Source organism: Streptomyces sp. NPDC018263 (genome assembly GCF_055562575.1).
In genome coordinates this window covers 396,191-452,144 of record NZ_JBVHFA010000008.1, presented here as the reverse complement: position 1 = coordinate 452,144, position 55,954 = coordinate 396,191, and the positions used below count along the sequence as shown (strand labels likewise).

General features: G+C 71.9%; 52 protein-coding genes (2 of these 52 cut by a window edge). 21 read left to right on the top strand and 31 right to left on the bottom strand.

Features of this window, described 5'->3' with window-relative positions:
- Positions 1 to 71: the 5' portion of a MerR family transcriptional regulator gene (locus tag ACZ3HQ_RS24940; RefSeq protein ID WP_467514154.1), read on the bottom strand. Its footprint begins 991 nt before the window's first position; 71 of the gene's 1,062 nt are visible here — the first part of the coding sequence; it begins with the start codon at positions 69 to 71; its stop codon lies beyond the left edge, outside the window.
- A 180-nt stretch (positions 72 to 251) separates the two neighbouring features.
- Between ACZ3HQ_RS24940 and ACZ3HQ_RS24935 the strand changes: the two genes are divergently transcribed.
- Positions 252 to 1,130 carry an ATP-grasp domain-containing protein gene (locus ACZ3HQ_RS24935; RefSeq protein ID WP_467514153.1) on the top strand — a complete coding sequence of 293 codons (879 nt, stop codon included), beginning with the start codon at positions 252 to 254 and terminating at the stop codon, positions 1,128 to 1,130.
- Positions 1,131 to 1,133: 3 nt separating this feature from the next.
- Here the strand turns inward: ACZ3HQ_RS24935 and ACZ3HQ_RS24930 are convergent, their stop codons facing one another.
- Entirely contained in the window at positions 1,134 to 1,691 is a 558-nt protein-coding gene (locus ACZ3HQ_RS24930) for a hypothetical protein (protein WP_467514152.1), read from the bottom strand.
- A 138-nt stretch (positions 1,692 to 1,829) separates the two neighbouring features.
- Between ACZ3HQ_RS24930 and ACZ3HQ_RS24925 the strand changes: the two genes are divergently transcribed.
- Both ACZ3HQ_RS24925 and ACZ3HQ_RS24920 read left to right on the top strand, forming a co-directional pair.
- Positions 1,830 to 2,603 (top strand): IclR family transcriptional regulator, encoded by a 774-nt coding sequence (locus tag ACZ3HQ_RS24925; protein WP_467514151.1) that lies wholly within the window; start codon positions 1,830 to 1,832, stop codon positions 2,601 to 2,603.
- Complete coding sequence (locus ACZ3HQ_RS24920; protein ID WP_467514149.1) at positions 2,600 to 3,445, top strand: SMP-30/gluconolactonase/LRE family protein; 846 nt, start codon at positions 2,600 to 2,602, stop codon at positions 3,443 to 3,445. The genes ACZ3HQ_RS24925 and ACZ3HQ_RS24920 overlap by 4 nt, the downstream gene beginning before the upstream one ends.
- A gap of 35 nt (positions 3,446 to 3,480) precedes the next feature.
- On the opposite strand, the gene ACZ3HQ_RS24915 is transcribed toward ACZ3HQ_RS24920, so the two are convergent.
- From ACZ3HQ_RS24915 to ACZ3HQ_RS24865, 11 genes are all read right to left on the bottom strand, one after another.
- The gene (locus ACZ3HQ_RS24915; RefSeq protein ID WP_467514148.1) at positions 3,481 to 4,875 is read right to left on the bottom strand and encodes an FAD-dependent monooxygenase; all 1,395 of its coding nucleotides are present in this window, start codon (positions 4,873 to 4,875) and stop codon (positions 3,481 to 3,483) included.
- Positions 4,868 to 6,082: an MAB_1171c family putative transporter gene (locus tag ACZ3HQ_RS24910; protein ID WP_467514199.1), complete on the bottom strand. Its 1,215-nt coding sequence runs from the start codon at positions 6,080 to 6,082 to the stop codon at positions 4,868 to 4,870. Before ACZ3HQ_RS24910 ends, ACZ3HQ_RS24915 begins: the two co-directional genes overlap by 8 nt.
- A gap of 11 nt (positions 6,083 to 6,093) precedes the next feature.
- Positions 6,094 to 6,690, bottom strand: coding sequence for a toxin-antitoxin system, toxin component family protein (locus tag ACZ3HQ_RS24905; RefSeq protein WP_467514146.1), 597 nt, complete (start codon positions 6,688 to 6,690; stop codon positions 6,094 to 6,096).
- A gap of 129 nt (positions 6,691 to 6,819) precedes the next feature.
- Positions 6,820 to 9,789, bottom strand: a complete 2,970-nt coding sequence (locus tag ACZ3HQ_RS24900; protein ID WP_467514145.1) for a beta-galactosidase — start codon at positions 9,787 to 9,789, stop codon at positions 6,820 to 6,822.
- A 244-nt stretch (positions 9,790 to 10,033) separates the two neighbouring features.
- The gene (locus ACZ3HQ_RS24895; RefSeq protein ID WP_467514143.1) at positions 10,034 to 11,707 is read right to left on the bottom strand and encodes a pyridoxal phosphate-dependent aminotransferase; all 1,674 of its coding nucleotides are present in this window, start codon (positions 11,705 to 11,707) and stop codon (positions 10,034 to 10,036) included.
- A gap of 120 nt (positions 11,708 to 11,827) precedes the next feature.
- On the bottom strand, positions 11,828 to 13,060 hold the full coding sequence (gene mmsB / locus ACZ3HQ_RS24890; protein WP_467514142.1) for a multiple monosaccharide ABC transporter permease: 1,233 nt from the start codon (positions 13,058 to 13,060) through the stop codon (positions 11,828 to 11,830).
- 22 nt (positions 13,061 to 13,082) lie between these two features.
- Complete coding sequence (gene mmsA, locus ACZ3HQ_RS24885) at positions 13,083 to 14,609, bottom strand: multiple monosaccharide ABC transporter ATP-binding protein (RefSeq protein WP_467514197.1); 1,527 nt, start codon at positions 14,607 to 14,609, stop codon at positions 13,083 to 13,085.
- A 38-nt stretch (positions 14,610 to 14,647) separates the two neighbouring features.
- Positions 14,648 to 15,766 carry a multiple monosaccharide ABC transporter substrate-binding protein gene (gene chvE, locus ACZ3HQ_RS24880; protein WP_467514139.1) on the bottom strand — a complete coding sequence of 373 codons (1,119 nt, stop codon included), beginning with the start codon at positions 15,764 to 15,766 and terminating at the stop codon, positions 14,648 to 14,650.
- A 95-nt stretch (positions 15,767 to 15,861) separates the two neighbouring features.
- Positions 15,862 to 16,830 carry a hypothetical protein gene (locus tag ACZ3HQ_RS24875; protein WP_467514138.1) on the bottom strand — a complete coding sequence of 323 codons (969 nt, stop codon included), beginning with the start codon at positions 16,828 to 16,830 and terminating at the stop codon, positions 15,862 to 15,864.
- Between the two features lie 81 nt (positions 16,831 to 16,911).
- Entirely contained in the window at positions 16,912 to 17,898 is a 987-nt protein-coding gene (locus ACZ3HQ_RS24870) for a zinc-dependent alcohol dehydrogenase (RefSeq protein ID WP_467514136.1), read from the bottom strand.
- Complete coding sequence (locus tag ACZ3HQ_RS24865; protein ID WP_467514133.1) at positions 17,895 to 19,052, bottom strand: mandelate racemase/muconate lactonizing enzyme family protein; 1,158 nt, start codon at positions 19,050 to 19,052, stop codon at positions 17,895 to 17,897. The genes ACZ3HQ_RS24870 and ACZ3HQ_RS24865 overlap by 4 nt, the downstream gene beginning before the upstream one ends.
- Positions 19,053 to 19,253: 201 nt before the next feature.
- Here ACZ3HQ_RS24865 and ACZ3HQ_RS24860 point away from each other — a divergent pair, with 201 nt between their 5' ends.
- Positions 19,254 to 20,435 (top strand): SCO2400 family protein, encoded by a 1,182-nt coding sequence (locus ACZ3HQ_RS24860; RefSeq protein ID WP_467514131.1) that lies wholly within the window; start codon positions 19,254 to 19,256, stop codon positions 20,433 to 20,435.
- A gap of 258 nt (positions 20,436 to 20,693) precedes the next feature.
- Entirely contained in the window at positions 20,694 to 21,851 is a 1,158-nt protein-coding gene (locus tag ACZ3HQ_RS24855) for a serine hydrolase domain-containing protein (protein WP_467514129.1), read from the top strand.
- Between the two features lie 80 nt (positions 21,852 to 21,931).
- Here ACZ3HQ_RS24855 and ACZ3HQ_RS24850 read toward each other — a convergent pair whose 3' ends face one another.
- Positions 21,932 to 22,954 (bottom strand): NADP-dependent oxidoreductase, encoded by a 1,023-nt coding sequence (locus tag ACZ3HQ_RS24850; protein ID WP_467514127.1) that lies wholly within the window; start codon positions 22,952 to 22,954, stop codon positions 21,932 to 21,934.
- Between the two features lie 95 nt (positions 22,955 to 23,049).
- Between ACZ3HQ_RS24850 and ACZ3HQ_RS24845 the strand changes: the two genes are divergently transcribed.
- Complete coding sequence (locus ACZ3HQ_RS24845) at positions 23,050 to 23,502, top strand: MarR family winged helix-turn-helix transcriptional regulator (RefSeq protein ID WP_467514125.1); 453 nt, start codon at positions 23,050 to 23,052, stop codon at positions 23,500 to 23,502.
- 61 nt (positions 23,503 to 23,563) lie between these two features.
- On the top strand, positions 23,564 to 24,397 hold the full coding sequence (locus ACZ3HQ_RS24840) for an EI24 domain-containing protein (protein ID WP_467514123.1): 834 nt from the start codon (positions 23,564 to 23,566) through the stop codon (positions 24,395 to 24,397).
- Positions 24,398 to 24,528: 131 nt separating this feature from the next.
- Here the strand turns inward: ACZ3HQ_RS24840 and ACZ3HQ_RS24835 are convergent, their stop codons facing one another.
- Positions 24,529 to 25,500 carry an aldose epimerase family protein gene (locus ACZ3HQ_RS24835; protein ID WP_467514120.1) on the bottom strand — a complete coding sequence of 324 codons (972 nt, stop codon included), beginning with the start codon at positions 25,498 to 25,500 and terminating at the stop codon, positions 24,529 to 24,531.
- 15 nt (positions 25,501 to 25,515) lie between these two features.
- Positions 25,516 to 26,397, bottom strand: coding sequence for an SGNH/GDSL hydrolase family protein (locus ACZ3HQ_RS24830; RefSeq protein WP_467514118.1), 882 nt, complete (start codon positions 26,395 to 26,397; stop codon positions 25,516 to 25,518).
- A gap of 266 nt (positions 26,398 to 26,663) precedes the next feature.
- Between ACZ3HQ_RS24830 and ACZ3HQ_RS24825 the strand changes: the two genes are divergently transcribed.
- Positions 26,664 to 27,158, top strand: coding sequence for a DUF3145 domain-containing protein (locus tag ACZ3HQ_RS24825; RefSeq protein ID WP_350899801.1), 495 nt, complete (start codon positions 26,664 to 26,666; stop codon positions 27,156 to 27,158).
- Between the two features lie 159 nt (positions 27,159 to 27,317).
- Here the strand turns inward: ACZ3HQ_RS24825 and fabF are convergent, their stop codons facing one another.
- The 5 genes from fabF to ACZ3HQ_RS24800 all read right to left on the bottom strand — a co-directional run bounded on the left by fabF (position 27,318) and on the right by ACZ3HQ_RS24800 (position 32,282).
- Positions 27,318 to 28,580, bottom strand: a complete 1,263-nt coding sequence (fabF, locus tag ACZ3HQ_RS24820) for a beta-ketoacyl-ACP synthase II (RefSeq protein WP_467514116.1) — start codon at positions 28,578 to 28,580, stop codon at positions 27,318 to 27,320.
- An 81-nt stretch (positions 28,581 to 28,661) separates the two neighbouring features.
- The gene (locus ACZ3HQ_RS24815; RefSeq protein ID WP_030808133.1) at positions 28,662 to 28,910 is read right to left on the bottom strand and encodes an acyl carrier protein; all 249 of its coding nucleotides are present in this window, start codon (positions 28,908 to 28,910) and stop codon (positions 28,662 to 28,664) included.
- An 84-nt stretch (positions 28,911 to 28,994) separates the two neighbouring features.
- Positions 28,995 to 30,026: a beta-ketoacyl-ACP synthase 3 gene (locus ACZ3HQ_RS24810; RefSeq protein ID WP_467514113.1), complete on the bottom strand. Its 1,032-nt coding sequence runs from the start codon at positions 30,024 to 30,026 to the stop codon at positions 28,995 to 28,997.
- A 16-nt stretch (positions 30,027 to 30,042) separates the two neighbouring features.
- Complete coding sequence (locus ACZ3HQ_RS24805) at positions 30,043 to 30,981, bottom strand: ACP S-malonyltransferase (protein WP_467514111.1); 939 nt, start codon at positions 30,979 to 30,981, stop codon at positions 30,043 to 30,045.
- An 89-nt stretch (positions 30,982 to 31,070) separates the two neighbouring features.
- Positions 31,071 to 32,282, bottom strand: coding sequence for a PucR family transcriptional regulator (locus ACZ3HQ_RS24800; protein WP_467514109.1), 1,212 nt, complete (start codon positions 32,280 to 32,282; stop codon positions 31,071 to 31,073).
- A 118-nt stretch (positions 32,283 to 32,400) separates the two neighbouring features.
- On the opposite strand from ACZ3HQ_RS24800, the gene ACZ3HQ_RS24795 reads away from it, so the two are divergent.
- Positions 32,401 to 33,054, top strand: coding sequence for a pirin family protein (locus tag ACZ3HQ_RS24795; protein ID WP_467514195.1), 654 nt, complete (start codon positions 32,401 to 32,403; stop codon positions 33,052 to 33,054).
- 15 nt (positions 33,055 to 33,069) lie between these two features.
- Here ACZ3HQ_RS24795 and ACZ3HQ_RS24790 read toward each other — a convergent pair whose 3' ends face one another.
- Positions 33,070 to 33,891 (bottom strand): serine hydrolase domain-containing protein, encoded by an 822-nt coding sequence (locus ACZ3HQ_RS24790; protein WP_467514107.1) that lies wholly within the window; start codon positions 33,889 to 33,891, stop codon positions 33,070 to 33,072.
- Positions 33,892 to 33,910: 19 nt separating this feature from the next.
- Positions 33,911 to 34,381 (bottom strand): GNAT family N-acetyltransferase, encoded by a 471-nt coding sequence (locus tag ACZ3HQ_RS24785; RefSeq protein ID WP_467514106.1) that lies wholly within the window; start codon positions 34,379 to 34,381, stop codon positions 33,911 to 33,913.
- Between the two features lie 97 nt (positions 34,382 to 34,478).
- Between ACZ3HQ_RS24785 and ACZ3HQ_RS24780 the strand changes: the two genes are divergently transcribed.
- Both ACZ3HQ_RS24780 and ACZ3HQ_RS24775 read left to right on the top strand, forming a co-directional pair.
- Positions 34,479 to 34,934 carry a MerR family transcriptional regulator gene (locus tag ACZ3HQ_RS24780; protein ID WP_467514104.1) on the top strand — a complete coding sequence of 152 codons (456 nt, stop codon included), beginning with the start codon at positions 34,479 to 34,481 and terminating at the stop codon, positions 34,932 to 34,934.
- Entirely contained in the window at positions 34,931 to 35,950 is a 1,020-nt protein-coding gene (locus ACZ3HQ_RS24775) for an aldo/keto reductase (RefSeq protein WP_467514103.1), read from the top strand. The genes ACZ3HQ_RS24780 and ACZ3HQ_RS24775 overlap by 4 nt, the downstream gene beginning before the upstream one ends.
- Positions 35,951 to 35,965: 15 nt before the next feature.
- Here the strand turns inward: ACZ3HQ_RS24775 and ACZ3HQ_RS24770 are convergent, their stop codons facing one another.
- The 3 genes from ACZ3HQ_RS24770 to ACZ3HQ_RS24760 all read right to left on the bottom strand — a co-directional run bounded on the left by ACZ3HQ_RS24770 (position 35,966) and on the right by ACZ3HQ_RS24760 (position 38,860).
- On the bottom strand, positions 35,966 to 36,820 hold the full coding sequence (locus tag ACZ3HQ_RS24770; RefSeq protein ID WP_467514101.1) for a DUF4429 domain-containing protein: 855 nt from the start codon (positions 36,818 to 36,820) through the stop codon (positions 35,966 to 35,968).
- A 66-nt stretch (positions 36,821 to 36,886) separates the two neighbouring features.
- Positions 36,887 to 38,107, bottom strand: coding sequence for an alpha/beta hydrolase (locus tag ACZ3HQ_RS24765; protein WP_467514100.1), 1,221 nt, complete (start codon positions 38,105 to 38,107; stop codon positions 36,887 to 36,889).
- Between the two features lie 126 nt (positions 38,108 to 38,233).
- The gene (locus ACZ3HQ_RS24760; RefSeq protein WP_467514098.1) at positions 38,234 to 38,860 is read right to left on the bottom strand and encodes a TetR family transcriptional regulator; all 627 of its coding nucleotides are present in this window, start codon (positions 38,858 to 38,860) and stop codon (positions 38,234 to 38,236) included.
- A gap of 218 nt (positions 38,861 to 39,078) precedes the next feature.
- On the opposite strand from ACZ3HQ_RS24760, the gene ACZ3HQ_RS24755 reads away from it, so the two are divergent.
- Positions 39,079 to 40,566, top strand: a complete 1,488-nt coding sequence (locus ACZ3HQ_RS24755) for an MFS transporter (protein WP_467514194.1) — start codon at positions 39,079 to 39,081, stop codon at positions 40,564 to 40,566.
- Between the two features lie 117 nt (positions 40,567 to 40,683).
- Here ACZ3HQ_RS24755 and aceE read toward each other — a convergent pair whose 3' ends face one another.
- Complete coding sequence (gene aceE, locus ACZ3HQ_RS24750) at positions 40,684 to 43,431, bottom strand: pyruvate dehydrogenase (acetyl-transferring), homodimeric type (protein ID WP_467514097.1); 2,748 nt, start codon at positions 43,429 to 43,431, stop codon at positions 40,684 to 40,686.
- A 395-nt stretch (positions 43,432 to 43,826) separates the two neighbouring features.
- Here aceE and ACZ3HQ_RS24745 point away from each other — a divergent pair, with 395 nt between their 5' ends.
- The 6 genes from ACZ3HQ_RS24745 (at position 43,827) to ACZ3HQ_RS24720 (ending at position 48,312) form a co-directional block, all read left to right on the top strand.
- The gene (locus ACZ3HQ_RS24745; protein ID WP_018545328.1) at positions 43,827 to 44,267 is read left to right on the top strand and encodes a DUF3052 domain-containing protein; all 441 of its coding nucleotides are present in this window, start codon (positions 43,827 to 43,829) and stop codon (positions 44,265 to 44,267) included.
- A 138-nt stretch (positions 44,268 to 44,405) separates the two neighbouring features.
- The gene (locus ACZ3HQ_RS24740; protein ID WP_031179727.1) at positions 44,406 to 44,864 is read left to right on the top strand and encodes a peroxiredoxin; all 459 of its coding nucleotides are present in this window, start codon (positions 44,406 to 44,408) and stop codon (positions 44,862 to 44,864) included.
- A gap of 102 nt (positions 44,865 to 44,966) precedes the next feature.
- Positions 44,967 to 45,542 (top strand): TerD family protein, encoded by a 576-nt coding sequence (locus ACZ3HQ_RS24735; protein WP_161190725.1) that lies wholly within the window; start codon positions 44,967 to 44,969, stop codon positions 45,540 to 45,542.
- A gap of 95 nt (positions 45,543 to 45,637) precedes the next feature.
- Positions 45,638 to 46,216, top strand: a complete 579-nt coding sequence (locus tag ACZ3HQ_RS24730; protein WP_467514095.1) for a TerD family protein — start codon at positions 45,638 to 45,640, stop codon at positions 46,214 to 46,216.
- 76 nt (positions 46,217 to 46,292) lie between these two features.
- Positions 46,293 to 47,438, top strand: coding sequence for a DUF475 domain-containing protein (locus ACZ3HQ_RS24725; RefSeq protein ID WP_467514094.1), 1,146 nt, complete (start codon positions 46,293 to 46,295; stop codon positions 47,436 to 47,438).
- 136 nt (positions 47,439 to 47,574) lie between these two features.
- Positions 47,575 to 48,312: a TerD family protein gene (locus ACZ3HQ_RS24720; RefSeq protein ID WP_467514092.1), complete on the top strand. Its 738-nt coding sequence runs from the start codon at positions 47,575 to 47,577 to the stop codon at positions 48,310 to 48,312.
- Positions 48,313 to 48,334: 22 nt separating this feature from the next.
- Here ACZ3HQ_RS24720 and ACZ3HQ_RS24715 read toward each other — a convergent pair whose 3' ends face one another.
- Entirely contained in the window at positions 48,335 to 49,195 is an 861-nt protein-coding gene (locus ACZ3HQ_RS24715; protein ID WP_467514091.1) for a TerD family protein, read from the bottom strand.
- Between the two features lie 208 nt (positions 49,196 to 49,403).
- Between ACZ3HQ_RS24715 and ACZ3HQ_RS24710 the strand changes: the two genes are divergently transcribed.
- From ACZ3HQ_RS24710 to ACZ3HQ_RS24700, 3 genes are all read left to right on the top strand, one after another.
- Positions 49,404 to 50,579, top strand: coding sequence for an HpcH/HpaI aldolase/citrate lyase family protein (locus ACZ3HQ_RS24710; protein ID WP_467514089.1), 1,176 nt, complete (start codon positions 49,404 to 49,406; stop codon positions 50,577 to 50,579).
- Positions 50,580 to 50,648: 69 nt separating this feature from the next.
- Complete coding sequence (locus ACZ3HQ_RS24705; RefSeq protein ID WP_467514088.1) at positions 50,649 to 53,096, top strand: phosphoribosyltransferase; 2,448 nt, start codon at positions 50,649 to 50,651, stop codon at positions 53,094 to 53,096.
- Positions 53,096 to 53,929: an HAD family hydrolase gene (locus ACZ3HQ_RS24700; RefSeq protein ID WP_467514087.1), complete on the top strand. Its 834-nt coding sequence runs from the start codon at positions 53,096 to 53,098 to the stop codon at positions 53,927 to 53,929. Before ACZ3HQ_RS24705 ends, ACZ3HQ_RS24700 begins: the two co-directional genes overlap by 1 nt.
- 132 nt (positions 53,930 to 54,061) lie before the next feature.
- Here ACZ3HQ_RS24700 and ACZ3HQ_RS24695 read toward each other — a convergent pair whose 3' ends face one another.
- The 3 genes from ACZ3HQ_RS24695 to ACZ3HQ_RS24685 form a co-directional block, all read right to left on the bottom strand.
- Positions 54,062 to 54,274, bottom strand: coding sequence for an FmdB family zinc ribbon protein (locus ACZ3HQ_RS24695; protein WP_355195643.1), 213 nt, complete (start codon positions 54,272 to 54,274; stop codon positions 54,062 to 54,064).
- A gap of 38 nt (positions 54,275 to 54,312) precedes the next feature.
- On the bottom strand, positions 54,313 to 54,897 hold the full coding sequence (locus ACZ3HQ_RS24690) for a DUF4383 domain-containing protein (protein ID WP_467514085.1): 585 nt from the start codon (positions 54,895 to 54,897) through the stop codon (positions 54,313 to 54,315).
- A gap of 96 nt (positions 54,898 to 54,993) precedes the next feature.
- Positions 54,994 to 55,954 carry the 3' portion of a hypothetical protein gene (locus ACZ3HQ_RS24685; protein ID WP_467514083.1) on the bottom strand. The gene runs 416 nt beyond the window's last position, so only the last 961 of its 1,377 coding nucleotides appear in the window; the start codon falls outside the window, past its right edge; its stop codon occupies positions 54,994 to 54,996.

Sequence of the window (55,954 nt, the reverse complement as noted above, 5' to 3'; positions counted from 1 at the left end):
CCGTAGAGCCGCAGGGCCTTGGGGGAGAGCCCGGAGGCTTTGGCGAACGCGCCGATGGTCAGCAGGTCCATGTGTATTCCGGCTCCGCCGGGAGCTGGGTCATCTGGATTCCCTTCGTGAAGAACCAGTTCCTCGCTTCGCCACCGATGCTGGGGCTTCACCGAAGGGGAAGGTCAACAGGGGTGTGGCGGTTCCGGGGCGGTTGCTAGCCTCGCGATCGCCGAGCCCGCGCAACGACCAGGGAGCCCACCGTGCCGCGTATCGCCCTCGCCACCTACGACCCCGGCACCGCGCCCAGCAAGGACCCCGACCTGGCCGGTCTCGTCGCGGAGTTGCGGGCGGCGGGCGCCGACGCGGAGGCCCGGTTCTGGGACGACCCGGACGCCGACTGGGCCGGCTACGACCTCGTCCTCATCCGCTCCACCTGGGACTACCCCTGGCGCACCGCCGCGTTCCTGGCCTGGGTGGACCGGGTCGACGCGCTCACCCGGCTGCTCAACCCGGCCGACGTGGTGTGCTGGAACATCGACAAGCGCTACCTGGGCGATCTGGCGTCGGCCGGTGTGCCGACGGTCCCCACCCGCTACCTCCCGCCCGGCGCCGAGCCGGACCTGCCGGCCGGGCACGAGTACGTGATCAAGCCCGCCTCGGGCGCGGGAGCCCGGTACGCGGCCCGGTACACCCCCGAGGAACGCGAGCTTGCGGTACGGCAGTTGGCGCACATGCACGCCGAGGGCCTGACCGCGATGGTGCAGCCGTACATGCGCGGCGTCGATCAACACGGCGAGCGGGCCCTGCACTTCTTCCGCGGGAGCCTGCTGCACGCCAGCCGCAAGGGCGCCGTCCTCGTCTCCGGCACCCCCTTCGACGCCGAGAAGACCGCCCATCCGAGGCTGGAGAAGTGGCAGCCGACCGCCGCCGAACTGGACGTGGCCGGGCGGGCGTTGGCGGCCGTACCCGGCGGCGCCGAGCGGCTGCTCTACGGCCGGGTCGACCTCATAGACGGCGAGGACGGACAACCCTGCGTGCTGGAGCTGGAACTCATCGAGCCCAACCTCTTCCTCGAACTGCACCCCGAGTCCCGGCCCCGGATCGCCCAGTTCATCATCGAGGCTGCGAAGGGAAGTTGAGGCTCAGTTCCGCAGGGCCGTGCGCTGGAGCAGTCCCCAGGTGAACTCGGCGGCCATCTCGTGCCGTACGCCGTCCCGGTCCGGCGCGGTGAAGGCCAGTGCCTGGCGGCTCGGGGCGGTGCCCTGGACCGGGCGGGCCGGGGCGAAGGCGCGGGCGACCTCGTCGAGGGTGCAGGACCAGGGAGTGAGGTCCTCCAGCGTGGTCAGCTCGGGCGCGGGGGCGTCCGGGGCACGCACCAGCCACTCGGCGAGGACCGCCCCGCCCGGACCGGCCAGCAGCTCGAAGCGCAGGTCCGGCCAGAGCGGCAGCGCCCACCGCCACGCCTCGCACTCCAGGTCGCCGACCCGGCGCGGCTCGACCGACTCCGGCTCGCCCAGCACCGCCCGGTACCGGGACACGGCCGGGCGTGACCTGGGTGAACGGGCCATCGCCTGCCAGTGCTTGTTGGCCTCCCGCATCTCGGTCGCGGAGGCGCCGAGCCGCCTGCGGGCGTCCTCGGCCAGCTCCGGGTTGTGGTCGGCCATGCGGCGCAGCAGCACCAGGGAGAAGTCGATCGCCATGTCTTACATGGTGCCCGGCAGGCGGGCGACCGTTGCCCGCGCGACCCGCGCTGACTAGCCTGTGTTCGCCCCACCGGTCACCGGTCGGGGTATCGAACACGGGCCGCCGCGCCCGTAGAGCCGGCAAGGAGACCGCACGTGGGACGCCTCGTGCCCGCCGTGACGCGGGCCTTCGACATCCTGGAGCTGTTCCTCGACGGGGACGGCACCCTCTCCGCGCCGGACATCGTGCGCAGACTCGGCCTCCCGCGCACCACCGTGCACGAGCTGGTCACCACCCTCACCGCCCGCTCCTACCTGGTACCGGTACCAGGACAGCCCGGCAGGTACCGGCTCGGCGTGCGCCCGTACCAGCTCGGCAGCCGCTACGCCGAGCAGCTCGACCTCGCCACCGAGGGCCGGGAGGTGGCCCGCGGGGTCGCCGAGACCTGTGACGAGACGGTTCATGTGGCGCTGCTGGAGGACACGGACGTCATCTACATCGCCAAGGTCGACTCCACGCACGCGGTCCGCATGGTCTCCGCGGCCGGGCGCCGGCTGCCCGCGCACTGCACGGCCGTCGGCAAGATGCTGCTGGCCTCGCTGCCCGCGCAGGAGCTGGCCGCACGCGTCCCCGACGGCGCCGAACTGGCCGCGATGACCCCGGACAGCCTCACCGACCCCGGCGAACTGCGCGACGCCCTCGCGGAGATCCGGCGCCGGGGCGTCGCGGTGGAGCGGCGGGAGTCCAACCCCGACGTGAGCTGCGTGGCCGCCCCGGTCCGCGACCGCACCGGGCGGGTCGTCGCCGCGCTGTCCATCTCGGTGCCCACGGTCCGCTGGAGCGAGGAACGCCGTACCGAGCTGGAGGCGCTCGCCGTCCGGGGCGCCGCCGAACTCTCCGGGCGCCTCGGCCACCGGGAGGCGGCGTGAGCGGCTACGAGGTCGCCGTCGCGGCCCGGGCCGAACTGGGCGAGGGCCCCACCTGGGACCCGGCCACCGGCCGCCTGCTCTGGGTGGACGTGCTGGGCAGCCGCGTCCACACCTACGACCCCGCCGCCGGCCGCCGCACGGTCCGCACCACCGGCCAGCACGTCGGCGCCGCCAAACCCCGCGCGCACGGCGGCCTGGTGCTCAACCTGCGCGACGGCGTCGCGCTGCTCGACCCCGACGGCGCCTTCCGCTGGCTGCACCGCGACCCGGTGCCCGGCCGCCGCGCCAACGACGCGGCCGTCGCCCCCGACGGCTCCCTCTGGGCCGGCACCATGCGCTACGACGAGGCCCCCGGCGGCGGCACCCTGACCCGCCTGACCGGCGACGGCTCCGCCGAGGCCATCCTCACCGACGTCACCGTGAGCAACGGCATCGGCTGGAGCCCGGACGGCACCCTGATGTACTACGTCGACAGCCCCACCCGGCGTGTCGACGTCTTCGACCATGACGGCACGGGCGTCCGCAACCGGCGCACCCTGGCCGTCGTCGAGGACGGCGCGGGTTTCCCGGACGGGCTGACGGTCGACGCGGCCGGCTGCGTCTGGGTGGCCCTGTGGGACGGCGGAGCGGTCCGCCGCTACACCCCCTCCGGCACCCTGGACCGGGAGATCCGGCTGCCCGTCCCGCGCACCACGGCCTGTACGTTCGGCGGCCCCGGCCTGACCGACCTGTACGTCACCACCGCCTGCGTCGGCCTCACCGCGCCCACGCCCCTGTCGGGCTCGGTGCTGGTGGTGCCGGGCGCGGGGGAGGGGCTGCCGCAGCCGCCGTTCGCGGGCTAGGGGGCGCGGGTCCGCGAAGAGCGGGGAGACACCCCCTAGGTGAGCCCCGCTGCCTTTCGTTCCTCCGCCGTCAGCGGCGGTCCCGGCAGCGGCGGGCGCAGCGGGCCCACGGCGGCCGCCAGCAGCATGCGCGGCGCGAGCAGCGCCTCCGCGCCCGTCTCCAGCGAGGTCACGTCGGTCACCCGGCGCGCGACCCGGCCGTTGCCGGTCGCGGTGAACAGCAGCCGGCCGACGTACGCGGCGACCAGCCGGTCCCGGACCGTGGGGCCGGTCGGGGTGGCGCCGGGGTAGAACACATCGGCGCCGATCGCCAGGTCCCACGCGGTCCGCACCGTACGGCCCACCGCCCGCTGCGCCCGCCGGGCCAGGCCGGGCGCACCGAGCCCGCCCCGCCGGAGCACCGTGTCCCGCAGGGCCAGCGCCGACCGGGCCGCCACCGACATGCCGTGCCCGTACACCGGGTTGAGCGCGCACAGGGCGTCCCCGAGGACGACGAAGCCGTCGGGCCACTCGGGCAACCGCTCATAGAACAGGCGCCGGTTGGCGGTCGTACGGGTGACCGTGACGTCCGTCAGCGGTTCGGCGTGGGTGAGCAGTTCCCCGATCAGCGGGTGCCGCAGCTCCTCGTGCGCATAGCGGAGGAACTCGGCCCCGGTGGACGGGGGTTCGTCGGCACGGGCGCCGATCAGCGTGACGAGCCACTTGCCGTCCTCCACCGGCAGCAGCACCCCGCCGCGTCCGATGCGCGAACCCCGTTGATCCGGCTCGACGTTGACCACCGGGAAACCGTCCCGCGCCCCCTCCGGCGCCCGGAAGAGCCGGCTGGCGTACGTCAGTTTGGAATCGACCTCCCGGCGCTCCGGCTCGGGCAGCCCCAGCCCCGCCAGCCAGTGGGCGGCGCGGGAGCCGCGCCCGGTGGCGTCCACCACCAGGTCGGCCTCCAGGGTGTGTTCGGTGCCGTCGGCGCGCACCCGTACCCCGGTCACCGCCTGGCCGGTGCCGGTGAGGCCGAGGGCCTCGGCGCGGTCCAGCAGCTCGATCGCGCCGTCCGCCCGCACCAGGTCCCGGACCACCCAGTCCAGCAGGTCCCGCCCGGCCGGCAGCATGAACGCCGACTCCGGCCAGCGCCGGTACCAGCCGTGCGCCGACAGCACCACCATGTCCGTGGTCACCGGCACCTGGCGCACCCCGGCCGCGCCCAGCGCCGCCCGCGCGCCCGGCAGCAGCTCCTCCAGCGCGCGGGCGCCGCCCGACCACAACTGGTGGACGTGGCGGGCCTGCGGGAGCCCCTTGCGCGGCTCGGGCCCGGCGGGCAGCGCGTCCCGCTCCACCACCGTGACGCGGGCGCCCGTCGCGGCCAGGGCGCGGGCCGCGAGCATGCCGGCCAGGGAACCGCCGAGCACGACGGCCGTGGTCTTCACTTCACTCATGTGCGGCAACGCTCTCTGCTGAATCGGCGGCCGCACGGGCACGGACCGCCGCGATCTCGTCGGGACTCCTGAGGGCACGGGAGACGGGCCCGATCTCCCGGAGCAGGTCGGTGGTGTCCGGTGCGACCGCCGTCGCGGGCGGCTCGGGCATCCGGGCCTTCGCCTCGACCGCGTCCAGGATGGTCACCGCCGAGGCCAGCGCCCGCGCCCGCTCCGGCGGGTGGCCGAGACCGAGGGCGGCCTCGTACGCGCGGGCGCCCAGGGCGGTGTCGAGGTGCCGGGCCAGCGGCAGCAGCACGTCCCGGATGAACGTCTCGCGCCGGGTCAGCCGCAGCTCCGGTGTCGCCCGCAGCACGAACGGCACGCCCTCACCGGCCGACGTGCGCATCAGCACGTACAGCGGGCGCAGTTGGCGGTGGGCGAGGCGGACCCGCCAGCGGTCGCTCGCGTACTGGCCGGCGTGCGGCAGGATGAAGCCGACCGCGATCAGGATGGCCGACAGCGCGGCGATCGGCGGCGCGAGGTCGGTGCTCAGCCAGTCCAGGTCACCGCCCGCCCAGCGCGCGCCGACGGCGACCAGCTTGACCGCGTCGAAGATCAGGTTGAGCACGTAGCCCGCGCCGAGCAGCTTCAGCCCCCAGCGCAGCCAGGCGTCCAGCCCCTCCACGCGCACCCAGTTCCACAGCAGCCGGGCCGTGATCAGGCAGGCCAGGGCGTGTGCGCCGAGGTAGAGCAGGATCTCCTCGCGCATGAACGGAGTGGTGGCGTAGTAGGTGTCCAGGTCCCGCAGCCGCTCCACCGGCACGTCGGCCAGCAGGAACAGCACCCACAGCACGGCGATCACCCCGCTGTACACCGACACCACCCAGCGCCGGGCCCGGCGGGTGACCGCCGAGCGGTCGGGGCCGTTGCGCCAGGTGATGATCAGCAGCAGACAGGAGCCGCAGAACGCGGTGAGCAGCGAATAGCACCAGGGCGCCGAGATGTTGGGAACCCCGGTCAGCCGGTTCAGCCGGGCGATGGTGGACGGCGAGCAGAACACGAAGACACCGCAGGCCAGCAGCAGCAGACCGCCGACCGCGCGCAACAGCGGGTCCCGCCACAGCCGGATGATCGTGGGCAGCTTGATCACCAGGGCGATGCCCAGCACCGCCGTCGGAATCCAGAAGGAGATCGAGAAGTCCCGCAGGGTGGCGGCGGGCTCCATGACCGCTGCGCTCACCGCGCGGCCCCGCCCCGGCCGCGATAGCCGAGGGAGCGCTGCACGAGGTCCAAGGGCTCGGCAGGGCGCCCCAGCCGGGAGCGGAACAGGGTGGCCAGGCGGTGGCCGAAGTCCTCGGCGGCGGCCTCGTCGGCCTCGCGGGAGCCGTCACGGGCGGCCACCGTCAGCGCGGTGCCCTCCCAGCCGGACCCGTCCGCGAGCGCCAGGGTCGCCGGGCCGAGGGGCGGGTGGTGCCGGTGTCCGGCGTGCAGATGCCACAACTCATGCCCCAGGATGACCAGTTGCTGCACGGCCTCGGCCCGCTCCTCCACGATGACCAGGTCGAAGTCCTGGAACTCCACCCACAGCCCGGTGACCTCGATCTCGTCGGGGAAGCGCTCGAACCGCAGCTCCACCGGCCGGCTGCCCCGCCGCGCGCTCATGGCCGCACACAGGGCACGGCACACCCCGCGCACATCGGTCGGAGGCTGCGGCAAACGGGCCACGTCGGCGGCGAGTTCCCTGGCCAGGGTGCGCATCGCGTGGGCCGGACGGGAGGGGCGCAGCCGGGCGGCCAGTCGTGCCGCTCGCGCTCGTGCGTCCGCGCTGAGCATGTGCCGCCCTCTCCTCCTTCGCCCCGGCGCCGTCGCCGGACCGTCCGAGCGTACGCGCACGGGTGTGTCCACGTCATGCGGATCAGCGGGGATGGTTCAACCGAGAACCACCCGTGCGCGTACGGCCCTTCAGTGGCCGGGGGAGGGCACCGGAGTCACCGGGAGGCCGCCCGCGGCGGCGCCCATGAGGGTCAGGCTCACCTTGCCCGGCCCGGACAGTGTGGTGAACTCCGACAGCACCGCCAGCGCCAGTGTGTTGGTGCCACGTGTGCGCAGAATCCCGTTCGGCAGCACGAAGGTGTGCTGCGGACCCACGTTGTTGATGTACTGCCCCATGTTCCAGCCGTTGAGGAAGATCTGCGCCCGGTAGGCCCGGTACGGGTCGTCCTCCAGTCGCAGCCCCACCGAGGCGTCCACGTCGCCCGGCACCGACAGCCGGAAGGTGGTGCGGTACCAGGTGACGCCCTGGCGCCGCTCCTCCCTCGGGAAGGTCACCGGCTCCCAGTCCCGGTCGCGCAGGCCGGGCAGGTGCCAGCCCTCCCGCTCCCCGTACAGCCCACCGGTGTTCAGCGGCCCGCGTACCGGGTCCAGGGCCCGCTCGCCCTGGAGCCGCCAGGACACCCTGGGCGCCGCCCCCGTGAAGGACACCGAGGTCAGACCGCGTGCCGCCTTGTGGGTGTCGTCGCCCTTGCCGTCCTGGTCGTGCTGCATGCGCCGTACCAGGACCGACAGCACATGGCGGCCCGGCGAGCGCAGTTCCGGGCGGACCGGGAACGTGGCCGTCGCCTCCCACGTGCCCTTGCGGATCGTGGTCGTCCTGTCCGGCACCGGCAGCCGGTGGGTGCCCAGCGGCTCCCCGTCCAGCCAGGCCATCAGCAGCCCCTGGGTACCGGAACTGTAGGCGAGCGAGACCGACTCGATCCCGGTACCGCCGCGATACGTACCCCGGTACCAGACATCCCCGTAGTGGAAGCCGTAGTCGTCCGCGAACAGCACCGGGCCGCCCTTGGGTACCGGTGTGGTGCTGTACGAGGATGTGCGGTTCGCCCGGCGCCAGGTGGAGTCGTCGAAGTTGGGGCCCGCCTCCGGGTTCTCGGTGCGCATGCGCCAGCCGGTCAGCTCCGGCAGGTGCACCTCGGGCACCCCGGGCAGCGGGGCGGTGGTCATGAGGCTGCCGGAGAGGGTGGTCCGGGTGGGCACCCGGCGCCCGTTCCACACCAGGGTGTCGACGCCGCGCGGGCCCCACACCTCCATCACCGACTCGCCGTCCAGGTCACCGGTGAGCCGCACCTCCGAGCCGTGCACCTCGGCGTGTCGCAGCAGCGAGGGGCCGTACACCACCAGGGTCCCGGCGGGGGTGTCGTACGGGAAGATGCGCATCGAGGTGTCGTCGTCCGCGAAGAGCAGCACCAGTGGGGTCTCGGTCTCGCCGCCGGTGACCAGCACCCGGCTCAGCCCGGCCTCCCCGAGCGGGGCGCTGACGTGCAGCTCCCCGCCCTCGTACGCCCAGCCGGCCTCCGGGTCGAGCCGGGTGACGTCCGGCTCCTGCGGGCAGTCCAGCACCAGGTCCGCCATGTCGCCCCGGCGGCCCGCGAACACGGCGACGTCCCGTGCGCCGGCGGTCACGCTCATCACGGGCTGCGCCGTGCTGTGCCTCATCTTCCGCTTGCCGAGGCGCAGTCCGGTCGCCAGCATGCGGGCGTCGCGGGCGGGCACGGTGATCCGCAGCTTCCCGGTGTTCGTCGGCAGCTCGGCGGTGACCGGCTTCGTGCCGTCGTTGCGGGTGACGTACACATGCGCGCCGGTGTCCGGGTTGGCCAGGTGGTAGACCTTCAGCCCCGCCACCGTCACGTCCGCCGCCCGGTCCAGCCGGGCGAAGTCCGGTACGCGCTGGAGGAGATGGCCGAGCTGGTGCATCGGCGCCATCTTCGCGGTGACGTTGCGGGCCTCGTCGATGGCCGCGCCGTAGTCGTACGACGTGTAGACCACCGGCGCGGGCAGCCAGCCCCAACTGGTGCCGCCGAACGTCATGTAGACGTTGTGCAGGGTGAGGCCGTTGGCGAGGTTGGTCAGGTAGAAGCGGCGCTCGTAGGCCGAGTCACGGGTGCGGCGCGCCTCCGGGTACCCCTTGCCGTCGAACCAGGCCCCGCCCCACGGGTCGAACCAGCCGCCGCCGAACTCCGGTGTGAAACCAGGGGTGTTCGGCGAGGCGGTGGACCCTCCGGTCGGGCCGCCCTTGCCGAACTTCCCCCAGTCCGGCGGGTTCTGGGAGGGCGACGGGTAGCCGTCGAAGCCGTACAGGTAACCCCCCTCCTCACCACCGGTGTCGAAGGAGCCCGGCGCCCAGTAGCCGTTGCGGCCCTTGTCGTTGTGGAACAGGGGTACGTCGATGCCGTCCGCCCGCACCTTCCTGTACAGGTGGGACATGTACGCCCGGCCCGTCGGCTCGGTGACGTGGGAGTCGTACTCGTTCTCCAGTTGGTACAGCAGGACCGTGCCCCGGCCCTGGGTGTACAGGTGCCTGCGGGCGATGCGGTCGACCTGCGTCAGCCACGCGTCGACGTGCCGCAGATAGGTGGGATCGGCGGTGCGCGCGGTGCCCTTGGTCACCGTCAGCCAGCCGGGGAAACCTCCCCCGTCGACCTCGGCGTTGATGTACGGGCCGGGGCGCAGGATGACGTACAGACCGGTCTCGGCGGCCGTGCGCAGGAACAGGTCCAGGTCCCGGACGCCGGTGAAGTCGAAGCGGCCGGGGGCGGGGGAGTGGTAGTTCCAGGCGACGTACACGCTGACCGCGTTGAAGCCGTGCGCCCGCATCTTCTGCAGCACGTCCCGCCACAGGGACGGGCTCGGCAGCCGGAAGGGGTGCATCTCGCCCGACCACACCACCAGCCGCCGCCCGTCCACCAGCAGCGAGTACGGGTCGTACCCCACGGTGTGCCGCCGCCCGTCCGCACGCGGCGGCGCGGGCGGCGGCCCGGTCGGCACTCCCCTCGCCGCGAAGGCCGAGGGCGCTCCCGGCCCCCCGCTGCCCCCCATGGCGAAGCCGAGCGCGGCACAGCCGGTCAGGGCACTGAAAGTACGTCTGCTGAGCGCCAAGGTCGTCCTCCGGTCGGACCCCATAAGAACCGTGGGTCCCGCCATTGTCCACGCCGCGTCAGCTCCCGCCGGACCAAGGGGGCTCCGGCGCGGGTGAATCACCCGGTACGGGGGGATGGCGCTGGGGTGAGGCGTGCGGGAATCGCGGGGGGTACGGGGCGCTCGCACAGGCGTACGCGGGTCTGGACGCGTCCGGATACCGGGAACCGGACGCCGCGCCCGCGCGCCGGCCCGCCGTCCGGCCTCAGCCCACCGGCCCCGGCACTCCCGCGCCCGCCGCGTTGGGCCAGCTCTGGGCGTTGGGCCAGCCGGAGGGGGAGGCCGGGGCGAAGTCGGGGGTGGCCGGGGTGCCCGGGGCGGTCATTCCGCGTACCTGCGCGGCCGTGAGGCCCCCGCGTGCGGGGACGCCGGGCGGGGTGGGGCCCAGGGCGGCGGCGGGGGCGGGAGCCTGGCTGGGGACGGGGGCGGCCATGGGGGTGGGGACGACGGCAGCGGCGGCCGGTGCGGGGTACGGCGGGGGCGCCATCGGTGCCGGGGGTGCCACGGGCGCGGGCTGCTGCGGGGCGGGGGCTCGCTGGGGAACCTGCTGCGGCGGCGCCGGCTGGGGGGTGGGGGCCGCCGGTACCGGTATCCCGCCGCCCTGTGGGGGTGTGGCGGCGGGGAGCGGCATGCCGGTACCGGCGGCCAGGGCGGCGGCGATGACGGGGGAGCCGGAAGAGGCGGTGAGCCGGGCTCCCGCGCCGTTCGTCTCGCCGACCAGCCGGTCCACCGCCGCCGTGCCCGAGCTGTAGCCCAGCTCGGGCACGGCGGGCTCGTAGAGCACCTGCTCCAGACCGGCCACCAGACGGTGGACGTCGGTCTCGGGGCGCACCACGAGCCGCAGGAAGCGGCTGGACGAACCGATCTTGTTACCGCACTCGCGGACCAGAATCCGGTGCTCGGTGAGCAGCCGGTCCCGGACCACGGTGCCCTCGGCGCCCAGCGGGAGGCGCACGAAGAGGAAGTTGCCCTGCGAGGGATAGACGGTCAGCCCCGGCAGCGCCGACAACTGGCCGGCCATCTCCAGCCGGTCGCGCCGCACCTGGAGCAGGCTCCTCGCGTACTCGGTGCCGTGCTGCTTCAGCATGAACACCACGTACTCCGCGAAGGAGTTGAGGTTCCACTTGGGCAGCATCGAGCGGACCTTGTTCGCCAGTCCCGGGTTGGCCACCAGATAGCCGAACCGGATGCCGTGCAGCCCGAAGTTCTTGCCGAGGCTGCGCAGCACGATCACGTTGGGTCTGAGGATCGCCTCCTGCACGACGCTCGGCTCCGACTCCGCGTCCGCGAACTCCAGGAACGACTCGTCGATCACCACCAGGTCCAGGTCGGCCATCGCGTCCATGAACTGCACCACCGACTGCCGGGACACGAAGCCCCCGTCGGGGTTGTTGGGGTTGCAGATGACGGCCACCCGAGTGCCCCGCGCCCGGATGAACTCGGCGTACCGGCCGAGGTCCAGCGCGAAGCCGTTGGCTTCCTGGAGCGGGAACATGTCGACCCGCTTGCCCGTCTCCATCGGCTGGTCGGTCCAGCGGCCGAACGTGGGCACCGGCACCGCGAGCGACTCGCGGACCAGCAGATGGTCGATCCAGGTGATCAGCTCGGTCGACCCGTTCCCCATCGCCACGCACTGCGGGGGCAGTTGGAGCAACTGGCACAGCTCGGCCGTGATGGTGTCGGCACTGCTCGGGTAGTACGTGATGATCTCGCGCAGCCGCGACGCCATCTCCTCGAACATCGCCGGCGTAGGGAAGTAGGGGTTGCAGGGGATGCAGAAGTCCACCGGACCCGCACCGTCGCTCTCCCGCACCAGCGCCGCCATCGAAGGGCTGTGCGCGGCGGTGCTGCGGAACAACGAGGTGACGTTGTCAGGCAAGGGGACCTCCGTCGAAGGGTGGCCCGCGCGGGGGAACGCGGGCCACCCATCCATACGGAGGACTCCGGGGTGGCGTTCAACTCGCCCTCGCTGTGACCTGCTTCACCCGGCGTACGCCCCTCACGCCCCCGACCTGCGCTTGTTCCACACGTCGAAGCCGACCGCCAGCAGCAGCGCCAGCCCCTTGATCACCTGCTGCCAGTCGGTGCCGACGCTCAGCAGGTTCATCCCGTTGTTCAGCACCCCGAGCACGAGCCCGCCGATGATCGCGCCGAGCACCGTGCCGACCCCGCCGCTCATGGACGCGCCACCGATGAACGACGAGGCGATGGCCTCCAGTTCGAAGTTGACGCCCGCCTTCGGCGAGGCCGCGTTCAGCCGGGCGGCGACCACCAGCCCGGCCAGCGCCGCGAGGACGCCCATGTTGAGGAAGACCAGGAAGGTGACCTTCTTGTCCTTCACCCCGGACAGCTTCGCCGCGGGCAGGTTGCCGCCGATCGCGTACACATGCCGGCCGAAGACCGCGTTGCGCATGACATAGCCGTAGCCGACGACCAGCGCGCCGAGGGCGATCAGGATGATCGGGGCGCCCTTGTAGCTGGCGAGCAGCAGGGTCAGGGCGAGGATCGCGGCGACCAGCGCGGCCAGTTTCAGCGCGAAGAGCCGCAGCGGAGGCACCTGGAGCGCGAACTCCCGCTGTCTGCGCCTGCCTTGGACCTCCTGCCAGACCACGGCCGCGATCAGCAGCAGTCCGAGCAGCAGGGTCGGGTTGTGATAGTCGGTGTCGGGGCCGAACGCGGGCAGGAAGCCGTTGCCGATCTTCTGGAGCCCCTCCGGGAATGGCCCCAGGGTCTGCCCCTCCAGCAGGATCTCCGTCAGCCCCCGGAACAGCAGCATCCCGGCGAGCGTCACGATGAACGACGGGATGCCGAGATAGGCGATCAGATATCCCTGTACCGCCCCCGCCGCCGCGCCCACCAGCAGACACAGCGCCAGTGCCAGCGGCCAGGGCACGTCGTGCCGTACGTTCAGCACCGCCAGGAACGCCCCGACGAACGCGGTCAGCGAGCCCACCGACAGATCGATGTGCCCCGAGATGATCACCATCATCATCCCGATCGCCAGTACCAGGATGTAGCTGTTCTGCAGTACCAGGTTGGACACGTTGCGCGGCAGCAGCAGGTCGCCGTCGGTCCACACCGCGAACAGCACCACGATCAGACCGAGCGCGATGACCATCCCGTACTGGCGCATGTTGCGGCGCAGGCCGTCCAGCATCAGCCGGAGCACGCCCGGCCCGGCGGGCGGCCCGCCGCGCTCCGGCGGGGCCGGGGCCGTCACGTCCGCGCTCATGGCGTCACCTCTTCGTCTGTCGTCATCGGGCGTCGTCGTCCCTGGTCATCAGGCGCATCAGCGTTTCCTGCGTGGCCCCGGCCCGCGGCACCTCGCCGGTCAGCCGGCCGGCGGCCATGGTGTAGATCCGGTCGCACATGCCGAGCAGCTCGGGCAGCTCGGAGGAGATGAAGACCACCGCCCGGCCCTCGGCCGCGAGCCGCCCGATCACGGTGTAGATCTCGTACTTGGCGCCCACGTCGATGCCCCGCGTCGGCTCGTCCAGGATCAGCACGTCCGGGTCCGCGAAGATCCACTTGCTGAGGACGACCTTCTGCTGGTTGCCCCCGGACAGCCGGCCCACCGGCTCCAGCACGGTCGGCGCCTTGATGTTCATCGCGGTGCGGAACCCCTCCGCCGCCCGCCGCTCCGCGTGCTCGTCCACGATCCCGCGCCGGGCCACCTTGCCCAGCGCGGTCAGCGAGACATTGCGGTGCACGGTGTCGATGAGGTTGAGCCCGTAGTGCTTGCGGTCCTCGGTGACGTACGCGATCCCGTGCCCCACCGCCTCCGCCACCGTCCGGGTACGGATCTCCCGGCCGTCCTTCAGCACCGTGCCGCCCGCGTACCGGCCGTAGGACCGGCCGAACACGCTCATCGCCAGCTCGGTGCGGCCCGCGCCCATCAAGCCCGCGATGCCGACGATCTCGCCCCGGCGCACCTCGATGGACACGTCGTCGACGACCTTGCGCTGCCGGTCGATCGGATGCCGTACGGTCCAGCCCCGCACCTCCAGGGCCGGAGCAGCGCCCAACTCGGCTTCGTGCGGCGGGCGTTCGGGGAAGCGGTGGTCGAGGTCGCGGCCGACCATGCCCGCGATGATCCGCTCCTCGGTGGTCCCCGGCGCCCGCACGTCAAGCGTCTCCACCGAGCGGCCGTCGCGCAGCACGGTCACCGAGTCGGCGACCCGGCGGATCTCGTTCAGCTTGTGCGAGATCACGATGCAGGTGATGCCCTGGGCCTTCAACTCCAGGATGAGATCGAGGAGTTTGCCGCTGTCCTCGTCGTTCAGAGCGGCCGTCGGCTCGTCCAGGATCAGCAGCCGCACCGACTTCGCGAGCGCCTTGGCGATCTCCACCAACTGCTGCTTGCCGACGCCGATGTCGGCGACGCGGGTCTCCGGATGCTCGTCCAGACCGACCCGGCGCAGCAGTCGCGTGGCGTGCCGCAGCGTCTCCGTCCAGTCGATCAGACCGCGCCGGGCGTGCTCGTTGCCGAGGAACAGGTTCTCCGCGAGGGAGAGATAGGGCACCAGCGCCAGCTCCTGATGGATGATGACGATGCCCTGCCGCTCGCTGGCCCGGATGTCCCTGAACCGGCACTCCTCGCCCTCGAAGCGCACCTCGCCCTCGTAACTGCCGTACGGGTGAACCCCGGAGAGCACCTTCATCAGGGTGGACTTCCCGGCGCCGTTCTCCCCGCAGATGGCGTGCACCTCGCCGGGCCTGACGGTCAGGGTGACGTCGGAAAGGGCCTTGACGCCGGGGAACGTCTTGACGATCGAGCGCATCTCGAGCACGGGCCCGGCCGTGCCGTGGGAACCGGCCGTCACTTGAGCTGGGACTCGGTGTAGTAGCCGCCGTCGACCAGCACCTCGCGGTAGTTGCCCTTGTCGACGCTGACCGGCTGGAGGAGGTAGGCGGGCACGACCTTGGCACCGTTGTCATAGGTCTTGGAGTCGTTGACCTCGGGCTTCTTGCCGCCCAGGGTCGCGTCCACCATGCTCGCGGCCACCTCGGCGAGCTTGCGGGTGTCCTTGTAGACGGTCTGCGTCTGCTCCCCGGCGATGATCGACTTCACCGACGCCAGCTCCGCGTCCTGCCCGGTGACGACCGGCAGCGGCTTCCCCTTCGAGCCGTAGCCGTCCGACTTCAGCGCGGACAGGATGCCGATGGAGATGCCGTCGTACGGGGAGAGCACCGCGTCCACCCGGCCGGAGCGGTAGGCCGAGGTCAGCAGGTCCTCCATGCGGTGCTGGGCGGTGGTGCCGTCCCAGCGCAGCGTGGTGACCTGGTTGAGCGCGGTCTGCCCGGACTTCACCACGAGCTGCTTCTTGTCGATGTACGGCTGGAGCACCTTCATCGCGCCGCCGAAGAAGTACTTGGTGTTGTTGTCGTCGTTGGACCCGGCGAACAACTCGATCGAGAACGGCCCCTTCTTGCCGCTGTCCAGCCCCAACCTGTGCGTGATGTACGTGCCTTGCAGCTCGCCGACCTTCTCGTTGTCGAAGGAGGCGTAGTAGTCCACATTCTTGGTGCCGAGGATCAGCCGGTCGTAGGCGATGACCGGGATGTGGGCGTCGGCGGCCTCCTGGAGCACGTTGTTCAGCGACTTGTTGTCGATCGCCGCGATGACCAGGCCCTTGACGCCCTGGGTGATCAGGTTCTCGATCTGGGCGACCTGCTGGTCCGGGTCGTCCTCGCCGTACACCAGCTTGGTCTTGTAGCCCTTGGCGCGCAGGTCCTTGACGACGTTGGCGCCGTCCGCGATCCAGCGCTCGGAGGACTTGGTCGGCATGGCGACGCCGATGGTGCCGCCCTTGGCGTCACCACCCTTGTCGTCACTGCCGCCCTCCCCGCTCTGCCCGCAGGCGGACAGGGTGAGGGCGAGTACGGCGGTCGCGGCGAGGGCGACTCTGCGGGGGCGTGCGGTGTACCGGTCGCGCATGGGGAACCGTCCTTGTTCGTCTCGGCGTCGGGGATCTCGGCGTTGAGCGGGTCGGGCCGTGCGGTGGTGCGGGATCACACGAAGGTGGTGCGGGGTCAGTCCGTCGTGGGGAAGCGGTGCAGCGGGCCGGGGAGGCGGGTGCCGAGCGGGGCCATGCCGCCGTCGGCGCCGTGCCGGGCGAGCAGGTCGAGGACGAGCCGCCCGCGCCGCACCCGCTCCCGCGCGGTGTCCAGGGCGACGCCGCGGAGATGGGCGCCCCACGGGTAGATGCCGGGCGCCTTCGACAGGCCGAACTTCAGGTACAGCGGGGCACCGCGCCGGATCAGCTCGGCCACCTCGTACATCCGTACCTGGCCGCCGAGGTCGTCCGGTGCCTCGATGTACATGTCCATGGGGGCGCCGGACACCCGGCGGATCTCGGTGAGATGGGCGAGGGTGAGGTCACCGGGCACGTTGATCGAGTCGGCGCCCAGCCGCTCGAACACCGCGTAGGAGACCGGGTTGACCGGGCCGATCAGCGCGGAGACCTTCAGCGTGGTGTCCGCCGGGAGCACCCCCGACTCCCGCGCCCGGTGCAGCGCCCACAGCACGCCCTCGTCGGCCACCAGCAGGCAGCGCACACCCAGTTCGGTCGCGCGCACCGCGTCCTCGATGCAGCCGGCCACCGCGTCGTGACCCCGGGCGCGCGGGCCGCCGCCGCGCGAGTCGGAGCGCACCGCGCCGCCGGTGTCCCAGGTGCCGCGCGGCCCGGTGAACAGGCACAGCTCGATGCCGTGTTCGCGGGTCGCCCCGGCCATCTCGGTGATCTCGGCGTCCGTGAGCATCCAGACGCCGCTGCCCTGGCTGACCCGGTGCACCGGCACCTCCAGTCGCGCCGCCTCGGCGAGTACGACGGCCAGCGCCTCGGGCCCCTCGCACGACGGGATCTCGGTACGCCAGCTCCCCCCGCCCGGGAAGCGGTGCGGGGAGGCGTCGGCCGGGTCGGGGGCGGGGGCGGCCAGCCCCAGAGCGGCGAGCGCCTGCTCACCGGGCCTGCGGACTGCCGGAGCGGAAAGGTCGGTCACGGGCTGCCTTTCATGTTCGGTACACCGGACAGAGTTCGGATCTTCGGGCGGGGGAGCGCCCAGTGGGCGCGTACGCCCGGGTCAGGGCAGCAACAGCACCTTTCCGGGTCCCGTCGCTTCGACCGCCCGCGCGAACTCGGTCAGCGGCAACCGGTGCGACACCAGGGGCAGGGGGTCCAGCAGTCCGGCGCCGAACAGCCGGACGGCGTACGCCCAGGCGGCCGGGGGCGCGCCGAAGACGGTCCGCACCTCCAGCCGCCGCAGAACCAGGTCGGCCGGGTCCAGGCCCGCGGCGCCCGGCGCCGGAATGCCGGTGAGGACCAGGCGCCCGCCGCGCCGGAGCAGGGCGGCGGCCGTAACCGCTGCCTCGGCGGAGCCTGCCGCCTCGATCACCACGTCGTAGCCGCCGGGCAACTCGGGGCTCACGGCGAAGTCGGTGGCGCCGAACTCCTTTGCCAGCGCTTCCCGTTCACGGTCGAGGCCCACCACCAGCAGCTCACTCGGCGAGACCGCCGCGAGGAACCGCACCGCGAGCATCCCCAGCGTCCCCGTGCCGACCACCGCGACCCGCTCGCCGGGCCGGGCGTCGGCCAGGAGGGCGGCGGCCGCGACACAGGCGGCGGGCTCCAGCAGGGCGGCCGCGGTGAGGTCGGCGTCGTCGGGCAGGGGGTGCAGCAGCCGGGCGGGGAGGGTCAGGGTGGGGGCCATCGCGCCGGGACGGGTGAAGCCGGTCTCCTCGTACCCCGCCTCGCAGAGCGTGGTCTCGCCCGCGTGACAGCGGGCGCACACCTGGCAGTTGCGGAAGCCCTCGCCGACCACCTTGCGGCCGGCCAGGAGTTCCGGCACCCCGGCGCCCGCCTCGCGTACCGTGCCGGACCATTCGTGGCCGGGCACCACCGGGTAACGCACGTACGGCGTCGGGCGGTTGCCCCGGTACAGCTCGCGGTCGCTGCCGCAGACGCCCACCGCGTGCACGGCGACCAGCGCCTCACCGGGGCCCGGCGCGCGGGGCGTGTGCGGCTCCAGCCGGTACGTGCCCGGCGCCTCGACCACCACCTGGACGCTCACTTCGTCCCCTTCGGCCGGCGGCGCTCCCAGCCCTCGGCCCACAGGTCGAACCGGGCCTGCTGCTGCGGGAATTCGGCCGCCGCGTCGGTGTCCAGCTCGACGCCGAGGCCGGGGGCGTCGGAGAGGTGGAAGTAACCGTCGACCACCTCGGGGGCGCCCTTCACCACCGTCTTGATCTCCGCGTCCGCGAAGTCGTTGAAGTGCTCCAGGATCTTGAAGTTCGGTGTGCTGAAGCCGACTTGGAGCGAGGCGGCGGTGAGGACCGGGCCGCCCACGTTGTGCGGGGCGAGCAGCAGGTAGTGGGTCTCGGCGGTCGAGGCCAGCTTGCGGGTCTCCCAGATACCGCCGATATGACCGACATCGGGCTGGATGATGTCCGCCGCCTGGCTCTCGAACAGCTCCCGGAACTCGATCCGGTCGTGCATCCGCTCCCCGGTGGCGACCGGGATGTCCACTCTGGCGGCCACCTTCTCCAGCGCCTTCAGGTTCTCCGGCGGCACCGGCTCCTCCAGCCACGCGGGGTCGAAGGGCGCCAGTTCGCGGGCGAGGCGGATCGCGGTGGCGGGGGAGAAGCGGCCGTGCATCTCCAGCATCAGCTCGGTGTCGGGCCCGATCGCGTCCCGTACGGCCTCGATCAGCGAGACGGCGTACCGGGTGCGCTCGTGGTCAAGTTCGAAGTGGCCGGTGCCGAACGGGTCGATCTTCAGCGCCCGGTAGCCCCGCGCCACCACCGCGCGGGCCGCCTCGTGGTACGCCTCCGGGGTCCGCTCGGTGGTGTACCAGCCATTCGCGTACGCCTTGACGCGGTCGGTGACGCCGCCGCCGAGCAACTGCCACACCGGTACCCCGAGCGCCTTGCCCTTGATGTCCCAGCAGGCCATCTCGACCACCGCGATCCCGGACATCACGATCTCCCCGGCCCGGCCGAAGTCGCCGTACTTCATCCGGCGGACCAGGTCCTCCACGGCGAACGGGTCCGAGCCCGCGATGTGGTTGGCCTCGGCCTCCCGCAAGTAGCCGAGCAGGGCGTCGGTATGACCGAGCATGCGGGTCTCCCCGACGCCGGTGAGCCCTTCGTCCGTGTGGACCTGCACATAGGTCAGATTGCGCCACGGTGTGCCGACCACATGGGTGCTGATTCCGGTGATACGCACGCCCGTCCACCCCTCGGTGTTCGAAATTTCGTCATGCGTTCGAAATGCTGGCGTGACAGTAGGGAGGGGGTGCGGGGGGTGTCAATGGGGTGAACACGTAACGGTTCCGGCAGCGGCGCGCGTGCAGGCGTCTCTCCCGCACCAAACCTTCACAGCGGCACCTAGGAACGTGACCCGAGTGGAATCTAGTCTTCCCGCGTCATGGACTACTGCCACCCGTGCCGACGGCACCTCAACGGCGCTCTGGCCTGCCCCGGCTGCGGCGCGCCCGCCCTGACCGCCGTCGTGCCGACCGCCACGAGTGCCAGTGCCTCCGGCGGTTCGGCGGACCCGTACGGGCGGAGCCCCCAGGCGACCCCGCCCGGCCCCTACGGGGAAGCGGCCCCGGCCGGCCCCTACGGGCAGGCTGCCCCCTACGGGGAAGCGACCCCGGCCGCCCCATACGGGGAAGGCGTCCCCGCCGCCCCCTACGGGCAGGCTGCCCCCTACGGGGAAGAGGGCCTCGCCGCCCCTTACGGGCAGGCTGCTCCGGCCGTCCCCTACGGGGAAGACGCCCCCGCCGCCCCCTACGGGCAAGACGCCCCCGCCGCCCCCTACGGGGAAGGCGCCCCTGCCGCCCCCTACGGGGAGGACGGTCCGGCCCTCCCCTACGGGCAGGACACCCCAACCCCCGGCCCCCCGGCCACCCCCGACCCCCCGAAGGTCCCCCGCCAGGCCGACCGGCGCGGAACCTACGAGCCGCCCACGGCCCCCATGGCACCCGCGGCCCCCGCGGACCCCACGGGCCCCGCGGACTCCGAGGCCCCCTACGGCGACCCGGACCACGGCGACCCGGACCACGGCGACCCGGACCACGACGACCCCACCCCCGACGGCAGCCGCCGTGACCGCAAGGCCGCCGCCCACCGCCGCCGCAGACGCCGCACCCTCCTCGTCACCACCGGCTTCGTCCTCGCGGCGGCCGCCCTCAGCCTCGCCGAACTCGGCACCGACGCCCCCTTCTCCTTCGACCGCCCCGCCAGCTCCGGCGACGCCTCCCCGGACGGCGGTTCCGCCACCGTCTCCCCGGCCCGGTCGGACGCCCCCCTCACCGACACCACGGCCGGCGCGTCCACCACCCCCAGCGCCTCCGCCTCCCCGTCGGACTCCCCCTCAGCCTCCCCTTCCGGGTCCCCCACGAAGAAGGCGTCCGAGTCCCCGTCGGCGGACCCCACCACCGACAAGCCGGCCACCACCCCCCGTCACTCCGAGGCCCCCGCCCCGGCCGACCCGGCCCCGCAGAAGCCCACCTCCACCCCCACGGCGGCCCCCACCACCTCCAAGCCCGCCCCCGAGCCCACCCCCACCAAGACCTGCGACCGCTTCCTGTGGTGGTGCAGTTAAGGGGCGCACCCTGACATGTGGTGAGCGGCCGGCCCAGGGGTAGGCGGACCCGACGACCCGGCCGCCCGCCCGCGTGCCGTCACCGGTCATACGAATCCCTCGCAGTACGCCATCCGGGGCAACGGTGACACCAACCGGGCCCCGCGGCGGTTGAGTCGAACAGGTACATCTCGCCGTACACGACCTCGGAATGCGCCGGCCGGACCCGGCGCCGTGCGAGGAGGAGCAGCGAGCAGCGGCTCAGTTGAGGAGAACCGGATGACACAGGACAGCACCGTCCAGGGCACGGTCGCCGAGGGGTACGAGGCGGTGCGCGAGGAGTTCGCCGCCTTCGTCGCCGGTGAACAGCCGGACTACGAGGGCCAGTTGTGCGCCTACGTGAACGGCCGCCGCGTCGTCGACCTGTGGGCCGGTGAGGGCGTCGACGCCGGCTCGCTGTACGGCGTCTTCTCCTGCACCAAGGGCGCCGCCCACCTGGTCGCCGCCCTCCTCGTGCAGGACGGCACCCTCGAACTGGACCGCAAGGTCACCTACTACTGGCCCGAGTTCGGTGTCGAGGGCAAGAGCACCCTCACCCTGCGCGACCTCCTCGCCCACCGCGCCGGACTGGTCGGCACCGACACCGGCTTCAGCCCCGCCGAGCTGGCCGACGACCGCGCGATCGCCGAACGCCTCGCCGACCAGCGCCCCTTCTGGCGCCCCGGCACCGCCTTCGGCTATCACGCGCTCACGATGGGCGCCCTCACCGGCGAGGTGGTCCGCCGGGCCACCGGCCACACCGTCCAGGAGCTGTACGAGGAGCGCGTCCGCGCCCCCTACGGGCTGGACTTCTTCCTCGGTCTGCCCGCCTCCCGCGAGCCCCGCTTCCGCACCACCCGGCCGATGATGCCGACCCCCGCCCAGCAGGCCGAGGCCGAACTGCGCCGCACCGGCCCGCACACCCTGCCGTCCATCGCGCGGAACCAGCACGCCCCCACCCCCACCGACCTGGAGGCGCTGCCCAACGACCGCGCCGTCCGCGCGAGCGGTCCCGCCTCCGTGGGCGGCGTCGCCTCGGCGCGCGGCCTGGCCGGGATGTACGCGGCGATGATCAGCGAGGTGGACGAGAAGGCGCCGCTGCTCAAGGGCGACACCCTCGCGGAGTTCGGCCAGCCGCACTCGGCCGGCCACGACCTGGTGTGCCGCTCCCACGCGGTGTTCGGTCTGGGCTTCGAGTGCACGGCCGAGACCTGGCACCCCTTCCTCGGCGCGGGCACCCTCGGCCACTGCGGCGCGTCCGGCGCGCAGGCGTTCGCCGACCCGCGCGCGGGCCTCGCCTACGGCTACACCCGCCGCCGCTTCGCCCACCCCGGCGGCGCGGCCCCGGAGAACGACCGGCTGGCCGCCGCCGTGCACGAGGCGGCGCTGAAGGGCTGAGGCGGGACGCCCGGACACGGCGGAGGCCGCACCCCAGGTCCGGGGATGCGGCCTCCGCGAGATCCGAACACCGTCACCGGTCAGAGCTTGACGATCATCTTCCCGGTGTTGTCCCCGCGCAGCACCCCGAGGAACGCCTCCAGCGTGTTCTGGATGCCGTCCACGATCGTCTCGCGGTACTTCAGCTTCCCCGACGCGACCAGGGGCGCGATCTCGCGGACGAACTCCGGCTGGAGGTCGTAGTGGTCGCCGACCAGGAAGCCCTCGATCCGGCCGCGGGTCTGGATCAGCCGGGTGAGGTTGTTCGGGCCGGGGGCGGGCTCGGTGTTGTTGTAGACCGAGATCGCGCCGCAGATGGCGATCCGGCCGTGCAGGTTCAGCTCGGCGATCGCGGCCTGGAGGTGGTCGCCGCCGACGTTGTCGAAGTACACGTCGATGCCGTCCGGCGCGGCCCGGTGGAGCTGCTCGCCCACCGGACCGTCCTTGTAGTTGAAGGCGGCGTCGAACCCGTACTCGTCGACCAGCAGCCGGACCTTCTCGTCGGAGCCGGCCGAGCCGATGACCCGCGAGGCGCCCTTGAGCTTGGCGAGCTGGCCGACCTGGCTGCCCACCGCGCCGGCCGCGCCGGAGACGAAGACGATGTCGCCCTCCTTGAACCCGGCGGTGCGCAGCAGACCGGCGTAGGCGGTCAGGCCGGTCATGCCGAGCACGCCCAGGTAGGTGGAGAGCGGCGCGGCGTCCGGGTCGACCTTGACGGCCTTCGTGGCATCCACGGCCGCGTACTCGCGCCAGCCGAGGAAGTGCAGCAGGTGGTCGCCGGGCTCGATGCCGTCGACGTCGGAGGTGACGACCACGCCCACCGCGCCGCCCTCCATCGGCTCACCCAGCTCGAACGGGGCGGAGTAGGACTTCGCGGCACTCATCCGGCCCCGCATGTACGGGTCCACCGAGAGGTATTCGTTCCGCACCAGCACCTGGCCCTCGCCGGGCACCGGCATCGGCACCTCGACGAGTGCGAAGTCCTCGGGCTTCGGCCAGCCCACCGGGCGCTTCAGCAAGTGCCACTCACGGCTCACGGCGGGAAGGGCGGGGGAGTCGGACATACGGGGCGACCTTCTTCCTCAAACTACTTCAGTACCTGAAACAACCATGCTCCTGAATATTTCATGATGTCAAGTAACCCGGTATCCTGGACGGCATGTCCACCCCGCCGCCGCGTCCCACCGTGCGTCACCGCTCCGCCGACCCCCTGACCATGGAGGTCGTCGAGCTGATCGGCGACGTCGTGGCCCGCTTCCACGCGGACTACGAGGAGGCCGCGGCCGGCCACGCGCTCACCGGACCGCAGGCCCGCCTGCTCAGCCTCCTCGCCCTGGAGCCGCTGCCCATGCGCAAGCTCGCCCAGCGGCTGAAGTGCGAGCCGTCCAACGTGACCGGGATCGTGGACCGCCTGGAGTCGCGCGGCCTGGTCGAGCGCCGCCCCGACAGCGCCGACCGCCGGGTCAAGCTCGCCGCCGCCACCGACGAGGGCCTGCGGGTCGCCCGCGACCTCCGCGAGGGCCTCCACTTCGCCCGCGAACCCCTCGCCGGCCTCTCCACCGGTGAACGCTCCTCCCTGCGCGACCTGCTCCGCCGGATGCTCGACGCCTGAAACCCACGACGCCTGAAACCCACGACGCCTGAACCACCCGGCTGCGGGTAAAGTCCCCGCCATGCGCGATCTCGGGGTGGGGTTCCGTCATCTCCTCAACGGCCAGCGGTGGGTGGCACAGCACGGACGGCAGTACGGCTTCGGCCTGCTGCCCGGCCTGATCACCCTCGTCCTCTACGTGGGGGTGCTGGTCGCGCTCGCCCTGTGGGGCTCGGACGCCGTCACCTGGGCCACCCCGTTCGCGGACGACTGGTCGAGCCCCTGGCAGGGCGTCTTCCGGGGCTTCCTCACCGCCGTGCTGTTCGCGCTCGCCCTGCTGCTGGCCGTCCTCACCTTCACCGCGGCCACCCTGCTGATAGGCCAGCCCTTCTACGAGAACCTCTCCGAGCGCACCGACGCCGACGTCTCGCCCGACGGCACCGCGCCCAGCTCCGACCGGCCCATGTGGCGCGACCTGTGGATCTCCGCCCGCGACAGCCTGCGCATCCTGGTACGGGCCTGCGTCTGGGGCGTCCTGCTCTTCGCGCTCGGCTTCCTGCCCGTGGTCGGCCAGACCGTCGTCCCCGTCCTCGGCTTCTTCGTCACCGGGTTCTTCCTCACCGAGGAACTCACCTCCGTCGCCCTCCAGCGCCGGAACGTCGACCTGCGCGCCCGCCTCGCCCTGCTGCGCTCCCGCAAGATGCTCGCCTGGGGCTTCGGCGTCCCGCTGGGCCTCGCCTTCCTGGTCCCCGTGGTCGCGGTGTTCCTGATGCCCGGCGCGGTCGCCGGCGCCACCCTCCTGACCCGCGACCTGCTCGGCGAACCCCTCGCCGGGGAGCAGCCGGAGAGCGATCCGCCGGTCGCCGCCCGATCCGGGCCCGGCGGCCGAGAAGGCGAAGTCGTGACCCGCGAGTGAAGGGTTCGTAGGAGAACCCGCCCCGGACCCCGATCCGGCGCCCGGGGGCGCCCGGAGCGGATTACCGTCGACACCAGCCCCGGTCCCGGAACCTGACACCCGGACCGGGGCTGAATGCTGTCCGGGGCGGCTCAGCGCGTCCCGAAGCCGTACACCGTCTCCGAGCGGTACACCTCGCCCGGCTCCAGCCGGGTGGTGGGGAAGTCCGGGCGGTTGGGGGAGTCCGGGAAGTGCTGGGTCTCCAGCGCGATCCCCTCGCCCGGCGCGAACGGGGCGCCCAGATGGTCGGCGGTGTAGAGCTGGACGCCCGGCTCGGTCGTCGCCACCGTCAGCACCCGCCCAGACGCCGGGTCGTACAGCTCGGCCACCTCCTCGGCGGCCGGCGTGACGCCCTTGTCCAGCACGTAGTTGTGGTCGTACCCCGAGCCGACCTTGCGGGGGACACGGAAGTCGAAGCGCGAGTCCGTCACGTCCAGCGGCTCGCCCACCGGGATCAGACCCTCGTCCACCGGCGAGTACCGCGAGGCGTCCAGCCGCAGCTCATGCCCGCCCGCGTGCCCCGAGCCGCTCAGGTTCCAGTACGAGTGGTTGGTGAGGTTCACGACCGTCGGCGCGTCGGTCACCGCCTCGTAGGCGATCCGCAGCGCACCCGACTCGTCGAGCGTGTACGTCGCCGAGACCTCCAGGCGCCCCGGAAAGCCCTCCTCGCCGTGCGGGCTGACCCGGCTGAGCCGCACCCCGTGCTCCACCGGCTCCGCGTCCCACACGTACCGGTCGAAGCCCCGGTCGCCGCCGTGCAGCGAGTTGGGCCCGTTGTTGCGGGCCAGCGCGTACGTCCGCCCGTCCAGCGGGAAGCGGCCGCCCGCGATCCGGTTGGCGTACCGGCCCACCAACGCGCCCAGATACGGGCCCGGATGGTCCACATAGCCCGCGACGGAGGGGAACCCGAGCACGACGTCGGCCGGGCGCCCCTCCCGGTCCGGCACCTCGGCCGACTGCACGATCCCGCCGTACGACAGCACCCGGACCCGTACCCCACCGCGCTCGAGCGTCCAGCGGTGCACCGGGGTCCCGTCGGAAAGTGTGCCGAAAAGTTCGCCCATGTGGGAAACCTTAGGTCACGGTCTGCGCTCCGTGACCGTCCGGTACGCGATCTCCGCGAGCCGCGCCTGACCGTCCCGGCTCGGGTGGAACCAGTCCCACTGGCTCAACTGCCCGGTGCCGAAGCGGTAGTCGAAGACCGCGTTGCCGTCGGAGCGGCAGCGCTCGTCCTTCGCGCACACCTCGGCCAGCACCGTGTTGTACGCCTCCACCCGGTGCTGGACCTCCTGCCGGCGCACCGTCGCCGCCTCGGTCAGGTCGTCCGCGCCGCGCAGCATGGAGGGGCAGATGCCCAGCTTCCACACCTCCTTGCCCAGCGGATCGGCCCGCCCCTCGGACCACAGCCGCAGCAGGTTGGGCACGCTCGCCACGTACACCTGGGCCTTCGGCAGCCTCTTGCGCAGCGTCGCCATCGAGCGCTCGAAGTCCGCGCGGAAGTCCGCCACCGGGGTCATCGCCGCCACCGAGGACCGGCAGGCGTCGTTGGCGCCCACCATCACCGTCACCAGCTCCGGGCGGCGCCGCACCGCCTCGGCCATCTGGCCGGGCAGGTCGGCCATCCGGGCGCCGGTCACCGCGTAGTTCCAGCCCCGCTCGGCCGCGCCCCGCCGCCCCAGCAGCCGTACCGCCAGGCTGTCCACGCCGGTGTCCGCGCCCGTCGCCCACGACACCTCGGGGCAGTCCGCGAGCACCTGGCAGGCGTCGAAACCACGGGTGATGGAGTCGCCCACCGCCGCGATCGAGTCCGGGTGCGCGTTCCACACCGGCGAGGGCTTCGCGGAGGGCCGGGACACGCCCGTACCCGTGCCGTCGCCCCGGACGGAGTCACAGCCGCTCGCCAGCACGGCCGCCGTCAGCACGGCGAGGACGGCCCGCGCCCGGTGGCCTGGTTTCCGCATCCCCGCAGGTCTCCTCGCTCCTTCGGGCACCGACCGCCGGTGCGCCCACCCATCACAACGTGCGAGGGTTCCCGTCCGCCCCCGCTGGAACGGCACACCCCCGTACAAGCGTCCCCCTGGGTGAATGGCAGAGGTTTCCTGGCACCGGGACCGACGGTACGTCACACTCCTTGCATCCCCGCAAGGTAGCCTCGCCATCAACGCGGCCGACGCGTCATGGCCGCTCGACCAGCCCGCAAGATGTCCCGCTCAGCCCGGAGGTTCCGGTGACGACACGTGGAGTTCTGTACGTGCACTCCGCGCCGCGCGCGCTGTGCCCGCATGTCGAGTGGGCCATCGCCGGGGTGCTGGGCACGCGCGTCAGCCTGGACTGGATCAGGCAGCCCGCCGCCCCCGGCACCTGGCGCTCGGAGTTCTCCTGGCAGGGCGAGGCGGCCACCGCCTCCAAGCTCGCCTCCGCGCTGCGTGGCTGGCAGTTGCTCCGCTTCGAGGTCACCGCCGAGCCCTCCGCCGCCGCCGAGGGCGAGCGCTACAGTTGCACCCCCGAGCTGGGCATCTTCCACGCGGTCACCGGCATCCACGGCGACATCCTCATCCCCGAGGACCGCCTGCGCGCCGCCCTCCAGCGCAGCCGCCAGGGCGAGACCGACCTGGAAGCCGAACTCTCCAAGCTCCTCGGCAAGCCCTGGGACGACGAACTCGAAACCTTCCGCCACGCGGGCGAGGGCGCCCCGGTCCGCTGGCTCCACCAGGTGGTCTGAGCGAGCCTTTTCAGCCGGGTCGAGCGCAGCCGACCCAGGGGCGCGGGGAACTGCGCGACAAGCCACGACGTACCCGCACCCGGCGACGAGAAGTGCCACGAACGGCGAATGGCCCGGCCTCCACCGAAGGAGACCGGGCCATCACAGCGTTACGCCGGCTCAGACCGACCGGAACGCCAGCACGACATTGTGGCCGCCGAAGCCGAACGAGTCGTTCAGCGCGGCGATCCGGCCCTCGGGCAGCGCACGCGGCTCGCCCACGACGACGTCCGCGTTCACCTCCGGGTCCAGCTCGGTGACGTTGATCGTCGGCGGGGCCTTGCGGTTCACCAGCGCCAGGATGGACGCGACGGTCTCGATACCGCCCGCACCGCCCAGCAGGTGACCCGTCATCGACTTGGTCGCGGAGATGGCCATGTGGTCGACGTCGTCGCCGAAGACCTTCCGCAGCGCCTTGATCTCGGCCACGTCACCCTGCGGCGTCGACGTCGCGTGCGCGTTCACGTGCACGATCTCCGCCGGCTTCAGGTCGGTCGAGTCCAGCAGGTTCTGCAGCGCCTGCGCGATGCCGTTGCCCGAGGGCTCCGGCTGCGTGATGTGGTGCGCGTCGGCCGAGATGCCCTGGCCGATCGCCTCGGCGTAGACCCGGGCACCGCGCGCCTTGGCGTGCTCCTCGGACTCCAGCACGATCACACCGGCGCCCTCACCGAGCACGAAGCCGTCACGGCCCGAGTCGTAGGGGCGGGACGCGCCCTCGGGGTCGTCGTTGTTCTTGGACATCGCCATCATGTTGCCGAAGGCGACGATGGGAAGCGGGTGGATGGCGGCCTCGGTGCCACCGGCCACGACGACGTCCGCACGGCCGGTGCGGATCATCTCGATCGCGTACCCGATGGCCTCCGCGCCGGAGGCGCAGGCCGAGACGGGGGTGTGCACACCGGCACGCGCGCCCAGCTCGATACCGACGTTGGCCGCCGGGGAGTTGGGCATCAGCATCGGCACGGTGTGCGGGGAGACCCGGCGGACGCCCTTCTCCTTCAGTACGTCGTACTGGTCCAGGAGGGTCGTCACGCCGCCGATGCCGGAGGCGATGACCGCGCCGAGGCGGTCGGGGTTCACGGACTGGTCCTCACCGGCCTTGGCGGTGAAACCGGCGTCCTTCCAGGCCTCCTGAGCGGCGATCAGCGCGAACTGCGCGGACCGGTCCAGCTTGCGGGCCTGCGGCCGGGGGAGGATCTCACCCGGCTCGACGGCGATCTGCGCGGCGATCTGGACCGGCAGCTCGGCCGCCCACTCCTGCTCCAGGCGGCTGACGCCGGACCGGCCGGCCAGCATGGCCTCCCAGGTGGAAGCTGCGTCGCCACCCAGCGGTGTGGTTGCGCCGATACCGGTGACGACCACGGTGCGATTGGTCGGGCTCACGGGAATTCTTTCTCCAACAGATGCGGGATCTACGGCGCCACCGCCGGGTGGCGGGGCCTAGCAGTCAGGGCCGAGGGTGACTCAGGCCTGGTGCTTGAGGATGTAGTCGGTGGCGTCACCGACGGTCTTCAGGTTCTTGACGTCCTCGTCGGGGATCTTCACGTCGAAGCGCTCCTCGGCGGCGACGACGACCTCGACCATGGACAGGGAGTCGACGTCGAGGTCGTCCGTGAAGGACTTGTCGAGCTTGACGTCCTCGGTGGGGATGCCGGCGATCTCGTTCACGATCTCGGCAAGGCCCGCGACGATCTCTTCCTGGGTGGCGGCCATGTCAGGCGCTCTCCTTCTTCGATGTTCAGACAATTGAGGTGGCATGTGTCCCCGTGCCGGACCGGGCGGCCCGGCACGGAGTGCCTAGGGGAGGGTAACGACCGTGGCGGCGTAGACCAGACCCGCCCCGAATCCGATGACGAGCGCCGTGTCGCCGCTCTTGGCCTCGCCGGTCGCCAGAAGCCGCTCCATGGCGAGCGGGATCGACGCGGCCGAGGTGTTGCCGGTGGTACGGATGTCACGGGCGACCGTGACATGCTCCGGCAGCTTCAGAGTCTTCACCATCGAGTCGATGATCCGCACATTGGCCTGGTGCGGGATGAAGACGTCCAGGTCGTCCGAGGAGATCCCGGCCGCGTCCAGCGCCTGCTGGGCGACCTTCGCCATCTCGAACACGGCCCAGCGGAACACCGCCTGGCCCTCCTGCGTGATCGCGGGGAACTTGATGTTGCCCGCGCGGTCCAGGGGGAGTTCGGAGACGTCCCCGACGTGGAAGCGGTCCCACGGGACGGTCTGCTTGATGGTGCCGGCCTTGTCGCCCTCCGAGCCCCACACCGTGGGACCGATGGCGGGCTCCTGGGACGGGCCGACCACGACCGCGCCCGCGCCGTCACCGAACAGGAAGGCCGTCGCGCGGTCCTCCAGGTCGGTCAGGTCGCTGAGCCGCTCCACGCCGATGACGAGCACGTACTCGGCGGAACCTTCCACCACCATGCCCTTGGCGAGGGTCAGGCCGTAGCCGAAGCCCGCGCAGCCCGCCGAGATGTCGAACGCGGCGGCCTTGTCGGTGCCCAGCTTGTCCGCGATCTGGGTCGCCACGGCCGGGGTCTGGCTGAAGTGCGAGACGGTGGAGACCACCACGGCGCCGATCCGGTCGGCGTCGATGCCCGCGTCGGCGATCGCCTTGCCCGCCGCCTCGATCGACATCGCGGCGACCGTCTCGTCCGGGCCCGCCCAGTGCCGGGTCTCGATCCCGGAGCGGGACCTGATCCACTCGTCGGAGGAGTCGATCGTCTCCAGGATCACCTCGTTGGGCACCACCCGGGTCGGGCGGTAGCCGCCCACCCCGAGGATGCGCGCGTACGGGGCGCCCTTGCTGGGCTTGATCTTCGCCATTGGCATGGGCTCCTTGTCAGGCGCCCGCCGCGTCAGCGGCAGGAGTCCGGATCTCGGCGATCAGCGCACGCGCCGCGTCGAGATCCTCGGGGGTCTTCAGGGCGAGCGTCCGTACACCGGGCAGTGCGCGCTTGGCCAGGCCGGTCAGGGTGCCGCCGGGGCACACCTCGATCAGCGCGGTGACGCCCAGTTCCTTGAAGGTCTCCATGCACAGGTCCCAGCGGACCGGGTTGGCGACCTGGCCGACCAGCCGCTCCAGCACCTCGGCGCCGGACGCGACCGTGCGGCCGTCCTTGTTGGAGACGTAGGTCAGCTTCGGGTCCGCCGGAGCCAGCTCGGCCGCGGCCTCGGCCAGCGTCTCGACGGCGGGCGCCATGTGGCGGGTGTGGAAGGCACCGGCCACCTTCAGCGGGACGACCTTGCGGACGCCCTCCGGCTTGTCCTCGGCCAGCGCGGCCAACTGCTCCAGCGTGCCCGCGGCGACGATCTGGCCGGCGCCGTTGATGTTGGCCGGGGTCAGCCCCAGCTTCTCAAGGTGCGCGACGGAGACCTCCGGGTCGCCGCCGAGCAGCGCCGACATGCCGGTCTCGGTGATCGCGGCGGCGTCGGCCATGGCCAGACCCCGCTTGCGCACCAGGCTCAGAGCGGCGACGTCGTCCAGCACGCCCGCGAAGGCGGCGGCGGTGATCTCGCCGACGCTGTGCCCCGCGACCGCGTCCGGCGCGATGTCACCCAGTGCCGCGGCGGACAGCAGGCCGGCCGCGACCAGCAGCGGCTGGGCGACGGCGGTGTCGCGGATCGCGTCCGCGTCGGCTTGCGTCCCGTAGTGGACGAGGTCCAGTCCGATGGCGTCGGACCACGCGGCGACGCGGTCGGCGGCACCGGGGAGTTCGAGCCAGGGGGTCAGGAAGCCGGGCGTCTGGGCGCCCTGGCCGGGAGCGACGAGTACGAGCACTCTCACACTCTCTCTTGGAGACGGCCGAAGCCGCCCGTGGGGACAGGGACGAAGAACACGGAAGGCTTTTGTGGGCCCCCGACAAAAGGCTAGGGCTGGGACTCACCATCGGTGAGCCGCCCCAGGATCAGGGCGATCCGCAGCGTGAACGCGGATCGTACATCGGAGGGCGACCAGCCGGTGACGTCAGTCACACGTCGCAGCCGGTAGCGCACGGTGTTCGGGTGAACGAAGAGCATCCTCGCCGCGCCCTCCAGGCTGCTGGCCTGCTCCAGGTAGACACTCAGGGTCTCCAGCAGCGCCGAGCCCGCCTCCTCCAGCGGTCTGTAGATCTCCTCCACCAACTGCTCGCGCGCACTGGGATCACCCGCGATGGCGCGCTCCGGAAGCAGATCGTCCGCCAGCACCGGCCGGGGCGCGTCCTGCCAGGCGGTGCACGCCTTCAGCCCGGCCGCCGCGGCCTGCGCGGACCGGGTCGCGGCCTGGAGGTCGTGCATGACCGGCCCCGCGACCACCGGCCCCGGCGCGAAGGGCCCGATCAGCGACTTGGCCACGTTCAGCGGCTGCACCGAGCTGCCCCCGGCGATCACCACCAGCCGGTCCCCGAGGACCCCGGTGAGCACCTGGAGCTTGGCGTGCCGGGCGGCCCGCCGGATCGCCTCCACGGTCAGCTCGCTGTCCCCGTCCGGGGCGGTGCCGAGCACCACGCAGACGTGCTCCGGCGAGTTCCAGCCGAGCGCCGCCGCCCGGCTCACCGCGCCCTCGTCGGCCTCGCCGCTGAGCACCGCGTTCACCACCAGCGATTCCAGCCGGGCGTCCCAGGCGCCGCGTGCCTCGGCGGCCTGGGCGTAGACCTGGGCGGTGGCGAAGGCGATCTCGCGGGCGTAGACCAGCAGCGCCTCGCGGAGCACGCGCTCGTCGCCGGGCGCGGCCACCTCGTCGATGGCGCTCTCCATGACCTCGATGGTGGTGCGCACCATCTCCACGGTCTGGCGCAGCGTGATCGCGCGGGTCAGCTCACGGGGCGCGGTGCCGAAGACGTCGGTCGAGATGGCCTGGGGCGCCTCGGGGTGCCGGAACCACTCGGTGAAGGCGGCGATGCCTGCCTGCGCCACGAGCCCGATCCAGGACCGGTTCTCCGGGGGCATGGCCCGGTACCACGGCAGGGTGTCGTCCATCCGCGCGATGGCCTGCGCGGCGAGGCTGCCGGAGGACTTCTCCAGCCGCCGCAGGGTCGCGGTGTGCGGGTGGCGGACGGCGGGTACCGCGGGGTCGCTGTGGTGGGATTCGGGTTCGGGCACGTGGACAAGACTGCCTTATCGGGACGCGCGCATGTGCCGCCGGGTCCGTCTCGCTCTTTCGCACCGGCCGGTACATGCCTGCGGCACGGGCGCCGCGCGCACTACCGTGGGGGCCGTGATGGAGGTACGGCGCGCCGCTGAGCGTTACCACGGAGGAGCCCCGGAGGCGGGCATCGACTCCCGGCACGCCCTGTCCTTCGGGCCGCACTACGACCCCGCGAACCTGCGCTTCGGCGCGGTGATCGCCTGCAACGAGGAACGGCTCGCGCCCGGCGCCGGGTTCGACGAGCACCCGCACAGCCACACCGAGATCGTCACCTGGGTCGTGGAGGGCGAGCTGACCCACCGGGACTCGGCCGGCCACGAGAGCGTGGTCCGCCCCGGTGACGTACAGCACCTCAGCGCGGCCGCGGGCGTCCGGCACGTCGAGCGCAACGACGGCACGGTCCCGCTGACCTTCGTGCAGATGTGGCTGGCCCCGCTGAAGCCCGGCGGGGAGCCGTCCTACGAGGTCGTGCGGGGGATCGCCGACTCCACGCCGTACGCCCTGCCCGGCGCGGGCGCGATGCTGCACGTGCGGCGGCTGGCGGCGGGGGAGCGGACGGCGGTGCCGGACGCCGCGCATCTCTACGTCCACGTGGTGCGCGGCGAGGCCGGCCTCGCCGGCCAGACGCTGGGCCCCGGCGACTCGGCCCGGATCACCGGAGCCGAGGGGCTCGCGGCGGTGGGGGTCACGGCGGCCGAGCTGCTGCTGTGGGAGATGGGCCCCTAGGGGGTGTCTTGTGGGTCAGCCCCGGACTTCCGCCAGCACCGCGTCCGTGAACGCCGGCCACGCCTCGATCGCCCAGGGGCCGAAGGCGCGGTCGGTGAGGGCGACGGCGGCGACCTGGGCGTCCGGGTCGGTCCACAGGAAGGTGCCGGACTGGCCGAAGTGGCCGAAGGTGCGCGGGGAGGACGAACTCCCGGTCCAGTGCGGGGACTTGGCGCCCCGGATCTCGAAGCCGAGGCCCCAGTCGTTGGGGTTCTGATGGCCGTATCCCGGTAGTACGCCCTTGGTACCCGGGTACTGCACGGTCATCGCCTCCGCGACCGTCCTGGGGTCCAGCAGGCGGGGTGCCTGGAGTTCGGCGGCGAAGCGCAGCAGGTCCGCCACCGTGGACACCCCATCCTTGGCGGGCGAGCCCTCCAGCGAGGTCGAGGTCATGCCCAGCGGCTCCAGCACCGCCTGGCGCAGATACTCGGCGAAGGGGATGTCGGTGGCCTTGGCGATGTGGTCGCCGAGCTGCTCGAACCCGGCGTTGGAGTACAGCCGCCGCTCACCCGGTGCCGACATCGTCCGGTGCTCGTCGAAGGCCAGCCCGGAGGTGTGCGCCAGCAGATGGCGGACCGTGGCCCCGGGCGGCCCGGCGGGCTCGTCCAGCTCGACGGCACCCTCCTCGTACGCGACCAGCGCCGCGTAGGCGGCCAGCGGCTTGGTCACCGAGGCCAGCGGGAAGCGGTGGTCCACCGGGCCGTGCGCGCCCAGCACGCTCCCGTCGGCCCGTACGACCCCCGCGGCGGCGGTGGGCACGGCCCAGTTCTCGATCAGCGCCAGACTCTGCAACGACATACCGGCGACCCTATGCGCCTCACAGCCGCAGCTCCATCAAGGGGTCCGGCTTGGGCTGGAACCCCAGCGCCTCGTACAGCGGGCGGGCGTCGGCGGAGGCGGTGAGCTGGATCTGCCGGGCACCCCGCTCGCGGAACCAGGCCAGCAGCCCGTCCATGCACGCACGCGCGTATCCCCGGCGCCGGGTACCGGGATCGGTGGCGACGCTGAACACGAAGCCGACCACACCGTGCGGGTTGGACTCCCGCCCGATCCGGTACTCGGCCGTGCCCACCGCGAGTGCGGCCAGCGCCCCCGGCCGCTCCGGGTGGTCCACCACGAAGGCGGCGAACGTGCCCTCCGGGTCGGCCAGCCGGGCGCGCAGGGTGGGCAGGGACTCCACGTGCCAGGTCCCCGCGTCACCGCCCCCGGCGACGGAGTCGAGCATCACCTGGCGCAGGCGCAGCACTTCCGGCGCGTCCTCGGGCAGGGCCCGGCGTACGAGACTCATGCGCGGCACGCTAGCGTCCGGGGCCGGCCCACGTCCTGGCCATTTCTGCCGGATTCCGCTTGCTTGGAGTGCGCTCGAAGGTCATAGCGTTGAGGGCATGACGGTGATGCAGACCACGCAAGCGGTGACGGCCGGCCAGGACGTCTGTTCCGGCCCCCCGCCGCGCCATCCCCGGCCCGACGGCCAGGACCGGTACACGATCAGTGAGGTCGTCGCCTTCACCGGGCTGACCGCGCACACCCTGCGCTGGTACGAGCGGATCGGTCTGATGCCGCACGTCGACCGCTCGCACACCGGCCAGCGCCGCTACACCAACCGCGACCTGGACTGGCTGGTCTTCGTCACCAAGCTGCGGCTCACCGGCATGCCGGTCGCCGACATGGTCCGGTACGCCGAGCTGGTGCGACAGGGGATGAGCACCTACGACGAGCGGCGCGAGCTGCTGGAGTCGACCCGCCGGGACGTGCTCGCCCGGATCGACGAGCTGCGCGACACGCTCGCCGTGCTCGACCTGAAGATCGGTTTCTACGCCACGGAGGGGACCACCCGATGACCGAGCGCACGACGCCGTCCGTACGCCTGGGTGAGACCGGCCCGGAGACCAGCGTCCAGGGCCTCGGCTGCATGGGCATGAGCTTCGGCTACGGCCCGGCCGACGCCGAGCAGTCGCGGGCCGCGCTGGAACGCGCCTTCGACCTCGGCGTGACCTTCTACGACACCGCGGACGCCTACGGCGCGGGGGACAACGAGCGCTTCCTCGCCCCCTTCTTCAAGGCCCACCGCGACGACGTGGTCATCGCCACCAAGTTCGCGCTGTCCATCCCGCCGGACGACCCCGGCAAGCGGATCATCCGTAACGACGCCCCCTACATCCGGCAGGCCGTCGAGAACAGCCTCAAGCGGCTCGACGTCGATGTGATCGACCTCTATTACATGCACCGCCGCGATGTGCGCGTGCCCCTGGAGGAGACCGTCGGCGTCATGGCCGACCTGGTGCGCGAGGGCAAGGTCAAGCACCTGGGGCTCAGCGAGGTCACCGCAGGGGAAATGCGCACCGCGCACGCCGTGCATCCCATCGCCGCCGTGCAGTCGGAGTGGTCCCTGTTCAGCCGGGACATCGAGGCCCAGGTGGTCCCGGCCGCCCGCGAGCTGGGCGTCGGCCTGGTGCCCTACTCCCCGCTGGGCCGGGGCTTCCTCACCGGCGCCTTCACGGACGCCGCCAAGGAGCTGACCGACGGCGACTTCCGCCGCTCCCAGCCCCGCTTCACCGGCGACAACGCGGTCGCCAACGCGGCCCTGCTGGAGCCGGTGCGCCGGGTCGCCGAGGCGCACGGGGCGACCCTCGGCCAGGTCGCGCTGGCCTGGGTGCACCAGCGGGCGGCAGTGCACGGCCTCGCGGTCGTCCCGATCCCGGGCACCCGCAAGGCGGACCGGGTCACCGAGAACGCCGGCGCCGCGCACCTCGTCCTCACCGAGGAGGAGCTGGCCCTGCTGGAGCCGATCGCCGCCCAGGTCGCCGGTGACCGGTACGCCGACATGACGTTCACCTCGGCGGGCCGGGAGGAGTAGCGCCCACGGGCTCGGCTACAGCTCCGCCAGCAGCTCGGCCTTCTTCGCGGAGAACTCCTCGTCGGTCACCAGACCGGCCTGGTGCAGCTCGCCCAGGTGGCGGATGCGCTCCGCGATGTCGGCCGGGTCCCGCCGGGGCACGGCGGCCGGAATGGCCGGTACGGCGCCTCTCCTCCGTACCGCCGCGAGGACGGCCGCCGCGAACGGCAGGGACTCGTGCACCGGCCCGTAGCCGAGCCCGAAGACCACGGTCGCCGAGTCCTGGTCCGGCGGGACCGGGCCGGCGGTGCCGGCGGGGTCGCTCGGCAGCAGCCGGAGATACCCCTCGAACGCCTCCGGTGAGCGCCACTCCACCCCGCCGAGGTCCGCGACCGCGAACCTCTTGTCGCCCGCCTTCCACTTCGCCGACGAAGCACCCGTCCACGACCAGCGAAAACGCACCGAGGTCCCGTCGAAGGACGCCTTCCCGTCGTACGCCTTGAAGCGGAGCGGTGCCTCGGGGGCGCCGATCAGATGCCGGTCGGCGGGACCGGACTCGGTCAGCAGGGCCTTCAGCTCGTCGGCGTAGTACTCGGCGAGCGTCTCCCGCTCGGCCGGCATCACCAGCCGGTACGGGTCCAGGCCCTCCGGGAGCTGGCCGGCCGCGGCCTCCAGCAGCGGGTCGGCTCCGGCGCGCGGCTGGAGCCGCAGCACGACCGTGCCGCGTCTGCCCCCGGCCAGGCTCACGCCCTCCAGCGCGGCGAGCGGAACCCGGCGTTCGCCGAGCGCCTGGAAGAGTTTCGGTGTGCGTATCCCCCGTTCGTAACGGATGAGCACGGAGTCTGAGTCGAACTCCCAGACGGCATGAAAACCCGCCAGTACGTCACCCATGCGGCTCATCGTATGCGGCACTTGTCCCTCCGTCGCCACCCGCGCGGACCGCACTTCCTGCTGTTTCTACGCGCGTCCCGCGGCGGGCGCGTCCGGCACGTCCGCCCGGCACGCCTCGTCCGCGCCGGCGCACGACACCGAGCCGTACGCCCCCACGCCGACGTGGGCCAGGTTCCGCAGGCTGTCCGTACCGGGCTGGAAATAGCCGGCGTGGCCCTGCGCGTCGCGCGCGGACAGCACCCGCGCGCCGAACGCGCGGGAGACCGGGTCGGCGCCGTGCCCGAGCCCGCCGACCTCCAGGTACGGCACGTCCTGCACCCAGTCGGTGGCGTCCCGCATCGCCCACACCCGGGCGGTGCGGTTCAGGTGCGCGGCGCTGGCCACCCGCATGCCGGGGCTGGCGGCCACCGCGATGTCGCTGACCCGGCGGGGCATGCCGGGCGCGGCGACCCCGCAGACCACCGAGCCGTAGCTGTGGCAGAACATCGACACCTCGGCCCGGCCGGGCAGTCCGCGCAGCAGCGCGTTCAGCCGCACCGCGCCGTCCACCGCGCGCATCGCGGTCGCCGCGTCCACCCCGAGCCCGGCGGGCGCGGTGTAGTCGGCCCAGGCGATCACGGCGGTACGGGTGGCGGGCGCGGCCTGCCGCTCGGCGGAGTACAGCGACTTCGCCATGCCGACCGGGGCGCTGTACGGGCGGTAGGACTTCTCGAAGGTCAGCAGGTCGGTGTCGACACCGGGCACCACCACGGAGATCCGCTGGGCGCGGCGCAGGTCGCCGAAGACCTCGGCGATCCGGCCCGAACCCTCGGGGTCGAAGGCGAGGATGTGCCGCTCGGGCCGCATCAGCGCCTCGTACCGGTGCATCCTGCGGGCGGCGTCCTGCTGGCCGGCGGTACTGAGCCGGTTGTCGTGCACGCGGCGCGACTGCACGTCCCGCTCCCGCTCCAGTGCCACCCGGTTGGCCTCGTAGCGCAAGCCGACGGGGGCGCCGTTCATGTTGCCCACCGCCAGCGGGTAGCGCGCCGCCAGGTCGTGGCGGTCGTACGGGGTGAGCGAGCCGAAGAAGCGGGCCAGCCTGGCCGGGGCGGTCTTCGCCGGGTCCGGCAGGGGCTTGCCGTGCACGCTGTCGCGCACCCATGCGGCCAGGGAGGACCGCAGCGCGGTCGACTCACGATGGGTGTGCTGCGCCGTCCATCCGGTGGTCGCGAGCATCACGAACACGACGGACAGGGCGAGCAGGGCGCGCCACATGCTGAGCTGGGGGGAAATGCCGAAGGAAGTCACTGGGAGGACACACTAGGAGAACGGAAGGGTCTCGGGTCAATCGAGTGGCGGGGATCACGTTTCGTGTGCCGGGGGCCGGGACACGGACGATCTTTCTAAACGATCTCGTCCGTTCCGCCAACGATTTCAGGCCGCGCGCCAGTTCCCCGTCAACGCCGGGCCCACCTGGTCGAGGTACGCCGCCGTGAGCGACCGGATGGCCGCCAGACTGAAGTCGTCCCCGGTGCTCCACTGCCGCTCGGTGACCCGTATCACCCCGGCGAACACCGCCACCGCGAGCCGCGGCCGGGGGTCGGCGTCCACGTCGACGCCCTCGCGCTCCGCGAGCAGCCCGGCGATGGTCTGCTCGGTCGCCGCCGACCGGCGCAGATGCACGGCGAGCAGCGCGGGCGTGGACTCGATCGTGCGGTACATCCGCAGGTACAGCTCGACCGGTACGACCGACTCCACGGTCTCCCGGATGTCGTCCCAGCCCTCCAGCACGGCCTGCCTGAGCGCCTCCATCGGCGGCTCGTGCGGCGGCCGGGCGCGTACGGCGGCGACGAAGTGGGCCTCCGTCATCTCCTGCACGGCGAAGGCCGCGTCCTCCTTGCCCGCGAAGTAGCGGAAGAAGGTGCGCTGCGAGACGTCGACGGCCTCGGCGATCTCGTCGACGGTGGTCCGCTCGTACCCCTGCGTGGTGAACAGTTCGAGGGCGGCGCGCACCAGCGCCTCGCGGGTACGCCGCTTCTTGAGCTCGCGCAGCGTCTCCATGGCCTCTCCCTGTACGTCCTACCGGATCAGCCTAAGCGTTCCGGCCAATCCGTTTGTCAAGTGTCAGCGGCTGTCACTAGCCTCATTACATGACTAGTCAGACCACCATCGACAAGACGGGACCGGAGGACGGGTCATCCACCGATGCGTCGCCGCGGCCCTCCTCGGGACTGCGCGGGCACCCCTGGTTCACCCTGATCACCGTCGCCGTGGGCGTCATGATGGTGGCCCTGGACGGCACCATCGTCGCCATCGCCAACCCGGCCATCGCCAAGGACCTGCACGCGAGCTTCTCCGACGTGCAGTGGATCACCAACGCCTACTTCCTGGCCCTCGCGGTCGCCCTGATCACCGCGGGCAAGCTCGGTGACCGCTTCGGGCACCGGCAGACCTTCCTCATCGGCGTGACCGGATTCGCGCTGGCCTCCGGCGCCATCGGGCTGTCCGACAGCATCCCGATGGTCGTCACCTTCCGGGTCCTGCAGGGCCTGTTCGGCGCCCTGCTGATGCCGGCCGCGCTCGGCCTGCTGCGGGCCACCTTCCCGGCCGAGAAGCTCAACATGGCGATCGGTATCTGGGGCATGGTCATCGGCGCCTCCACCGCGGGCGGCCCGATCCTCGGCGGTGTGCTCGTCCAGCACGTCAACTGGCAGTCGGTGTTCTTCATCAACGTGCCCGTCGGCCTGCTCGCCCTGCTGCTCGGCACGCTGATCCTGCTCGACCACCGCGCCGAGAACGCCCCGCGCTCCTTCGACCTGCCCGGCATCGCGCTGCTGTCCGGCGCCATGTTCTGCCTGGTCTGGGCGCTGATCAAGGCCCCGGAGTGGGGCTGGGGCGACGGCCGGACCTGGGGCTTCATCGGCGCCTCGGCGCTGCTCTTCGTGGTCTTCGCCTGGTGGGAGACGCGGGTGGCGGAACCGCTGATCCCGCTCACCCTGTTCCGCTCGGTCCCGCTGTCGGCGGGTGTGGTGCTGATGGTCATGATGGCCATCGCCTTCATGGGCGGCCTGTTCTTCGTGACGTTCTACCTCCAGAACGTGCACGGACTCAGCCCGGTCGACGCCGGTCTGCACCTGCTCCCGCTCACCGGCATGATGATCGTCGGCTCCCCGCTGGCGGGCTTCGCCATCACCAAGCTGGGCCCGCGCATCCCGCTCGCGGGCGGCATGACGCTCACCGCGGTCGCCATGTACGGCATGTCCACCCTGAAGGCGGACACCGGCAGCGCGACCATGTCGATCTGGTTCGCCCTGCTCGGCCTCGGCCTCGCCCCGGTCATGGTGGGCGCCACCGAGGTCATCGTCGGCAACGCCCCGATGGCCCTCTCGGGTGTGGCGGGCGGCCTCCAGCAGGCGGCCATGCAGATCGGCGGCAGCCTCGGCACCGCCGTCCTGGGCGCCGTCATGGCCTCGAAGGTCGACAACGACCTCCCGGCCAACTGGACCGGCGCGGGCCTCCCCCCGCTGACCCCCGCTCAACTCGACCAGGCGTCCCAGGCGGTCCAGGTGGGCGTGGCCCCGGTGACGAACCAGATGCCCCCGGCCATCATCGCCAAGGTCACCGGCGTAGCCCACGACACCTTCATCTCCGGCATGAGCCTGGCGTCCCTGGTGGCGGCAGGCGTAGCGGCGGTCGCCATCCTGGTAGCCCTTCTGACCCGCCGAGGCGTCAACGCGGAGGCAGGCGCAGGAGTGGGCCACATCTGAAACTCCGTGGCTTGTCAGGGGCGCGGGGAACTGCGCGACAAGCCACGACGAGCCCGCAGCCGCGCGATCACCGAAGCGAGAACGGTGATCGCGCGGCCACGCTCAAGCCGCGCCGCGCTACGCGTCCCCGCCGGCGGCTCCTGGCGCAGCCGCCTTCACATCGAGCAACTGGTACCGATCGATCGCCTGCTTCAGCACAGACCGATCGACCTTCCCCTCCTTGGCCAACTCCGTCAGCACCCCCACCACGATCGACTGCGCGTCGATGTGGAAGAACCGCCGAGCCGCCCCGCGCGTGTCCGCGAACCCGAACCCGTCGGCCCCGAGCGACTGGTAAGGACCCGGCACCCACCGGGCGATCTGATCCGGCACCGACCGCATCCAGTCGGACACCGCCACGAACGGCCCCTCGGCCCCGCCCAGCTTCCGCGTCACGAACGGCACCCGCTGCTCCTCCTCGGGATGCAGCATGTTGTGCTCCTCGCAGGCCACCGCCTCCCGCCGCAGCTCGCTCCACGAGGTCGCCGACCAGACGTCGGCCCGCACGTCCCACTCGTCGGCAAGGATCTGCTGCGCCTCCAGCGCCCACGGCACCGCGACACCGGACGCCATGATCTGCGCCGGGATCGAGCCGCCGGTGCCCTCCTTCAGCCGGTGGATGCCCTTGAGGATGCCCTCGACGTCCACGCCCTCCGGCTCGGCCGGATGCTGGATCGGCTCGTTGTAGACGGTGAGGTAGTAGAAGACGTCCTCACCGTGCGGGTGTTCCTCGTCGCCGCCGTACATCCGCCGCAGCCCGTCCTCGACGATGTGCGCGATCTCGTACCCGTACGCCGGGTCGTAGGCCACGCAGGCCGGGTTGGTGGAGGCGAGGAGCTGGGAGTGGCCGTCCGCGTGCTGGAGACCCTCACCGGTCAGGGTCGTACGGCCGGCGGTCGCGCCCAGGACGAAACCGCGCGCGAGCTGGTCGGCCATCTGCCAGAACTGGTCGCCGGTGCGCTGGAAACCGAACATCGAGTAGAAGACGTAGACCGGGATCAGCGGCTCGCCGTGGGTGGCGTAGGCCGAGCCGGCCGCGATCAGGGAGGCCGTGCAGCCCGCCTCGGAGATGCCGTCGTGCAGCATCTGGCCGGTGGGGGACTCCTTGTACGCGAGCAGCAGCTCCCGGTCCACCGACTCGTACTGCTGGCCGAGCGGGTTGTAGATCTTCGCGCTCGGGAAGAACGAGTCCATGCCGAAGGTGCGGTACTCGTCCGGCGCGATCAGCACGAACCGCTTGCCGATCTCCTTGTCCCGCATGAGGTCCTTCAGCAGCCGCACAAACGCCATGGTGGTGGCGATGGACTGCTGACCCGACCCCTTCTTCACACTCGCGTACGCCTTCTCGTCGGGCAGTGCGAGCGGCTTGGAGCGCACGACGCGCGTGGGGACGTAACCCCCGAGCGACTTGCGCCGGTCGTGCATGTACTGCATCTCCTCCGAGTCCCGGCCGGGGTGGTAGTACGGCGGGGCGCCGGACTCCAGCTCGCGGTCGGAGATCGGCAGGTGCAGCCGGTCGCGGAAGCCCTTGAGGTCGTCGACCGTCAGCTTCTTCATCTGGTGGGTGGCGTTGCGGCCCTCGAAGTTGGGCCCCAGCGTCCAGCCCTTGACCGTCTTGGCCAGGATCACCGTCGGCTGGCCCTTGTGCTCCTTGGCCGCCTTGAACGCCGCGTAGATCTTGCGGTGGTCGTGGCCGCCGCGGCCCAGGTGCAGGATCTGGTCGTCGGTCATGTTCTCGACCATGGCGCGCAGCCGGTGGTCGTCACCGAAGAAGTGGTCCCGGATGTAGGCGCCGGACTCGGTGGCGTACGTCTGGAACTGGCCGTCCGGGGTGGTGTTCATCCGGTTGACCAGCACGCCGTCCCGGTCCTGGGCCAGCAGCGGGTCCCAGCTCCGGTCCCACACCAGCTTGATCACGTTCCAGCCGGCGCCCCGGAACTGCGACTCCAGCTCCTGGATGATCTTGCCGTTGCCGCGCACCGGGCCGTCGAGGCGCTGGAGGTTGCAGTTGACCACGAAGGTCAGGTTGTCCAGCCCCTCGCGGGCGGCGATGGAGAGCTGGCCCAGCGACTCCGGCTCGTCCATCTCGCCGTCGCCGAGGAACGCCCACACGTGCGAGTCGGAGGTGTCGGCGATGCCGCGCGCCTCCATGTAGCGGTTCATCCGGGCCTGGTAGATCGCGCCGAGCGGGCCGAGGCCCATCGAGACGGTCGGGAACTCCCAGAAGTTGGGCATCGAGCGCGGGTGGGGATAGCTGGACAGCCCGTCCGGGAACTTGGAGTGCTCCTGGCGGAAGCCGTCGAGCTGGTTCTCCGAGAGCCGGTCCAGCAGATACGCGCGGGCGTAGATGCCCGGCGAGGCATGGCCCTGGAAGAAGACCTGGTCGCCGCCGTCACCGCCGTCCTTGCCCCGGAAGAAGTGGTTGAAGCCCACGTCGTACAGCGACGCGGAGGAGGCGAAGGTGGCGATGTGGCCGCCCACGCCGATGCCGGGGCGCTGGGCCCGCGAGACCATCACGGCCGCGTTCCAGCGGGTGGCGTTGAGGATGCGGCGCTCGATCTCCTCGTTGCCCGGGAAGAAGGGCTCGCTCTTGGTGGGGATCGTGTTGACGTAGTCCGTGCTGCGCATCTCGGGCACGGCCACGCGCTTCTCGCGGGCCCGTTCGATCAGCCGCAGCATGAGATACCTGGCCCGCTCCCGGCCGCGCTCGTCCACGGCGGCGTCGAGGGAGTCGAGCCACTCCTGCGTTTCCTCGGGATCGAAGTCAGGAACCTGACTCGGAAGGCCGCCAATGATGATCGGATTGCGATCGGAACCGGAAGCCACGCTGTTCCTTACCTGTCGGAGGGACCTGCCTACACCGTTCCCCATCGTGTACCTGGGGAACGTGGTACGTCATCCACTGGTTCCCCGTTCCGGTCGCCGGACCGTTCAAATCGTGACGATACGCCCGGGGTGTGACGGGCATGGCAAAGTTGTTCGATGGGCGTATCGACGGATGATTCCGAAGTGCGCATAAGGGGCACATCGGTGTGATGTGGTTCCAGGGGAAACGGGATACGGTGCCAGGAGTGGCGGCGAAGCAGCCCGGAAAGTCACCGTTTCGGCGGTCAGGAGGGCCGGGTACTTGCGCGATCCGTCCCGCCCGTGTGGACTACGGCCAATGCTTCGCGCACGCGCGTGGCTCAGATATTCACCAAGACATGATCAGGAGGCAACCCGTGAGCGCGACCGCGGACCACGCGGAGGAGCGGACGAACCCTGCCGCCAGGCTGGGGTTCCAGCCCGGACAGGTGGTCCAGGAGATCGGCTACGACGAGGACGTCGATCAGGAGCTCCGCGAGGCCATCGAGGAAGCCGTCGAAGGCGACCTGATGGACGAGGAATACGACGACGTGGCCGACGCCGTTGTGCTGTGGTTCCGTGATGACGACGGAGACCTCACCGATGTACTCGTGGATGCCACCACGTACATCGAAGAGGGCGGCGCCATCCTGCTTCTGACGCCGAAGACCGGCCGTACGGGGTACGTGGAGCCGAGCGACATCTCGGAGGCCGCAACCACCGCGGGCCTGACCGCTTCGAAGAGCGTCAGTGTCGGCAAGGACTGGAGCGGCTCGCGTCTGGCGACGCCGAAGGCCGCCAAGTCCGGCAAGCGTTAGGAAGAACGCGTCATCGCCGCGCCGAGCGGGCCGGGACTCCCCGGTCCGCCCGGCGGTCCCGGCGTGATCGCTGCGTAGGGTGGGACCGGGCGAGTGACCCGCGCTCACCCGTACGGCTCAGCGAAGGGATGCAGGACGATGGCGCTCCAGGTCGGCGACGAGGCACCCGACTTCGAACTGAAGGACAACCACGGCCGCACCGTCCGGCTCTCCGACTTCCGGGGCGAGAAGAACGTGGTGCTGCTCTTCTACCCCTTCGCCTTCACCGGCGTCTGCACCGGTGAACTGTGCGAGCTGCGTGACAACCTTCCGCAGTTCACCGACCGCGACACCCAGTTGCTCGCCGTCTCCAACGACTCCATGCACACCCTGCGCGTCTTCGGCGAGCAGGAGGGCCTGGAATACCCGCTGCTCAGCGACTTCTGGCCGCACGGCAACGTCAGCCGCGCCTACGGCGTCTTCGACGAGGACAAGGGGTGCGCCGTGCGCGGCACCTTCATCCTGGACAAGACGGGCACCGTGCGCTGGACCGTCGTCAACGGCCTGCCCGACGCCCGTGACCTGACCGAGTACGTGAAGGCGCTCGACACCCTGTGAGGGCCCCGCTCCGTGCGGGAACCCGTCACTAGGATCGGCACGTTGATCCCATATCCGATGCACTACGGGGCTGTCGGCCCCTGGACACCACATGGAGGACCCGTGGGAGTCAGCCTCAGCAAGGGTGGCAACGTCTCGCTGACCAAGGAGGCTCCCGGCCTGACCGCCGTCATCGTCGGTCTGGGCTGGGACGTGCGCACCACGACCGGCACCGACTTCGACCTCGATGCCAGCGCACTGCTGCTGAACAACGCCGGCAAGGTCGGCAGCGACCAGAACTTCGTCTTCTTCAACAACCTCAAGAGCCCCGACGGCTCGGTGGAGCACACCGGCGACAACCTCACCGGCGAGGGCGAGGGCGACGACGAGCAGGTCAAGGTCGACCTCGCCGCGGTCCCGGCCGACGTGGAGAAGATCGTCTTCCCGGTCTCGATCTACGAGGCCGAGAACCGCCAGCAGTCCTTCGGCCAGGTCCGCAACGCCTTCATCCGCGTCGTCAACCAGGCGGACGGCAAGGAACTCGCGCGCTACGACCTCAGCGAGGACGCCTCCACCGAGACCGCCATGGTCTTCGGCGAGCTGTACCGCAACGGCCCGGAGTGGAAGTTCCGCGCCATCGGCCAGGGGTACGCCTCGGGCCTGCGCGGCATCGCCCAGGACTTCGGCGTCAACGTCTGACGCCCTACGGCTCGCACCGCCTCCGGCGCCGTTCCGCGTTTGCGGGCGGCGCCGGACGCGCAGGAGACCAGGGAACACCACAGGGGAGGATCAGCATGGGTGTCACGCTCGCCAAGGGAGGCAATGTCTCCCTCTCCAAGGCCGCGCCGAATCTCACGAACGTCATGATCGGGCTGGGCTGGGACGCCCGCTCCACCACCGGCGCCCCCTTCGACCTGGACGCCAGCGCCCTGCTGTGCGGCGCCGGGAACCGGGTGCTGGGGGACGAGTACTTCGTCTTCTACAACCAGCTCACCAGCCCCGAGGGCTCGGTCGAGCACACCGGCGACAACCTCACCGGTGAGGGCGAGGGCGACGACGAATCGATTCTGGTGGACCTTTCCCAGGTGCCGCCGCAGTGCGAGAAGATCATTTTCCCGGTCTCGATCCATATGGCGGACGAGCGCAACCAGTCCTTCGGCCAGGTCGCCAACGCTTTCATCCGGGTGGTCAACCGGTCCGACGGCCAGGAACTCGCGCGCTACGACCTCAGCGAGGACGCCTCCACCGAAACGGCCATGATCTTCGGCGAGCTCTACCGGTATCAGGGCGAATGGAAGTTCCGTGCGGTCGGACAGGGGTACGCGTCCGGACTTCGGGGCATCGCTCTAGACTTCGGAGTCAACGTTTCGTAAAGCCGGGTACGGCGACGGGGGAGACCTCCCCCAGACAGCGTCTGGGAGGGGCCCCCAGAAGATGATGGGGTAGCCAGTGCTTCTGAAAACCTTCGGCTGGTCTTTCGCGATCACCGCGATCGGCCTGGTCGCGGCGGTCTTCTACGGGGGGTGGAAGGCCTTCGGCATCGTGGCGATCCTTTCCATCCTCGAGATCTCGCTGTCCTTCGACAACGCGGTGGTCAACGCCGGAATCCTGAAGAAGATGAATGCCTTCTGGCAGAAGATCTTCCTCACCATCGGTGTGCTCATCGCGGTCTTCGGCATGCGGCTGGTGTTCCCCGTCGTCATCGTCGCCGTCAGCGCCAAGATGGGCCCGATCGAGGCCGTCAATCTCGCGCTGAACAACAAGGACCGCTACCAGGAACTCGTCACCGACGCCCACCCGGCGATCGCCGCGTTCGGTGGCATGTTCCTGCTGATGATCTTCCTCGACTTCATCTTCGAGGACCGGGACATCCAGTGGCTGCGCTGGATCGAGCGGCCGCTGGCCAAGCTCGGCAAGGTCGACATGCTGTCGGTCTGCATCGCCTTGATCGTCCTGCTGATCACCTCCTTCACCTTCGCCACCCACGCGCACCAGCACGGCGGCGCCCATGTCGACAAGGCCCAGACGGTCCTGATCGCGGGCATCGCGGGTCTGATCACGTACATGGTCGTCGGCGGTCTCTCCGGCTACTTCGAGGACAAGCTGGAGGCCGAGGAGGAGGCCGAGCACGAGGCCGAGGAGGAGGCCGTGCGCTCCGGCAAGCCACGCTCGGCGGTGAAGCTGGCCGGCCAGGCCGCGTTCTTCATGTTCCTCTACCTGGAGGTCCTGGACGCGTCCTTCTCCTTCGACGGCGTGATCGGCGCCTTCGCCATCACCAACGACATCGTCCTGATGGCGCTGGGCCTCGGTATCGGCGCGATGTACGTCCGTTCGCTGACCGTCTACCTGGTCCGCCAGGGCACGCTGGACGACTACGTCTACCTGGAGCACGGCGCCCACTACGCGATCGGCGCGCTGGCCGTGATCCTCATGATCACCATCCAGTACGAGATCAACGAGGTCATCACCGGCCTCGTCGGCGTCGTCCTGATCGCCTGGTCCTTCTGGTCCTCGGTCCGCCGCAACCGCGCGCTCGCGGCCGCCGGGGGCGACTCCGGGTCGAGCGAGAAGACGGAGATCTCCTCCGGGGTCTGACGGACCGGGTCCGACCGCCCCCTAGGGGCAAGATCGGGGACGTGGCGGGGTGTGGCATCCCGCTCGGTGAGGAACGCTTCGAATGGGGCGGCCGACTCGGGTCGGCCGCCCCGACGACTTTTCCAGGGGGGCGGAGATGGGATTTCTCGACGGACTGCTGGGCGGCCGTACCGCCGACTTCGACTCGGGCAGCTCCGGGTCCAACGCGATCGAACTGACCAAGCGGCATCAGCAGGTGTCCCTCACCAGACAGGGCGCCTCCACCGGCAACCTCCGGGTCAACCTGACCTGGCGGATGCGCACCTCCGACTTCGGCGGCCCCCAGCGCGGCAGCCTCTTCCGGCACCCCTTCAAGGCACTGAAACCGCCGGAAGTGATGGGCCACGGCCAGAGCATGGTCAACGTCGACCTGGACCTCGGCTGCCTCTACGAACTCACCGACGGCACCAAGGGCGTCGTCCAGCCCCTCGGCGGCTACCTGGGCGACGTCAACGCCCCGCCGTACGTCAAGCTCAGCGGCGACGACCGGTTCGGCTCCGCCTCGGGCGAGACGATGTACGTCAACCTGGACCACCGGGACGCCATCAAGCGCCTGCTGGTCTTCGTGTACATCTACGACCAGACCCCGGCCTTCGACCGCACCCACGCCGTGATCACGCTCTACCCGAGCAACGGCCCGCGCATCGAGGTCGGCCTGGACGAACGCCATCCGCAGGCCCGCTCGTGCGCGGTGGTGCTGATAGAGAACGTGAAGGGCGAGCTGGTGGTGCGCCGCGAGGTGAAGTTCGTCTACGGCTTCCAGGGCGAGCTGGACCGGCTGTACGGCTGGGGCCTGACCTGGGGCCGGGGCTACAAGTCCAAGGCGGACCGGTGAGACCCCGGCCGAGCGGGCCCCGCTAGCGGCCGAGGAACTGCGGGCCCTGCGGCGGCAGCCGGAAGTCCGGGTCCAGCGGGGCCGCGGCGGGCACCGGCTGGGGCTGGGGGTAGCCGTAGGCGGGCGGTGCCTGCGTCTGGACGGACTGGGGGTAGCCGTAGGTGGCCTGGCTCGCGGAGGCGGGCTGCGGATAGCCGTACGCGGGCTGCGGGGCGGAGACGGGCTGCGGGTAGCCGTAGGCCGGCGGCTGCGCCGGGAGCGGCGGCAGCGGGGCGGGCTGCTCCGGGGGCAGCGGCACCGACCGGGACTCGTGGGGGCGGGGCTCCTCGGCCGCCGCCTCCGACTCGTCCACCGAGATGCCGAAGTCGGTGGCGAGCCCCTCCAGGCCGTTGGAGTAGCCCTCGCCCAGCGCGCGGAACTTCCAGCCGTCCCCGCGCCGGTACAGCTCGCCGCAGATCAGCGCCGTCTCCGCGCCGGTCTCCGGCTTCACCTCGAAGCGGGCCAGCGGTTCGGCGTCGGTGGCCGAGGCGTCGTACACGAGCACGCACAGGGCCGGGACGCGGTCGAAGGGGACGTCGTCGGCGGAGGCCACCAGCAGGATGCGGTCCACCCCGGCCTCGACCCCGGCCAGGTCCACCTGGACGGTGTCGGTCAGGCCACCGGCGACCGGTTTCCGGCCGAGCCCCCACACCGTGCCGGAGGGATGGCGGGGCTGGTTGTAGAAGACGAAGTCCTCGTCCGAGCGCACCCGTCCGTCGGGGCCCAGCAGCAGCGCCGAGGCGTCGACCTCGGGGACGTCCTGCCCCGGTGTCCAGCGCAGCACCGCCCGTACCGCGGCGGCGTCCAGCGGGACGTTCGACCCCTTCAGCATCGCGTGCGTCATGCGGTCATCCTGCCTTCTCGGTCCTGGCCACGACAATGCGGGGGGTGTTCCGCCCGACACGGGCGGGTAACCGGAAATTCATGCCGGCCGGGAACCCCGGACATGCGTCTCTACGTACTATTACCGGCCACCCTGTGCGGAAATCACAGACTCGGCCATCACACACAGACACGGCCATCACAGACTCGGCGCGCCTTGAGGGAGTCCTATGCGTCATTTCGGGCACATCGCCCCCGAAACGCGGGAGCGTCTCTTCCACCAGGAGCCGTGCGTCTTCACCGCCGACTCCCCCGCCAGGCTGCTCTCCGCGGCCCTCGGTGCCACCCTGTACAGCCCGGCCACCCGGCCCCGGCTCGCCGCCGACATCGTCAAGCAGACGGGCAGCGGCGTCGTCTCGATGGTGCTGTGCCTGGAGGACTCCATCGCGGACGAGGACGTGCCCGCGGGTGAGGAGAACCTGGTCCGGCAGTTCGCCGAGCTGGACGCGCTGCACGCCCGCACCGGAGCCGAGCCGCCGCTGCTGTTCGTCCGGGTGCGCACGCCCGACCAGATCCCCGACCTGGTCCGGCGCCTGGGCGCCAGTGTCCGGCTGCTGTCCGGATTCGTGCTGCCCAAGTTCACCGAGGAGCGCGGCGTCCCCTTCCTGGAGGCGCTGAGCGCGGCCGAGACCACCTCGGGACGGCGGCTGTTCGCCATGCCGGTGCTGGAGTCGCCCGAGCTGCTGTACCGCGAGTCCCGCGTGGAGACCCTGGAGGGCATCGCCCGCGCGGTCGGCAAGTACCGCGACCGGGTCCTGGCACTGCGCCTGGGCGTCACCGACTTCTGCTCCTCCTACGGCCTGCGCCGCGCCCCCGACATGACCGCGTACGACGTCCAGATCGTCGCCTCCGTCATCGGTGACGTGGTCAACATGCTGGGCCGGGCCGACGGCAGCGGGTTCACCGTGACCGGGCCGGTGTGGGAGTACTTCCGGGTCCCCGAGCGCGTCTTCAAGCCGCAGCTCCGCACCAGCCCCTTCCTGGAGGTGCGCGCCGTCGGACTGCGCGAGAAGCTGATCGAACACGCCATGGACGGCCTGTTGCGGGAGATCTCCCTGGACCAGGCCAACGGTCTGCTCGGCAAGACCTGCATCCACCCCTCCCACGTGCTTCCCGTGCACGCCCTCTCCGTGGTCAGCCACGAGGAGTTCAGCGACGCGGTGGACATCCTCCGGCCGGACAGCGACGGCGGCGGAGTCCTGAGGTCCGCGTACACGAACAAGATGAACGAGGTGAAGCCGCACCGCGCCTGGGCCGAGCGGACCCTGCTGCGCGCGGAGGTCTTCGGGGTGGCCAACGAGGACGTCGGCTTCGTGGACCTGCTCACCGCGGGCGTGACCGGCTGAGCCCTCCCTCGTACCGGCCCCCTCTCCGTGAAGAGCCTCTTCCCCCACCCCCCGAGCCGCAAGGAACGCATGAGAAACGCAGTGAACGACGGCGTCTGGTCCGGCACCTGGGTCGCCCGGCGACTCGGTGTCGAACTGGAGGGCGACGAGCATCTGACCGACCTGCTGGGGATGGCCCTGCGCCGCAACCCCAAGCGGGCCCATCTGCTGGTCTCGAAGGTGCTCGGCAAGCACGTCCCGCAGTCGCCCGCCGTGGTCCACGGCCACGGGCTCCGCCTCGGTGAGCGGGTCCGCGCCCTGCTCGGGGACACGGAGGCGGCCCGCGCCGTGGTCCTCGGGTACGCGGAGACCGCCACCGGCCTCGGCCACTCGGTCGCGGACGGCCTGGCCCTCGCCCCGTATCTGCACTCCACCCGCCGCCCGGTCGCCGGGGTCACCCCGGCCGGCGGCTTCGAGGAGTCGCACTCGCACGCCACCTCCCACCTGCTGCTCCCCGAGGACCCGGCGCTGCTGGCCGGGGACGGCCCGCTGGTGCTGGTGGACGACGAGTTCTCCACCGGCAACACCGTCCTGAACACCATCCGCGACCTGCACGCCCGCCACCCCCGCAAGCGCTACGTGGTCGTCGCCCTGGTCGACATGCGCTCCGCCGAGGACACCGCCCGGCTGGACCGGTTCGCCGCCGGGATCGGCGCCCGCGTCGACCTGGTCGCCGCCGCCTCCGGGACCGTACGGCTGCCCGAAGGGGTGCTGGAGAAGGGGCAGGCGCTGGTCGCGGAGCACGAGCGGGCCGACGCCGAGCCCGCGCCGGTGCCCGTGCCGGGTGGCGAGGTCACGCGGGTCGGGCTGGGCTGGCCGGCCGGGCTGCCCGACGGCGGACGGCACGGCTTCACCCCGGCCCACCGCGCCCGGCTGGAGGCCGCGCTGCCCGGCATGGCCGCCCGGATCGCCGAGGCGCTGCCCGACGGCGCCCGCCGGGTCCTGGTGCTGGGCTTCGAGGAGCTGATGTACGCCCCGCTGCGGCTCGCGGCCGAGCTGGAGCGGACCGTCCCGGCCGAGGTGCGCTACTCCACCACCACCCGCTCACCCGTCCTCCCCGTGGACGACCCCGGCTACGCGATACGCACCCGGCTCGCCTTCCCCGCCCACGACGACCCGGCGGACGGCCCCGGCGAGCGGTACGCGTACAACGTCGCGGGCGCGGGCTTCGACACCGTGGTCGCCGTCGTCGACTCCGCCGCCGACACCCCCGCCCTGCACGCCCCGGACGGCCTGCTCGCCCGGCTCGCGGCGCACGCCCCGCACGTCCTGCTCGCGGTCGTGCCCGCCCACGAGCCCCGCCACCCCGAAAGGCCGGCCATGCTGCCCGAGCCCCTCCGCGGCCCCGCCTTCTCCTCGTACGCGCCCGACGAGGTCGGCTGGCTGCTCCAGGACCTCTCCTCGGTCAGCCTGGAGGCGCCGACCGAGGAGCGCGAGGAGGCCGTGCAGAACGGCGGCGCGCACTACGCGGAGTCGCTGCCGGTCGAGTACCAGCCCAGCGAGCGCTACCAGGCGCTGTTCCACGCCGCCCTGGAGACCTCCGCCGACCGGATCGCCCGGGCGGTCGGCGTGGTCACCGAGACCGTCCTCACCGAGCGCGGCGGCACCCCGGTGCTGGTGTCGCTCGCCCGCGCCGGGACACCGGTCGGCGTGCTCATGCGCCGCTGGGCCGAGCAGCGGTACGGAGTCCGACTTCCGCACTACGCCGTCTCGATCGTCCGGGGCCGGGGCATCGACGCCAACGCGCTGCGCTGGCTGGCCGCCCACCACGACCCGCGCGATGTCGTCTTCGTGGACGGCTGGACCGGCAAGGGCGCCATCACCCGCGAACTCAGCACGGCCATCGAGGAGTTCGAGCGCGCGGAGGGCGTCACCGGCTTCGACCCGGAGATCGCCGTACTCGCCGACCCCGGCTCCTGCGTGCGCACCTACGGCACCCGCGACGACTTCCTCATACCCTCCGCCTGCCTCAACTCCACGGTCTCCGGCCTGATATCGCGCACCGTGCTCCGTGCCGACCTGGTCGGCCCCAACGACTTCCACGGCGCGAAGTTCTACCGCGAACTCGCCGGTGCCGATGTGTCGGTGGCCTTCCTCGACGCCGTCTCCGCCCGCTTCCCCGAGGTCCGCGACGAGGTGGACGCGGCCGTCAAGGAACTGCTCGCCGGAGACCGCACCCCGACCTGGGAGGGCTGGCGGGCCGTGGAGCGGATCAGCGAGGAGTACGGCATCCACGACGTGAACCTGGTCAAGCCCGGCGTCGGGGAGACCACACGCGTACTGCTGCGCCGGGTGCCCTGGAAGATCCTCGCCAAGGCGGGCGCGGGCGCCGACCTCGACCATGTCCGGCTGCTCGCCGAACAGCGCGGGGTGCCGGTGGAGGAGGTCGACGACCTGCCGTACACCTGCGTCGGGCTGATCCACCCGAAGTTCACGCGCGGTGCCACGGGTGCCGACGGCCGGGCGGTGAACGTCTGATGCCGGTACTGGTGGCCAGCGACCTCGACCGCACGCTGATCTACTCGGCGGGCGCCCTCGCCCTCACCATGCCCGACGCCCGCGCGCCCCGGCTGCTCTGCGTGGAGGTGCACGAGTCCCGTCCGCTGTCCTTCATGACGGAGACGGCGGCCACGCTGCTCACCGAGCTGGCGGACGCGGCGGTGTTCGTCCCGACGACCACCCGCACCCGCGTCCAGTACGGGCGGATCAACCTGCCCGGCCCGCCCGCCCGGTACGCGATCTGCGCAAACGGCGGCCATCTCCTGGTCGACGGTGTCACCGACCAGGACTGGCACGCCTCGGTCCTGGCCCGGCTGGCCGACGAGTGCGCGCCGCTCGCCGAGATCACCGGCCATCTGCGCCGGGCCTCCGACCCGGTCTGGCTGCGAAAGCAGCGGGTGGCGGAGGACCTGTTCGCCTACCTGGTGGTCGAGCGGGAGCTGCTGCCCGAGGACTGGGTGGGCGAACTGGCCGAGTGGGCCGGCGAGCGGGGCTGGACGGTGTCGCTCCAGGGCCGCAAGATCTACGCGGTCCCGCAGCCGCTCACCAAGGGCGCGGCCGTGCGCGAGGTGGCCCGGCGCACCGGCGCGGAACTGACCCTCGCGGCCGGGGACTCGCATCTGGACGCCGACCTGCTGCTGGCCGCCGACCGCGGCTGGCGCCCCGGCCACGGCGAGCTGGCCGACAGCGGCTGGGCGGCGCCCATGGTCGGCGCGGTGGCCGAGCGGGGCGTGCTGGCGGGGGAGCGGATCACCCGCGAGTTCCTGCGGGTCGCGCGGGGCGCGGTGGTCCCGGCGCGGCTGCCGGCGTAGTTGCACGGCACACAGCGGTACGGCACGCGGCGGAACGGCACACAGCGGAACGGCATACAGCGGTGCGGCACGCGGCGGAACGGCACACAGCGGAACGGCACCGGATGTCCGGTGCCGTTCCCGAAAAGCCGCTCAGCCGCAGCAGCCGCCCCCGCAGCAGCCACCGCCGCCTCCGCCCGAGGGGGCCGGGGCGGCGGACGAGCCGCCGACGGCCACCGCCGACAGCAGCTTCACCGTGTCGTCGTGGCCCTCGGGGCAGGTGGCGGGCGCGGCGGACTCCGCCATCGGGCGGCTGAGTTCGAAGGTGTCGCCGCAGGTCCGGCAGCGGTACTCGTAGCGAGGCATGGGCACAGGTTAGCCGCCGGACCCGGCGTGCGGGGGTGTCACTCCGGCTTCGTGTCCGGCCCGGTGACGGCGCGCTTGTCCGGGGTGGTGAGCGCCGGGTCCTCGTGCCCGGCCTCGGGGTGCCGGGAGCGCCAGTAGGGGTTGTCGTGCGGGAGGGACGAGCCGACCCGGCCGTACATGCCGAAGGTCATCAGCAGCAGGCCGACGATGAAGGTGAAGAACACGTTCTGGATCTTGAACGCCAGGAAGTTGTTCTCGGTGTCCAGCAGACCCAGGTTCAGGAAGCCGTTCAGGATGAACAGCACGCCGAAGACCATGTTCAGGGTCGACGCGAAGTTGCCGCCGATCACCATGCCCGCGAGCAGCACCAGGCCGACGCAGATGGAGAGCACGCTCAGCGCGCCGTTGGTGTTCAGGCCCGCGACCGTGTCGCTGCCGACGTTGAAGGCACCGATGTGGCCGACCAGCCCGAGGATGCCGAAGACCAGCAGGAACAGCCCGATCAGGCCCGCGCCGACGCGGTAGACGGCGTTCAGCTTGTGGTCGAGGGGCAGGTGCTCGTCGAACACGGTGCGGCGCCGGGTGGACTGCTTGTCGCGCGAGTGCACTGCGTGTGCGGCCATGTCGCCTCCTTGGGGGCGCGTGCGGAGGCCGTCCCGTACCCCTCAATACTCACCAGCACCGCACGCACCGGCAACAGGGGCGGCCGCCGGGCGGCCTCACTGGGCGGGGCCGCCGCGCTCCTCGCGGATCTGCGCGACGACACGCGCGACCGTGCCGCGTACCGCCTCGGTCTCGGTGAGGAAGTGCCAGTAGTCGGGGTGCCGGCCGCTGTCCAGCGCGGCGACCGCGCGGTCCAGCCGGGCCACCGCCTCGTCCAGCGGACGCGCGTGCCGGGGGTCGGGCGCGCTGCGGCCGGTCATGGCGAGCCGCTGGGCGTCCCGGAGCGCGAACCGGGTCCGCTCGATCTCCTGCCGGGGGTCCTTCTGTACGGCGTTCAGCCTGGTCAGCCGGTCCCCGGCGGCCGAGACGGCCTCGTCGGTGGTGTTCAGCAGGGCCCGTACGGTCGACAGCAGCGAGGTGGCGTCCGGCCAGCGCTGGGCCTCCCGCGCGGCGCGGGCCTCGGCCAGCTTGCGCTCGGCCTGGCGGACGTTCTCCGCGGCCTGCTCCGGCACGTGCTGGAGGTCCTGCCAGCAGGCGGCCGCGAACCGGCGCCGCAGCTCGCTCAGCACCGGCTCGACCTGGCCGCTGCGGGTGGTCAGGGCCTGGGCGCGGGTGCCGAGGCTGACCAGACGGCGGTCGATCTCGGCGGCGCGCTCCGGCAGCCGCTCGGCCTCCGCCCGGATCGCCCCGGCCTCCCGCTGCACCCGCTCGGCCCGCTCCAGCGTGGCCGCGACACCGTGCTGTCCGGCGCCCTGGTTCAGCCGGGTCAGCTCGGGGGAGAGGGCGGCGAGCCGGGCGGCCAGGTCATCGGCGTTCAGCCGCTTCGCGCGTACGGCGTCCAGGGCGTCGCTCGCGCCGAGCAGGGCCTGCCGGGCGCGCTCCACGGCGGGCGCGAGCCGGGCGAGCCGGGTCTCGGCGCTGCCGAGGAGGGGGCCGAGGGAGGTGGAGAAGCGGTCCAGCTCGCCCTTGACCCGGACCAGCTCGTCCTTGGCGGCGGTCAGCTCGGTACGGGCCCGG

Bases quoted from the DNA above. Each gene is read 5' to 3' on its own strand.
- ACZ3HQ_RS24930 (WP_467514152.1), bottom strand. From the start codon at position 1,691: ATGGCGATCGACTTCTCCCTGGTGCTGCTGCGCCGCATGGCCGACCAC.
- ACZ3HQ_RS24915 (WP_467514148.1), bottom strand. From the start codon at position 4,875: ATGAGTGAAGTGAAGACCACGGCCGTCGTGCTCGGCGGTTCCCTGGCC.
- ACZ3HQ_RS24910 (WP_467514199.1), bottom strand. From the start codon at position 6,082: ATGGAGCCCGCCGCCACCCTGCGGGACTTCTCGATCTCCTTCTGGATT.
- ACZ3HQ_RS24905 (WP_467514146.1), bottom strand. From the start codon at position 6,690: ATGCTCAGCGCGGACGCACGAGCGCGAGCGGCACGACTGGCCGCCCGG.
- mmsB (WP_467514142.1), bottom strand. From the start codon at position 13,060: ATGAGCGCGGACGTGACGGCCCCGGCCCCGCCGGAGCGCGGCGGGCCG.
- mmsA (WP_467514197.1), bottom strand. From the start codon at position 14,609: ATGCGCTCGATCGTCAAGACGTTCCCCGGCGTCAAGGCCCTTTCCGAC.
- chvE (WP_467514139.1), bottom strand. From the start codon at position 15,766: ATGCGCGACCGGTACACCGCACGCCCCCGCAGAGTCGCCCTCGCCGCG.
- ACZ3HQ_RS24860 (WP_467514131.1), top strand. From the start codon at position 19,254: ATGGACTACTGCCACCCGTGCCGACGGCACCTCAACGGCGCTCTGGCC.
- ACZ3HQ_RS24855 (WP_467514129.1), top strand. From the start codon at position 20,694: ATGACACAGGACAGCACCGTCCAGGGCACGGTCGCCGAGGGGTACGAG.
- ACZ3HQ_RS24850 (WP_467514127.1), bottom strand. From the start codon at position 22,954: ATGTCCGACTCCCCCGCCCTTCCCGCCGTGAGCCGTGAGTGGCACTTG.
- ACZ3HQ_RS24845 (WP_467514125.1), top strand. From the start codon at position 23,050: ATGTCCACCCCGCCGCCGCGTCCCACCGTGCGTCACCGCTCCGCCGAC.
- ACZ3HQ_RS24840 (WP_467514123.1), top strand. From the start codon at position 23,564: ATGCGCGATCTCGGGGTGGGGTTCCGTCATCTCCTCAACGGCCAGCGG.
- ACZ3HQ_RS24835 (WP_467514120.1), bottom strand. From the start codon at position 25,500: ATGGGCGAACTTTTCGGCACACTTTCCGACGGGACCCCGGTGCACCGC.
- ACZ3HQ_RS24830 (WP_467514118.1), bottom strand. From the start codon at position 26,397: ATGCGGAAACCAGGCCACCGGGCGCGGGCCGTCCTCGCCGTGCTGACG.
- ACZ3HQ_RS24815 (WP_030808133.1), bottom strand. From the start codon at position 28,910: ATGGCCGCCACCCAGGAAGAGATCGTCGCGGGCCTTGCCGAGATCGTG.
- ACZ3HQ_RS24810 (WP_467514113.1), bottom strand. From the start codon at position 30,026: ATGGCGAAGATCAAGCCCAGCAAGGGCGCCCCGTACGCGCGCATCCTC.
- ACZ3HQ_RS24795 (WP_467514195.1), top strand. From the start codon at position 32,401: ATGGAGGTACGGCGCGCCGCTGAGCGTTACCACGGAGGAGCCCCGGAG.
- ACZ3HQ_RS24790 (WP_467514107.1), bottom strand. From the start codon at position 33,891: ATGTCGTTGCAGAGTCTGGCGCTGATCGAGAACTGGGCCGTGCCCACC.
- ACZ3HQ_RS24785 (WP_467514106.1), bottom strand. From the start codon at position 34,381: ATGAGTCTCGTACGCCGGGCCCTGCCCGAGGACGCGCCGGAAGTGCTG.
- ACZ3HQ_RS24780 (WP_467514104.1), top strand. From the start codon at position 34,479: ATGACGGTGATGCAGACCACGCAAGCGGTGACGGCCGGCCAGGACGTC.
- ACZ3HQ_RS24775 (WP_467514103.1), top strand. From the start codon at position 34,931: ATGACCGAGCGCACGACGCCGTCCGTACGCCTGGGTGAGACCGGCCCG.
- ACZ3HQ_RS24770 (WP_467514101.1), bottom strand. From the start codon at position 36,820: ATGGGTGACGTACTGGCGGGTTTTCATGCCGTCTGGGAGTTCGACTCA.
- ACZ3HQ_RS24760 (WP_467514098.1), bottom strand. From the start codon at position 38,860: ATGGAGACGCTGCGCGAGCTCAAGAAGCGGCGTACCCGCGAGGCGCTG.
- ACZ3HQ_RS24755 (WP_467514194.1), top strand. From the start codon at position 39,079: ATGATGGTGGCCCTGGACGGCACCATCGTCGCCATCGCCAACCCGGCC.
- ACZ3HQ_RS24740 (WP_031179727.1), top strand. From the start codon at position 44,406: ATGGCGCTCCAGGTCGGCGACGAGGCACCCGACTTCGAACTGAAGGAC.
- ACZ3HQ_RS24730 (WP_467514095.1), top strand. From the start codon at position 45,638: ATGGGTGTCACGCTCGCCAAGGGAGGCAATGTCTCCCTCTCCAAGGCC.
- ACZ3HQ_RS24720 (WP_467514092.1), top strand. From the start codon at position 47,575: ATGGGATTTCTCGACGGACTGCTGGGCGGCCGTACCGCCGACTTCGAC.
- ACZ3HQ_RS24715 (WP_467514091.1), bottom strand. From the start codon at position 49,195: ATGACGCACGCGATGCTGAAGGGGTCGAACGTCCCGCTGGACGCCGCC.
- ACZ3HQ_RS24710 (WP_467514089.1), top strand. From the start codon at position 49,404: ATGCGTCATTTCGGGCACATCGCCCCCGAAACGCGGGAGCGTCTCTTC.
- ACZ3HQ_RS24705 (WP_467514088.1), top strand. From the start codon at position 50,649: ATGAGAAACGCAGTGAACGACGGCGTCTGGTCCGGCACCTGGGTCGCC.
- ACZ3HQ_RS24700 (WP_467514087.1), top strand. From the start codon at position 53,096: ATGCCGGTACTGGTGGCCAGCGACCTCGACCGCACGCTGATCTACTCG.
- ACZ3HQ_RS24695 (WP_355195643.1), bottom strand. From the start codon at position 54,274: ATGCCTCGCTACGAGTACCGCTGCCGGACCTGCGGCGACACCTTCGAA.
- ACZ3HQ_RS24690 (WP_467514085.1), bottom strand. From the start codon at position 54,897: ATGGCCGCACACGCAGTGCACTCGCGCGACAAGCAGTCCACCCGGCGC.